The 56522-nt window shown below is 70.6% G+C and carries 51 protein-coding genes and 1 tRNA gene (1 of these 52 running past the window's edge); 35 read left to right on the top strand and 17 right to left on the bottom strand.

Annotation, left to right across the window (positions count from 1 at the left end; all coding sequences use genetic code 11):
* Positions 1-62, bottom strand: partial view of an AAA family ATPase gene (locus ACIO3O_RS11310; protein WP_401744574.1) — the 5' end (the start) only. It extends 2092 nt beyond the left edge of the window; 62 of the gene's 2154 nt are visible here — the first part of the coding sequence; its start codon is at positions 60-62; its stop codon lies off the left edge, out of view.
* Positions 63-223: 161 nt separating this feature from the next.
* A tRNA-Arg gene (locus ACIO3O_RS11305) sits at positions 224-295 on the bottom strand.
* Positions 296-465: 170 nt separating this feature from the next.
* Here ACIO3O_RS11305 and ACIO3O_RS11300 point away from each other — a divergent pair.
* From ACIO3O_RS11300 to ACIO3O_RS11180, 25 genes are all read left to right on the top strand, one after another.
* Positions 466-912, top strand: coding sequence for a response regulator (locus ACIO3O_RS11300; RefSeq protein WP_401744572.1), 447 nt, complete (start codon positions 466-468; stop codon positions 910-912).
* A 44-nt stretch (positions 913-956) separates the two neighbouring features.
* Positions 957-1775: an ArgS-related anticodon-binding protein NrtL gene (nrtL, locus tag ACIO3O_RS11295; protein ID WP_401744570.1), complete on the top strand. Its 819-nt coding sequence runs from the start codon at positions 957-959 to the stop codon at positions 1773-1775.
* A 13-nt stretch (positions 1776-1788) separates the two neighbouring features.
* Entirely contained in the window at positions 1789-3180 is a 1392-nt protein-coding gene (gene lysA / locus ACIO3O_RS11290) for a diaminopimelate decarboxylase (RefSeq protein WP_401744568.1), read from the top strand.
* 99 nt (positions 3181-3279) lie between these two features.
* Positions 3280-4569 carry a homoserine dehydrogenase gene (locus ACIO3O_RS11285; protein WP_401744887.1) on the top strand — a complete coding sequence of 430 codons (1290 nt, stop codon included), beginning with the start codon at positions 3280-3282 and terminating at the stop codon, positions 4567-4569.
* A 6-nt stretch (positions 4570-4575) separates the two neighbouring features.
* Positions 4576-5646: a threonine synthase gene (gene thrC / locus ACIO3O_RS11280; protein WP_401744566.1), complete on the top strand. Its 1071-nt coding sequence runs from the start codon at positions 4576-4578 to the stop codon at positions 5644-5646.
* Positions 5647-6060: 414 nt separating this feature from the next.
* Positions 6061-6993, top strand: coding sequence for a homoserine kinase (gene thrB, locus ACIO3O_RS11275; RefSeq protein ID WP_401744565.1), 933 nt, complete (start codon positions 6061-6063; stop codon positions 6991-6993).
* A gap of 378 nt (positions 6994-7371) precedes the next feature.
* Positions 7372-9471: a transcription termination factor Rho gene (gene rho / locus ACIO3O_RS11270; RefSeq protein WP_401744564.1), complete on the top strand. Its 2100-nt coding sequence runs from the start codon at positions 7372-7374 to the stop codon at positions 9469-9471.
* Between the two features lie 503 nt (positions 9472-9974).
* Positions 9975-11078: an LCP family protein gene (locus tag ACIO3O_RS11265; protein WP_401744562.1), complete on the top strand. Its 1104-nt coding sequence runs from the start codon at positions 9975-9977 to the stop codon at positions 11076-11078.
* A gap of 173 nt (positions 11079-11251) precedes the next feature.
* Positions 11252-11473 carry a 50S ribosomal protein L31 gene (rpmE, locus tag ACIO3O_RS11260; protein ID WP_345228411.1) on the top strand — a complete coding sequence of 74 codons (222 nt, stop codon included), beginning with the start codon at positions 11252-11254 and terminating at the stop codon, positions 11471-11473.
* 128 nt (positions 11474-11601) lie between these two features.
* A complete protein-coding gene (gene prfA / locus ACIO3O_RS11255) occupies positions 11602-12681 on the top strand; it encodes a peptide chain release factor 1 (RefSeq protein WP_401744560.1) in 1080 nt (359 codons plus the stop codon).
* A 45-nt stretch (positions 12682-12726) separates the two neighbouring features.
* Positions 12727-13572: a peptide chain release factor N(5)-glutamine methyltransferase gene (prmC, locus tag ACIO3O_RS11250; protein WP_189826679.1), complete on the top strand. Its 846-nt coding sequence runs from the start codon at positions 12727-12729 to the stop codon at positions 13570-13572.
* A 50-nt stretch (positions 13573-13622) separates the two neighbouring features.
* The gene (locus ACIO3O_RS11245) at positions 13623-14270 is read left to right on the top strand and encodes an L-threonylcarbamoyladenylate synthase (protein ID WP_189826680.1); all 648 of its coding nucleotides are present in this window, start codon (positions 13623-13625) and stop codon (positions 14268-14270) included.
* Complete coding sequence (locus tag ACIO3O_RS11240) at positions 14267-14914, top strand: protein-tyrosine-phosphatase (RefSeq protein ID WP_401744558.1); 648 nt, start codon at positions 14267-14269, stop codon at positions 14912-14914. The genes ACIO3O_RS11245 and ACIO3O_RS11240 overlap by 4 nt, the downstream gene beginning before the upstream one ends.
* 135 nt (positions 14915-15049) lie before the next feature.
* A complete protein-coding gene (glyA, locus tag ACIO3O_RS11235) occupies positions 15050-16321 on the top strand; it encodes a serine hydroxymethyltransferase (RefSeq protein WP_401744557.1) in 1272 nt (423 codons plus the stop codon).
* 129 nt (positions 16322-16450) lie between these two features.
* Entirely contained in the window at positions 16451-17782 is a 1332-nt protein-coding gene (locus ACIO3O_RS11230) for an MraY family glycosyltransferase (RefSeq protein WP_401744555.1), read from the top strand.
* Positions 17783-18061: 279 nt separating this feature from the next.
* Complete coding sequence (locus ACIO3O_RS11225; protein WP_189826793.1) at positions 18062-18499, top strand: hypothetical protein; 438 nt, start codon at positions 18062-18064, stop codon at positions 18497-18499.
* A gap of 228 nt (positions 18500-18727) precedes the next feature.
* Entirely contained in the window at positions 18728-19537 is an 810-nt protein-coding gene (gene atpB, locus ACIO3O_RS11220; protein ID WP_401744554.1) for a F0F1 ATP synthase subunit A, read from the top strand.
* A gap of 107 nt (positions 19538-19644) precedes the next feature.
* A complete protein-coding gene (gene atpE / locus ACIO3O_RS11215; RefSeq protein WP_189826685.1) occupies positions 19645-19902 on the top strand; it encodes an ATP synthase F0 subunit C in 258 nt (85 codons plus the stop codon).
* A 42-nt stretch (positions 19903-19944) separates the two neighbouring features.
* On the top strand, positions 19945-20487 hold the full coding sequence (locus ACIO3O_RS11210; protein ID WP_401744553.1) for a F0F1 ATP synthase subunit B: 543 nt from the start codon (positions 19945-19947) through the stop codon (positions 20485-20487).
* The gene (locus ACIO3O_RS11205) at positions 20484-21299 is read left to right on the top strand and encodes a F0F1 ATP synthase subunit delta (RefSeq protein ID WP_401744551.1); all 816 of its coding nucleotides are present in this window, start codon (positions 20484-20486) and stop codon (positions 21297-21299) included. The genes ACIO3O_RS11210 and ACIO3O_RS11205 overlap by 4 nt, the downstream gene beginning before the upstream one ends.
* A gap of 133 nt (positions 21300-21432) precedes the next feature.
* Entirely contained in the window at positions 21433-23028 is a 1596-nt protein-coding gene (atpA, locus tag ACIO3O_RS11200) for a F0F1 ATP synthase subunit alpha (RefSeq protein ID WP_401744549.1), read from the top strand.
* A gap of 20 nt (positions 23029-23048) precedes the next feature.
* Complete coding sequence (locus tag ACIO3O_RS11195) at positions 23049-23990, top strand: F0F1 ATP synthase subunit gamma (RefSeq protein WP_401744547.1); 942 nt, start codon at positions 23049-23051, stop codon at positions 23988-23990.
* Positions 23990-25432 (top strand): F0F1 ATP synthase subunit beta, encoded by a 1443-nt coding sequence (atpD, locus tag ACIO3O_RS11190; RefSeq protein WP_401744546.1) that lies wholly within the window; start codon positions 23990-23992, stop codon positions 25430-25432. The genes ACIO3O_RS11195 and atpD overlap by 1 nt, the downstream gene beginning before the upstream one ends.
* Before the next feature lie 132 nt (positions 25433-25564).
* Positions 25565-25939 (top strand): F0F1 ATP synthase subunit epsilon, encoded by a 375-nt coding sequence (locus tag ACIO3O_RS11185; RefSeq protein ID WP_401744544.1) that lies wholly within the window; start codon positions 25565-25567, stop codon positions 25937-25939.
* Positions 25940-26105: 166 nt separating this feature from the next.
* Complete coding sequence (locus ACIO3O_RS11180) at positions 26106-26552, top strand: DUF2550 domain-containing protein (protein ID WP_401744542.1); 447 nt, start codon at positions 26106-26108, stop codon at positions 26550-26552.
* 105 nt (positions 26553-26657) lie between these two features.
* Here the strand turns inward: ACIO3O_RS11180 and ACIO3O_RS11175 are convergent, their stop codons facing one another.
* The 3 genes from ACIO3O_RS11175 to ACIO3O_RS11165 all read right to left on the bottom strand — a co-directional run bounded on the left by ACIO3O_RS11175 (position 26658) and on the right by ACIO3O_RS11165 (position 30626).
* A complete protein-coding gene (locus ACIO3O_RS11175; protein WP_401744540.1) occupies positions 26658-28523 on the bottom strand; it encodes a glycosyl hydrolase family 18 protein in 1866 nt (621 codons plus the stop codon).
* A 199-nt stretch (positions 28524-28722) separates the two neighbouring features.
* Positions 28723-29406, bottom strand: a complete 684-nt coding sequence (locus ACIO3O_RS11170) for a response regulator (RefSeq protein WP_401744539.1) — start codon at positions 29404-29406, stop codon at positions 28723-28725.
* Positions 29403-30626 (bottom strand): sensor histidine kinase, encoded by a 1224-nt coding sequence (locus ACIO3O_RS11165; RefSeq protein WP_401744537.1) that lies wholly within the window; start codon positions 30624-30626, stop codon positions 29403-29405. Before ACIO3O_RS11165 ends, ACIO3O_RS11170 begins: the two co-directional genes overlap by 4 nt.
* Before the next feature lie 166 nt (positions 30627-30792).
* On the opposite strand from ACIO3O_RS11165, the gene ACIO3O_RS11160 reads away from it, so the two are divergent.
* Positions 30793-31386 (top strand): hypothetical protein, encoded by a 594-nt coding sequence (locus ACIO3O_RS11160; RefSeq protein WP_401744535.1) that lies wholly within the window; start codon positions 30793-30795, stop codon positions 31384-31386.
* A gap of 446 nt (positions 31387-31832) precedes the next feature.
* On the opposite strand, the gene ACIO3O_RS11155 is transcribed toward ACIO3O_RS11160, so the two are convergent.
* Genes ACIO3O_RS11155 through ACIO3O_RS11145 form a run of 3 tightly spaced genes read right to left on the bottom strand, consistent with a single transcriptional unit; the run spans position 31833 to position 33995 of the window.
* Positions 31833-32405 (bottom strand): cob(I)yrinic acid a,c-diamide adenosyltransferase, encoded by a 573-nt coding sequence (locus ACIO3O_RS11155; protein ID WP_401744533.1) that lies wholly within the window; start codon positions 32403-32405, stop codon positions 31833-31835.
* 16 nt (positions 32406-32421) lie between these two features.
* On the bottom strand, positions 32422-33177 hold the full coding sequence (locus tag ACIO3O_RS11150) for an ABC transporter permease (protein WP_401744531.1): 756 nt from the start codon (positions 33175-33177) through the stop codon (positions 32422-32424).
* An 11-nt stretch (positions 33178-33188) separates the two neighbouring features.
* Positions 33189-33995: an ABC transporter ATP-binding protein gene (locus ACIO3O_RS11145; protein ID WP_401744530.1), complete on the bottom strand. Its 807-nt coding sequence runs from the start codon at positions 33993-33995 to the stop codon at positions 33189-33191.
* A gap of 101 nt (positions 33996-34096) precedes the next feature.
* Here ACIO3O_RS11145 and ACIO3O_RS11140 point away from each other — a divergent pair, with 101 nt between their 5' ends.
* From ACIO3O_RS11140 to ACIO3O_RS11125, 4 genes are all read left to right on the top strand, one after another.
* Positions 34097-34732, top strand: a complete 636-nt coding sequence (locus ACIO3O_RS11140) for a TetR/AcrR family transcriptional regulator (protein WP_401744528.1) — start codon at positions 34097-34099, stop codon at positions 34730-34732.
* A gap of 158 nt (positions 34733-34890) precedes the next feature.
* A complete protein-coding gene (locus ACIO3O_RS11135) occupies positions 34891-35739 on the top strand; it encodes a 3-hydroxyacyl-CoA dehydrogenase family protein (RefSeq protein WP_401744526.1) in 849 nt (282 codons plus the stop codon).
* A 179-nt stretch (positions 35740-35918) separates the two neighbouring features.
* The gene (locus tag ACIO3O_RS11130; RefSeq protein ID WP_189826702.1) at positions 35919-36242 is read left to right on the top strand and encodes an STAS domain-containing protein; all 324 of its coding nucleotides are present in this window, start codon (positions 35919-35921) and stop codon (positions 36240-36242) included.
* Between the two features lie 278 nt (positions 36243-36520).
* On the top strand, positions 36521-39229 hold the full coding sequence (locus tag ACIO3O_RS11125) for an ATP-binding protein (RefSeq protein WP_401744524.1): 2709 nt from the start codon (positions 36521-36523) through the stop codon (positions 39227-39229).
* A gap of 88 nt (positions 39230-39317) precedes the next feature.
* Here ACIO3O_RS11125 and nucS read toward each other — a convergent pair whose 3' ends face one another.
* Positions 39318-39989 carry an endonuclease NucS gene (nucS, locus tag ACIO3O_RS11120; protein ID WP_189826704.1) on the bottom strand — a complete coding sequence of 224 codons (672 nt, stop codon included), beginning with the start codon at positions 39987-39989 and terminating at the stop codon, positions 39318-39320.
* Between the two features lie 235 nt (positions 39990-40224).
* Here nucS and ACIO3O_RS11115 point away from each other — a divergent pair, with 235 nt between their 5' ends.
* The gene (locus tag ACIO3O_RS11115; protein ID WP_266658950.1) at positions 40225-40617 is read left to right on the top strand and encodes an SCO5389 family protein; all 393 of its coding nucleotides are present in this window, start codon (positions 40225-40227) and stop codon (positions 40615-40617) included.
* Positions 40618-40778: 161 nt separating this feature from the next.
* Here the strand turns inward: ACIO3O_RS11115 and ACIO3O_RS11110 are convergent, their stop codons facing one another.
* Positions 40779-41807, bottom strand: a complete 1029-nt coding sequence (locus ACIO3O_RS11110) for an LLM class flavin-dependent oxidoreductase (RefSeq protein ID WP_401744522.1) — start codon at positions 41805-41807, stop codon at positions 40779-40781.
* Positions 41808-42211: 404 nt separating this feature from the next.
* Here ACIO3O_RS11110 and ACIO3O_RS11105 point away from each other — a divergent pair, with 404 nt between their 5' ends.
* Entirely contained in the window at positions 42212-43342 is a 1131-nt protein-coding gene (locus ACIO3O_RS11105) for an RNA-guided endonuclease InsQ/TnpB family protein (protein ID WP_401744886.1), read from the top strand.
* 184 nt (positions 43343-43526) lie between these two features.
* Positions 43527-43862 carry an ATP/GTP-binding protein gene (locus ACIO3O_RS11100; protein WP_401744520.1) on the top strand — a complete coding sequence of 112 codons (336 nt, stop codon included), beginning with the start codon at positions 43527-43529 and terminating at the stop codon, positions 43860-43862.
* Between the two features lie 30 nt (positions 43863-43892).
* On the opposite strand, the gene ACIO3O_RS11095 is transcribed toward ACIO3O_RS11100, so the two are convergent.
* The 7 genes from ACIO3O_RS11095 to mce all read right to left on the bottom strand — a co-directional run bounded on the left by ACIO3O_RS11095 (position 43893) and on the right by mce (position 54036).
* On the bottom strand, positions 43893-44768 hold the full coding sequence (locus tag ACIO3O_RS11095; RefSeq protein WP_401744519.1) for an ABC transporter permease: 876 nt from the start codon (positions 44766-44768) through the stop codon (positions 43893-43895).
* Positions 44765-45970 (bottom strand): ATP-binding cassette domain-containing protein, encoded by a 1206-nt coding sequence (locus tag ACIO3O_RS11090; RefSeq protein WP_401744517.1) that lies wholly within the window; start codon positions 45968-45970, stop codon positions 44765-44767. Before ACIO3O_RS11090 ends, ACIO3O_RS11095 begins: the two co-directional genes overlap by 4 nt.
* A 155-nt stretch (positions 45971-46125) precedes the next feature.
* On the bottom strand, positions 46126-46896 hold the full coding sequence (locus ACIO3O_RS11085) for an ABC transporter permease (RefSeq protein ID WP_401744515.1): 771 nt from the start codon (positions 46894-46896) through the stop codon (positions 46126-46128).
* Position 46897: 1 nt separating this feature from the next.
* The gene (locus ACIO3O_RS11080) at positions 46898-47896 is read right to left on the bottom strand and encodes an ATP-binding cassette domain-containing protein (RefSeq protein WP_401744514.1); all 999 of its coding nucleotides are present in this window, start codon (positions 47894-47896) and stop codon (positions 46898-46900) included.
* A gap of 77 nt (positions 47897-47973) precedes the next feature.
* A complete protein-coding gene (locus ACIO3O_RS11075) occupies positions 47974-48915 on the bottom strand; it encodes a cellulose-binding protein (protein ID WP_189826712.1) in 942 nt (313 codons plus the stop codon).
* Positions 48916-49179: 264 nt separating this feature from the next.
* Entirely contained in the window at positions 49180-53343 is a 4164-nt protein-coding gene (gene scy / locus ACIO3O_RS11070; protein WP_401744513.1) for a polarized growth protein Scy, read from the bottom strand.
* A 240-nt stretch (positions 53344-53583) separates the two neighbouring features.
* Positions 53584-54036 carry a methylmalonyl-CoA epimerase gene (mce, locus tag ACIO3O_RS11065; RefSeq protein WP_401744512.1) on the bottom strand — a complete coding sequence of 151 codons (453 nt, stop codon included), beginning with the start codon at positions 54034-54036 and terminating at the stop codon, positions 53584-53586.
* Positions 54037-54174: 138 nt separating this feature from the next.
* Between mce and ACIO3O_RS11060 the strand changes: the two genes are divergently transcribed.
* Both ACIO3O_RS11060 and meaB read left to right on the top strand, forming a co-directional pair.
* Positions 54175-55377: an acetyl-CoA C-acetyltransferase gene (locus ACIO3O_RS11060; RefSeq protein ID WP_401744510.1), complete on the top strand. Its 1203-nt coding sequence runs from the start codon at positions 54175-54177 to the stop codon at positions 55375-55377.
* Positions 55378-55414: 37 nt separating this feature from the next.
* Positions 55415-56374, top strand: a complete 960-nt coding sequence (gene meaB, locus ACIO3O_RS11055; RefSeq protein ID WP_401744509.1) for a methylmalonyl Co-A mutase-associated GTPase MeaB — start codon at positions 55415-55417, stop codon at positions 56372-56374.
* Positions 56375-56522 lie beyond the last annotated feature (148 nt).

The raw sequence follows: 56522 nt of genomic DNA, 5'->3' as shown, positions 1-56522 counted from the left end.
TCGGCGAGGATCTCCATGGAACGTCGGGTGCGGGGCTTGGTGCGGGCCTGTCGGGTGGACATGCGGCAGGGCTCCATGGCTCAGGGACGGGAGAGCAGAGGGCGTTCAGAATAGGCGGCCCGTGCTCCCCGCACACCGCACGACAAAGGGCCGGACCCAGTTCTCTGGGTCCGACCCTCTGTACTCGGCACTTCGTCCTGCCCACTAGGAACAGTGACGGAAGTGCCCCCGGCAGGATTCGAACCTGCGCACCCGGCTCCGGAGGCCGATGCTCTATCCCCTGAGCTACGGGGGCGTGTCGGCCGGTGTGTCGGCGACGTGGTGAACCTTACCAGCTCCCCGCCCGTGCCCGTGAACACATATCCCCGGCATCCGCACGTCAGCCTCCCGCAAGCGCTTCCCCCGCACGGGGCCTAAGTGGGCAAAACCCGGACGCGGTGCGGGAGTCCGACCTACCCTCGAAGAGTGCCAGGCGCGTCCGGCCGGGTCCTTGTCGTCGACGACAACAAGGTCATCCGCCAGCTGATCACGGTCAATCTCGAACTGGAGGGCTTCGAGGTCGTGACCGCGTCCGACGGTGCCGAGTGCCTGGAGATCGTGCACCGCACCTGCCCCGACGTGATCACCCTCGACGTCGTCATGCCCCGCCTCGACGGGATCAGCACCGCCGCCCGCCTCCGTGCCGACCCGCGCACCAGCCATCTGCCGGTCGCCATCGTCAGTGCCTGTACGCAAGTCGAAGTGGAGAGCGGCCTGGCCGCCGGAGTGGACGCCTTCCTCTCCAAGCCCTTCGAGCCCGCCGAACTGGTCCGGCTCGTACGGAGGCTGGCGGGGCAGGAGGAGTCGCCGTCGTCCGACGGCGACCATGCGGCCCCACGAGTCCGCCCCGGGACACGCCCGCCCGCATGCTGAAACCCGTTGGCGGGGGAGCCCCCCTCCTCGCCTAGGCTGGCCCCGTGACCCCCGCAGAGCTCTCCCGTACCGTGCTGCGCGCCGTGCGCCGTGCCGTCGAGGAGGACGCCTTGAGCGCTCCGGTGCCCGAACGGGCCGCCGTCGAGCGCACCCGCCCCGGGGGCACCGGCGACTGGGCCAGCAATGTGGCGCTCCAACTGGCCAAGCAGGCCGGGAAGGCCCCCCGCGAGGTCGCCGAAGCGATCAGGGTCCGGCTCGTGGACACGCCCGGGATCGCCGCCGTGGACGTCACCGGCCCCGGATTCCTGAGCATCACCCTCGCGGGGGAGGCGCGGGACGAGGTGGTGCGGGAGCTGCTGGAGCGGGGGATCGCAGGAGATCCTCGCCTGGTCGTTCCCGAGCCCCCGGCCGACGAGGTCGTACGGCTCGGCCGTGACGCCGCCGTGTGGGCGACCCTGCTCCCCGGCCCCGACCTCCTCGCCCAGCACGAGCGGAACCCCCTCTTCCGGGTGCGGTACGCGTACTCCCGGACCAGGGCACTCGGGAGGAACGCTTCTGAGCTGGGGTTTTCCGCTTCGTACGAGATGGCGATCGACGCCCCCGAGCTGATCGGGCTGCTCGGCGGGTACGCCGTCGAGGTCGACGCGGCTGTCCGGCTCGGCGCGCCCGAGCGGCTCGCCCGGCATCTCGTCGCCGTCGCCGACGCCTTCTTCCGCTTCCACGACACCCACCGGGTGCTGCCGCTCGGCGACGAGAAACCCTCGGCCGCCCACCGCTCCCGGCTGGCAGTCGCCGAAGCCGCCGGGACGGTGCTGGCCGGCGGCCTGTCCCAGCTCGGCGTCAGCGCACCAGACCACCTGTGAGTGAGAGAGAACCATGAGCCGTTCCGCCCACCCCGCCGGGCCCCGTCACGCCGACGTCCTCCCCGAGGGCCACTACACCGCCCCCGCCGACGACCTCAACGCCCTCGACGAGAAGGTCTGGGCGCGCACCGTCGAACGCGGCCAGGACGGTGTCGTACGTGTCGCAGGGATCGAAGTCACCCGTCTGGCCGAGGAGTTCGGCACCCCGGCGTACTTCCTGGACGAGGCCGACTTCCGGGCCCGCTGCCGCGCCTGGGCCGACGCCTTCGGCACCGAGGCCGACGTCTTCTACGCCGGGAAGGCCTTCCTGTCGCGCGCGATCGTGCGCTGGCTCAAGGAGGAGGGGCTGAATCTCGACGTGTGCTCCGGGGGCGAGCTGACCACCGCGCTCGACGCCGGGATGCCCGCCGAGCGCATCGCCTTCCACGGCAACAACAAGAGCGAGAGCGAGATCCGCCGGGCCGTCGAGGTGGGGGTCGGGCGGATCGTGCTCGACTCCTTCCAGGAGATCGTCCGCGTCGCGCACATCGCGCAGGAGCTGGGCAAGCGGCAGCGCGTGCAGATCCGCGTGACGGTGGGCGTCGAGGCGCACACCCACGAGTTCATCGCCACCGCCCACGAAGACCAGAAGTTCGGCATCGCGCTCGCCGGGGGACAGGCCGCGGAGGCCGTGCGCCGGGCGCTCAAGCTGGACGGCCTGGAGCTCATCGGCATCCACAGCCACATCGGGTCGCAGATCTTCGACATGGCCGGTTTCGAGGTCTCCGCGCGGCGCGTCGTGCAGCTGCTCGCCGAGGTCCGCGACGAGCACGGCGTCGAGCTGCCCGAGATCGACCTCGGCGGCGGCCTCGGCATCGCGTACACCTCCGAGGACGACCCCCGCGAGCCCCAGGACATCGCCAAGGCGCTCACCGAAATCGTCACTCGCGAGTGCGAAGCAGCAAAGCTGAAGACGCCGCGGATCTCCGTCGAGCCCGGCCGCGCCATCGTCGGCCCGACCGCCTTCACGCTGTACGAGGTCGGGACCGTCAAGCCGCTGGAGGGCCTGCGGACGTACGTGAGCGTCGACGGCGGCATGTCCGACAACATCCGCACCGCGCTGTACGACGCCGAGTACACGGTGGCCCTCGTCTCGCGCCGGTCCGACGCGGAGCCGATGCTGGTACGAGTCGTCGGCAAGCACTGCGAGAGCGGCGACATCGTCGTACGGGACGCCTTCCTGCCCGCGGACACCGCCCCCGGTGACCTGCTCGCCGTGCCCGCCACCGGTGCGTACTGCCGGTCCATGGCCAGCAACTACAACCACGCCCTGCGCCCGCCCGTCGTCGCGGTCAAGGACGGCGGGGCGCGCGTGATCGTACGGCGCGAGACCGAGGAAGATCTCCTGCGGCTCGATGTCGGCTGATGAAATACACGTCTCACCTGCTGGACGGGGGATAGAAACTCCCGTCCGGTGGGTGAGACTGGTCAACACCGTAAGAAGTATGAGGAGTGAGGTCGGATGATGCGTACGCGTCCGCTGAAGGTGGCGCTGCTGGGCTGTGGTGTGGTCGGCTCGGAAGTCGCGCGCATCATGACGACGCACGCCGACGACCTCACGGCCCGCATCGGCGCCCCCGTCGAGCTCGTCGGTGTCGCCGTACGGCAGCCCTCGAAGGTCCGCGCGGGCATCGACCCCGCGCTCATCACCACCGACGCGACCGCCCTGGTCAAACGGGGTGACATCGACGTGGTGATCGAGGTCATCGGCGGCATCGAGCCCGCCCGCACCCTCATCACCACCGCCTTCGAGCACGGCGCCTCCGTCGTCTCCGCGAACAAGGCGCTCCTCGCCGAGGACGGCGCGGCCCTGCACGCCGCCGCCGAGAAGCACGGCCGCGACCTCTACTACGAGGCCGCCGTCGCCGGTGCGATCCCGCTGGTGCGGCCGCTGCGCGAGTCCCTCGCCGGCGACAAGGTCAACCGCGTCCTGGGCATCGTCAACGGCACCACGAACTTCATCCTCGACAAGATGGACTCCTCCGGCGCCGGATACTCCGAGGCGCTCGACGAGGCCACCGCGCTGGGGTACGCCGAGGCCGACCCGACCGCCGACGTCGAGGGCTTCGACGCCGCCGCCAAGGCCGCCATCCTCGCCGGGATCGCCTTCCACACCCGGGTCAAGATCGGCGACGTGCACCGCGAGGGCCTCACCGAGGTCACCGCCGCGGACATCGCATCCGCAAAGCGGATGGGCTGCACGGTCAAGCTGCTCGCCATCTGCGAGCGTGCCGCCGACGGTAATTCCGTCACCGCGCGCGTGCACCCCGCGATGATCCCGCTGACCCACCCGCTGGCCTCCGTCCGCGAGGCGTACAACGCGGTCTTCGTGGAAGCGGAGGCCGCCGGTCAGCTCATGTTCTACGGTCCCGGGGCGGGCGGCGCGCCCACCGCGTCCGCCGTCCTCGGCGACCTCGTTGCCGTGTGCCGCAACAAGCTGGGCGGGTCCACCGGGCCCGGCGAGTCCGCGTACACGCGCCTGCCCGTGAGCCCCATGGGCGAGGTCGTCACCCGGTACCACATCAGCCTCGACGTGGCCGACAAGCCGGGCGTGCTCGCCCAGGTCGCGACGGTCTTCGCCGAACACGACGTGTCGATCGACACCGTCCGCCAGTCGGGGAAGGACGGCGAGGCCTCCCTCGTCGTCGTCACCCACCGCGCGCCCGACGCCGCCCTCTCCGGGACCGTCGAGGCGCTGCGCAAGCTCGACACCGTCAGAGGTGTCGCCAGCATCATGCGTGTTGAAGGGGAGTAAGGACCCATGACCATCAAGGGCACCCACCAGTGGCGCGGCATCATCGAGGAGTACCGGGACCGGCTCCCGGTGACGGCCACGACGCCGGTCGTCTCGCTCGGCGAGGGCGGTACGCCGCTCGTCCTCGCGCAGGTCCTCTCCGAGCGCACGGGCTGCGAGGTGTACCTCAAGGTCGAGGGCGCCAACCCGACCGGGTCCTTCAAGGACCGCGGCATGACCATGGCGATCACGCGGGCCAAGGAGGAGGGCGCGAAGGCCGTCATCTGCGCCTCCACCGGCAACACCTCCGCCTCCGCCGCCGCCTACGCGGTGCGCGCGGGCATGGTCTGCGCCGTGCTGGTCCCGCAGGGCAAGATCGCGCTCGGCAAGATGGGCCAGGCCCTGATCCACGGCGCCAAGATCCTCCAGGTCGACGGAAACTTCGACGACTGCCTGACCCTGGCCCGCTCGCTCTCGGACAACTACCCGGTGGCGCTGGTCAATTCGGTCAACCCGGTACGCATCGAGGGCCAGAAGACCGCAGCCTTCGAGATCGTCGACGCGCTCGGCGACGCCCCGGACATCCACGTCCTGCCGGTCGGCAACGCGGGCAACATCACCGCGTACTGGAAGGGCTACCAGGAGTACGCGACCGACAAGCTCTCCACGCACACTCCCCGCATGTGGGGCTACCAGGCCTCGGGCTCCGCGCCGATCGTGCGCGGCGAGATCGTCAAGGACCCCTCGACGGTCGCCACCGCGATCCGCATCGGCAACCCGGCCTCGTGGGACTTCGCGCTCGCCGCACGGGACGAGTCGGGCGGCCGCATCGACGAGGTGACGGACCGTCAAATCCTCGCCGCCTACCGTCTGTTGGCCTCTCAGGAGGGCGTCTTCGTGGAGCCCGCGTCGGCCGCCTCGGTTGCCGGTCTGCTGAAGGCCGCCGAAGAGGGCAAGGTCGACAAGGGCCAGCGCATCGTCTGCACGGTCACGGGCAACGGCCTCAAGGACCCGGAGTGGGCCACCGCCGGCGCCCCCCCGGCCACGGCCGTCCCGGTCGACGCCGCCATCGCCGCGGAGAAGCTCGGCCTGGCGTAACAAGCTCCGCCGCCGGGGGCATGCCAGACGTACGCACCCACCGCCGGGTGCATGCCTCGCGCACGCCCCCGGCAGGAGGCACGGCCCGCACCCCCCTGCTGGGGCGCGGGCCATGCCTCAGGGGCGCGGGGAACTGCGCCACCATCGACAACGGACCCGCACATCCCCACCCGCCCCCGGCAGGACCGGGCCCACCCCGGCATCCCGCACGCCCGGCACGGGCAAGCCCCTCCCGTACCCCCACCCCCCCCGCCCGCGCCCAAGCGACACGTGCGCCCTATGTCGCCATGGAACCTTCCTTCGATAGGCTGTACCGACACTCGCCCCGCCGCATATGCCGCGGTGTTGCCGCCGTCAGGCCCAGGTGTCGCAGCATCCACCAAACCCCCTGCCACACAAGGAGATCGTCGAGCGATGGCCGGTCCCGCATTCCGAGCCGCCGCCGTGCGCGTGCGCGTCCCCGCCACCAGTGCCAACCTCGGCCCCGGCTTCGACGCGTTCGGCCTGGCAGTGGGTCTGTACGACGACATCGTCGTGCGCGTGGCCGACTCCGGCCTGCACATCGACATCGCGGGCGAGGGCGCCGACACGCTGCCCCGCGACGAGCGGCACCTTCTCGTACGGGCCATGCGCACCGCCTTCGACGTGCTCGGCGGGCAGCCGCGCGGCCTGGAGATCGTCTGCGCCAACCGCATCCCGCACGGCCGCGGCCTCGGCTCCTCCTCCGCCGCCATCTGCGCGGGCATCATGGCCGCCCGCGCGGTGACCATAGGCGGCGACGCCAAGCTGGACGACGCGGCCCTGCTGGAACTGGCCACCGAGATCGAGGGCCACCCCGACAACGTCGCCGCCTGTCTCCTCGGCGGCTTCACGCTCGCCTGGATGGACTCCGGCGCGGCGCGCGCGATCAGCATGGACCCCTCGGATTCCATCGTTCCGGTGGTCTTCGTGCCCTCCACGCCCGTCCTCACCGAGGCCGCCCGCGGTCTCCTTCCCCGTACGGTCCCCCATGTGGACGCGGCTGTGAACGCGGGCCGCGCGGCCCTGCTCGTCGAGGCCCTGACCAGGCGTCCCGAGCTTCTGATGCCCGCCACCGAGGACCGCCTCCACCAGGACTACCGGACCCCCGCGATGCCCGAGAGCCTCGCGCTGGTGGCCCGTTTGCGCGCGGACGGCGTACCCGCCGTCATCTCCGGCGCCGGACCCACGGTCATGGCGTTCACCCAGGACCACGCGGCCGACAAGGTCGTGCGGATGGCGGGCGAGGGCTGGGCCGCGGCACGGCTCGACCTCGACGCCGCAGGGGCGAGTGTGCTTCCGCTCGCACCGCAGGACGTGTCCGAATAGGACCGTGAGCGATTGCCGGTGGAAGAGAGGGGGAATGTTTGTTGGAGCCGGTAGTGTTAATCTCAAGTCTGCATCCGACGCCCTTGCGGCGCGGTGCATCGTGTCCCCTTCGGGACCATCTTCTTCCGGGAGCCTCCCCAAACTGCCTGAGCAGCCTGCCTGAGCAGTTTTGAGCACGCTCCGGAACCGGCACGACACCCCGCGTTCTTCCCAGAGGGGGCAACTGGGGACTTCGGGTCGGAACCCCACGCACGTTTATCTCTCCGCCACATCCGGCGGACCACCGCCCCGGCACGGTTCTTCCTAGGGAACCGCCGGCACAGCACAACCGGTCGCCGAGCCAGACAGGCCGACGTCCGCTCCAGGGAAGGACCCTTCGTGAGCGACACCACCGATCTGATGGGCGTGACTGCCGACAAGAATGTCGACAATGCGTCCGACGCAGGTGCTGCCACCGGCAGTGCCCCACGGCGCCGCCGCTCCGGCACCGGCCTGGACGGCATGGTCCTGGCCGAGCTGCAGCAGGTCGCGTCCGGCCTCGGGATCAAGGGCACCGCGCGCATGCGCAAGGGCCAGCTGATCGAGGTCATCAAGGAGACGCAGGCAGGCGGCGGCTCCGCCCCGGCCAAGAGCGCCCCGGCCGAGGCCAAGCCGAAGCGCCGCGCCACCTCCAAGGCCCGCACCGTCGAGGCCGCTCCGGAGGCCGAGCCCGTGGCGAAGGCCGAGAAGGCCGCCGCCCAGCAGCAGATCGACATCCCGGGCCAGCCCGCGAGCGACGACCAGCCGGCCGGCGAGCGCCGCCGGCGTCGCGCCACCGCAGCGGCCGGAAGCCCCGAAAACGCTTCCTCCGCAAGCGAGGTGACGGACCGCCAGAAGTCCGAGCCCAAGGGCGACGTCAAGACCGAGGTCAAGGCCGAGGCGCAGACGGACACCAAGACCGACGCCAAGGCCGACCAGTCCCTCGACAACGCCGAGGGCCGTCGCGACCGCGGCAACCGCGGTGACCGCCAGGGCCGCGGCGACCGTCAGGACCGCCAGAGCCGCCGCGACCGTGACCGCGACCGCGGCAACAAGGGCGGCGACGAGCAGGGCGGCCAGGGCCGCCAGCAGCGTCAGGGCCAGGGCCAGGGCGGCAACCAGGGCGGTGGCGGCAACCAGAGCAGCCAGGGCCGCGACCGTGACCGCGACCGCGACCGCGACCGCGACAACGGTCCCCAGGACGACGACGACTTCGAGGGCGGCCGCCGAGGCCGTCGCGGCCGCTACCGCGACCGCCGTGGCCGTCGTGGCCGTGACGAGTTCGGCAGCGACGCCCCGCCGCAGGTCAACGACGACGACGTCCTGATCCCCGTCGCGGGCATCCTGGACATCCTCGACAACTACGCGTTCATCCGGACCTCCGGCTACCTGCCGGGCCCCAACGACGTGTACGTCTCCCTCGCCCAGGTCCGCAAGAACGGCCTGCGCAAGGGCGACCACACCACCGGTGCGGTCCGCCAGCCCAAGGACGGCGAGCGCCGCGAGAAGTTCAACGCGCTGGTGCGCCTGGACTCCGTCAACGGCATGGCACCCGAGAGCGGCCGCGGCCGCCCCGAGTTCCAGAAGCTCACGCCGCTCTACCCGCAGGACCGCCTGCGCCTGGAGACCGACCCGGGCGTCCTGACGACCCGGATCATCGACCTCGTCGCGCCGATCGGCAAGGGCCAGCGCGGTCTGATCGTGGCCCCGCCGAAGACCGGCAAGACCATGATCATGCAGGCCATCGCCAACGCGATCACGGTCAACAACCCCGAGTGCCACCTGATGGTCGTCCTGGTCGACGAGCGTCCGGAAGAGGTCACCGACATGCAGCGGTCGGTGAAGGGCGAGGTCATCTCCTCGACCTTCGACCGTCCCGCAGAGGACCACACCACGGTCGCCGAGCTCGCCATCGAGCGGGCGAAGCGTCTGGTGGAGCTGGGCCACGACGTCGTCGTGCTCCTCGACTCCATCACCCGCCTGGGCCGTGCGTACAACCTGGCGGCCCCGGCCTCCGGGCGCATCCTCTCCGGTGGCGTGGACTCGACCGCGCTCTACCCGCCGAAGCGCTTCTTCGGTGCGGCGCGCAACATCGAGGACGGCGGCTCGCTGACCATCCTGGCCACCGCGCTGGTCGACACCGGCTCGCGCATGGACGAGGTGATCTTCGAGGAGTTCAAGGGCACCGGCAACATGGAGCTCAAGCTCGACCGCAAGCTCGCCGACAAGCGCATCTTCCCGGCGGTGGACGTCGACCCGTCCGGCACCCGCAAGGAAGAGATCCTCCTCAACGCGGAGGAACTCGCCATCGTCTGGAAGCTGCGTCGCGTGCTGCACGCGCTGGACTCGCAGCAGGCGATCGAGCTGCTTCTCGACAAGATGAAGCAGACGAAGTCGAACGCGGAATTCCTGATGCAGATCGCGAAGACGACGCCCGGTAACGGGAACGGCAACGACTAGTTCCCTTCGGGGCAGGTCGTACGAGCCCGGGTGCGGGTCACTGTGAAGGTGACCGGCACCCGGGCTCGCCCCGTTTCCGTGCGGGTGCGTGGGTGGCTGGTCGCGCCCACGCGGCGGAGCCGCACATCGACACAGCCCCGCGCCCCTGAATGCCTGCCCTTCGGGCGGCATTCAGGGGCACCTCAGCCCGTCCGGCGTTAACAGCAGCCCCCCCGCCCCCGCCCCCGCGAGGCCCGTGACCTCTCCGAGACATGTGCCACACCCCCCACACCGCCCCCGCGCCGGGCGCCCCACCCCCGTACCCGAAAACCCCCAGCTCAGCGTACATAAGAGCCCCTCTTAGACCCATCCGGCACCATGCCCACCAGCCCCCGCCACGCACCGGGCCCCCAACCCCCTGTGCAACCCTTCTGGGTAATTCAACGTCTGACAAGTGTCGACAAACCGTGCCTGATCCACCACGGCAGGGGGTCCGCGGGCATCCACGAGGGACTGAGGAGCGCATGACCGACCACGGCAGGAGCAGCCGAATACGGGCCACCGGCAAACGCCGGGCGACGCGCAAGCGCCGCAAGGGCGCCACCCTGGCATGGGCGGCCGCGGGCGTGGTGCTGGTCGGCGGTGCCGGTCTCGGCGCGGTCTACGTCAAGCTGGACGGCAACCTCAAGGGCGTCGACATCAACGGCGCCCTCGGCGCCAACCGCCCCGACGAGGTCGACAACGGCTCGCAGGACATCCTCGTCCTCGGCTCCGACTCCCGGCACGGCGACAACGCCCAGTACGGGACCGACGAGGGCGGCGCCCGCTCGGACACGGCGATGATCCTGCACGTGTACGAGGGCCACAAGAAGGCCAGCATCGTCTCGATCCCGCGCGACACCCTGATATCCCGCCCGGAGTGCGTCTCCGACAAGGACGGGAAGACGACGGTCCCGGCGGCCGAGCGCCAGATGTTCAACACGGCGTACGAGGTCGGCGGCCCGGCCTGCGCGGTGAAGACTGTCGAGCAGATGTCCGGCATCCGCATGGACCACTACGTCGAGGTCGACTTCACCGGCTTCAAGAAGCTCATCGACGAGCTCGGCGGCGTCCCGGTCACCACCAACAAGGCGATCAAGGACTCCAAGAGCCACCTGGACCTGCCGCCCGGCACCCACCAGCTGAACGGCGAGCAGTCGCTCGGCCTGGTCCGCACCCGCAAGAGCATCGGCGACGGCTCCGACCTCGGCCGCATCCAGCTCCAGCAGGCGTTCATGAAGGCCCTGATCGGCCAGGTCAAGGACGTCGGGGTGTTCACCAACCCGAAGAAGCTGTACGACCTCGGGGACGCCGCCACCAAGGCCGTGACCACCGACAACGACCTGGCCTCCGTGTCCAGCCTGGTGTCCTTCGCCAACGGCCTCAAGGGCATCGGCGCCGAGGACATGAAGATGGTCACGCTGCCCGTCCAGTACGACCCCCGGGACCCCAACCGCGTCATACCCCTGGACAAGCAGTCCCAGGAGCTCTGGGCGGCACTCAGGGCCGACCGGCCCATCCCCGCGTCCGCCACCGAGGGCTCGGCCGGCGACAAGGGCGACGCCGGGAAGATCGTCAGCGGCGGCTGAGCGGAAGCGGCCGAGCAGGATCGGAATACCTCGGGGCCCGTCCCCGTTGAGACGATTACCTTCGAATTTTGAAGCGCGGGCCAGCCCTGGCAGACTGGTCCGTCGGCCCCGGTTCACGTATCCCGCAAATCCGCGGATGCGACCCGGCGCCCTCCCGAAACCTAGGAGTCACCTTGAAGCGCGATGTTCACCCCGAGTACGTCGAGACCCAGGTCAGCTGCACCTGTGGCGCGTCGTTCACCACCCGTAGCACCCTGACCGACGGCACCATCCGTGCCGAGGTCTGCTCCGAGTGCCACCCGTTCTACACGGGCAAGCAGAAGATCCTCGACACCGGTGGCCGCGTGGCCCGCTTCGAGGCCCGCTTCGGCAAGGCCGGCTCCGCCGCGAAGTAGCGAGTCATCGCGCCGGTCCTTTACCGCTCCCCACCGGGGCGGGGGAGGACCGGCGCTTTGTCGTGACGCAGGCGCACAACCCTCACTACTTAGCGATTTAGCGAAACAGCGAACCCAGGAGCCCGAAGATGTTCGAGGCGGTCGAGGACCTGATCGGCGAGCACGTCGATCTTGAGAAGAAGCTGGCCGACCCGTCGGTCCACTCGGACCAGGCGAACGCGCGCAAGCTCAACAAGCGCTATGCCGAGCTCACCCCGATCATCGGCACCTACAAGGCCTGGAAGCAGACCGGCGAGGACATCGAGACCGCCCGCGAGCTCATGGCGGACGACCCCGACTTCGCCGCCGAGGTCAAGGACCTGGAGAAGCAGCGCGAGGAGATCACCGAGAAGCTGCGGCTCCTCCTCGTCCCCCGGGACCCCAACGACGACAAGGACGTCATCCTGGAGGTCAAGGCGGGTGCGGGCGGCGACGAGTCCGCCCTGTTCGCCGGCGACCTCCTGCGCATGTACCTCCGCTACGCCGAGCGCGTCGGCTGGAAGACCGAGATCATCGACGCCACCGAGTCCGAGCTCGGCGGCTACAAGGACGTCCAGGTCGCCGTCAAGACCAAGGGCGGCAACGGCGCCACCGAGCCCGGCCAGGGCGTGTGGGCCCGCCTCAAGTACGAGGGCGGCGTGCACCGCGTGCAGCGCGTGCCCTCCACCGAGTCGCAGGGCCGCATCCACACCTCCGCCGCGGGCGTGCTCGTCACGCCGGAGGCCGAGGAGGTCGAGGTCGAGATCAACGCGAACGACCTGCGCATCGACGTCTACCGCTCGTCGGGCCCCGGCGGCCAGTCCGTCAACACCACCGACTCCGCGGTCCGCATCACGCACCTGCCGACCGGCGTCGTCGCCTCCTGCCAGAACGAGAAGAGCCAGCTCCAGAACAAGGAGCAGGCCATGCGCATCCTGCGCTCCCGTCTGCTGGCCGCCGCCCAGGAGGCCGCCGAGCGCGAGGCCTCGGACGTACGTCGCAGCCAGGTGCGCACGGTCGACCGTTCCGAGAAGATCCGTACGTACAACTTCCCGGAAAACCGGATCTCCGACCACCGCGTGAACTTCAAGGCGTACAACTTGGACCAGGTCCTCGACGGCGACCTCACCGCCGTCATCCAGGCCCTCGTCGACGCCGACTCGGCCGCCAAGCTCGCCGCCGCGAACTGAGGCTTCCGCCACCGCCCAGCTGTCCCTGCAAGCCGGAGGAACCGGATGAATCTGCTGCTCGCCGAGGTGGCGCAGGCCACCCAGCGGCTGGCCGACGCCGGCGTGCCCTCACCGCGCTTCGACGCGGAGGAGCTCGCCTCGTTCGTCCACGGCGTCAAGCGGGGAGAGCTGCACCGGGTCCCCGACAGCGACTTCGACGCCCGCTACTGGGAGGCCATCGCCCGCCGCGAGGCCCGCGAACCGCTCCAGCACATCACCGGACGCGCCTTCTTCCGCTACCTGGAACTCCAGGTCGGACCCGGTGTGTTCGTACCGCGGCCGGAGACCGAGTCGGTCGTCAGCTGGGCCATAGACGCCGTCCGCGCCATGGACGTCGTCGAGCCGCTCATCATCGACCTGTGCACCGGATCGGGCGCCATCGCGCTCGCCCTGGCCCAGGAGGTGCCGCGCTCGCGCGTGCACGCCGTGGAGCTGGACGAGGGCGCCCTGAAGTGGACCCGCAAGAACGTCGACGGGTCGAGGGTCGTCCTCCACCACGGCGACGCGCGCACCGCGCTGCCCGAGCTGGACGGCCAGGTCGACCTGGTCATCTCCAACCCGCCGTACATCCCGCTCACCGAGTGGGAGTACGTCGCCCCCGAGGCCCGCGACCACGACCCCGAGATGGCGCTGTTCTCCGGCGAGGACGGCCTCGACCTGATCCGCGGCATCGAGCGCACCGCCCACCGCCTGCTGCGCCCCGGCGGCGTCGTCGTCATCGAGCACGCCGACACCCAGGGCGGCCAGGTCCCGTGGATCTTCACCGAGGAGCGGGGCTGGGCGGACGCCGCGGACCACCCCGACCTCAACAACCGGCCGCGCTTCGCCACCGCCCGCAAGGCGATGCCGTGACCAGTTCGATGTCGTACAACAAGAAGTTCCTGCCCGAGGGGGTCCGTTAAATGGCACGGCGATACGACTGCAACGACGCGACCGACCGCAAGACCGGTCTGCGCGAAGCCGCCTCGGCCGTGCGCCGCGGCGAGCTGGTCGTCCTGCCCACCGACACCGTGTACGGGATCGGTGCGGACGCCTTCAGCAGCGAGGCCGTCGGCGACCTGCTGGAGGCCAAGGGCCGCGGCCGCAACATGCCGAGCCCCGTCCTCATCGGCTCCCCGAACACCCTGCACGGCCTGGTCACGGACTTCTCCGAGCAGGCCTGGGAGCTCGTCGACGCCTTCTGGCCGGGCGGGCTGACCCTGGTCGCCAAGCACCAGCCGTCGCTCCAGTGGGACCTCGGCGACACCCGCGGCACGGTCGCCATCCGGATGCCGCTGCACCCCATCGCCATCGAGCTGCTCACCGAGGTCGGCCCGATGGCCGTCTCCTCCGGCAACCTCACCGGACACCCGTCCCCCGAGACCTGCGACGCCGCCCTGGACATGCTGGGCGACTCCGTGTCGGTGTACCTGGACGGCGGTCCCACCCCCGGCAACCTGCCGTCCTCCATCGTGGACGTGACCGGCCCGGTGCCGGTGCTGCTGCGCGCCGGAGTGCTCAGTGCGGAGGAGCTCCGCAAGGTCGTGCCCGATCTTGAGGTGGCGAGTTGACCGCCCTTGACGGGCGTGGCACAGCAGAAGGCATATCGGGGACCACCTTCCGTATCCTCCACGTCAGCACCGGCAACGTGTGCCGCTCGCCGATCACCGAGCGGCTGACCCGGCATGCCCTGGGGGAGCGGCTCCAGGACCCCTCGTACGGCGGACTCGTCGTGGAGAGCGCCGGCACGTGGGGGCACGAGGGCGCGCCCATGGAGGCCAACGCCGCGGCCGTCCTCGCGGACTTCGGGGCGGACGCCTCGGGCTTCGTGGGACGCGAGCTGCTGGACGAGCACGTCATCCGGGCCGACCTGGTGCTCACCGCCACCCGGGACCACCGGGCGCAGGTCATCTCCATGGGGCACTCGGCGGGGCTGCGCACCTTCACCCTGAAGGAGTTCAACCGGCTGGTGCGGGCCATAGACCCGCTGACCCTGCCCGACCCGGTCGAGTACGGGGTCGTGGAGCGGGCCCGTGCGCTGGTGCGGGCGGCGGCCGCGCTGCGCGGCTGGCTGCTGGCGCCCAGCGAGGAGGCGGACGAGGTGTACGACCCGTACGGGGCGCCGATCACCTTCTTCCGCTCCATCGGCGAGGAGATCCAGGTCGCGCTGGACCCGGTCGTCACCGCTCTGACGGGCGTCCCGGGCAAGGACTGACCCGGGAGAACCGCGACGGATCCCGGGAGAAGAACGGCGGACCCCGGGAGAACTACGCCGGGCGTCATCGGCGTACCGGGCCTACATTGGGGGACACGCCCCTCAGGTCCCCTCACCGCAGGCCCGGAGCCCGAGATGCCCGTCGTCGACGCGCCACCGACCGCCCCTTCGCACCGGGGCGCCGACTTCGACGCCCTGGCGCGGCTGGACCCCGAGATCGCGGACCTGGTGCGGGGCGAGGCGGACCGGGAGGCCGTCGGCCTCCAGCTGGTCGCCGCCGAGAACTTCACCTCGCCCGCCGTGCTGGCCGCGCTCGGCTCCGTACTCGCCAACAAGTACGCGGAGGGGTACCCGGGAGCCCGGCACCACGGCGGCTGCGAGGTCGTCGACGCCGCCGAGCGGATCGCCGTGGACCGGGCCAAGGGCCTGTTCGGCGCCGCGCACGCCAATGTGCAGCCCCATTCGGGGTCTGCGGCGGTCCTTGCCGCGTACGCCGCCCTGCTCACACCGGGGGACACCCTGCTGGCCATGGGGCTGCCGTCCGGCGGGCACCTCACGCACGGTGCGCCGAGCAACTTCTCCGGGCGGTGGTTCGACGTCGTCGGCTACGGGGTCGACGCCGAGACTGGCCTCATCGACTACGCGCAGGTGCGGGAGCTGGCGCGCAGCCACCGGCCGAGGGCGATCGTCGTCGGGTCGATCTCGTATCCCCGCCACCCCGACTACGCGGCCTTCCGCGAGATCGCCGACGAGGTCGGCGCGTATCTCGTCGCCGACGCCGCGCACCCGATCGGGCTGGTGGCGGGGGGAGCGGCGCCCAATCCCGTTCCGTACGCCGACGTCGTCTGCGCGACCACGCACAAGGTGCTGCGCGGGCCGCGCGGCGGGATGCTGCTGTGCGGCGAGGAGCTGGCGGAGCGGATCGACCGGGCGGTGTTCCCGTTCACCCAGGGCGGTGCGCAGATGCACACGATCGCGGCGAAGGCGGTCGCGTTCGCGGAGGCGGCGCGGCCGGCCTTCACCGCCTACGCCCATCAGGTGGTTTCCAACGCGCGGGTGCTGGGGGAGGGGCTGGCGGCCGAGGGGCTCGCGCTGACCACCGGCGGCACCGACACCCACCTGCTCACCGTCGACCCGGCCCCGCTGGGGCTGGACGGGCGCGAGGCCAGGGGGCGGCTGGCGGCGGCCGGGATCGTACTCGACACGTGTGCCTTGCCGTACGGGGAGGGGCGTGGGCTGCGGCTGGGCACGGCCGCCGTGACCACGCAGGGCATGGGCGAGGCGGAGATGGCGCGCGTGGTCGCGCTGTTCGCGCTCGCCCTGAGGGGGGAGCGGAATGCTGCGACAGAGGTGCGCGAGCTGGCGAGGCGGTTCCCGCCGTACCCGGACGGCCCCTATCGAGGGTGAATCCGTTCGTCCTTACCGGGGACGAACGGGCGGTCTGCAACCGTCCGTGCCACCCGAGTGTCCTCAACCCCGTGGCCGCGAAGCTAGGGTGTGGGGCTGAGATGGCCAGCGACAACTGTGGGGCAGCCCGTGCGTGAATATCTGTTGACGCTCTGCGTCACGGCCGCGGTGACCTATCTGCTGACGGGCCCGGTGCGGAAGTTCGCCATCGCGTCCGGAGCGATGCCGGAGATCCGTGCCCGTGACGTCCACCGGGAGCCGACGCCTCGGCTCGGCGGGATCGCCATGTTCGGCGGTCTGTGCGCGGGTCTGCTGGTGGCGGACCACCTGGAGAGCCTCAACGGCGTCTTCGACCTGTCCAACGAACCCCGGGCACTGCTGTCGGGTGCCGCCGTGATCTGGCTGATCGGCGTGCTGGACGACAAGTTCGAGATCGACGCCCTGATCAAGCTGGGCGGCCAGTTCATCGCCGCCGGTGTCATGGTGATGCAGGGCCTGACCGTGCTGTACCTGCCGGTCCCCGGCGTCGGCGCGGTGTCGCTGACCCCCTGGCAGGGGAACCTGCTCACCGTCGCGCTGGTCGTCATCACCATCAACGCGGTGAACTTCGTGGACGGCCTCGACGGCCTCGCGGCGGGCATGGTGTGCATCGCCGCCACCGCGTTCTTCCTGTACGCCTACCGGATGTGGTTCCGGTACGGCATCGAGGAGGCGGCCCCGGCGACGCTGTTCGCGGCGATCCTGATCGGCATGTGCGTGGGCTTCCTGCCGCACAACATGCATCCGGCCCGCATCTTCATGGGCGACTCCGGGTCGATGCTGATCGGCCTGGTGCTGGCGGCGGGCGCGATCTCCATCACCGGACAGGTAGACGCGGACGCCCTGCGGCTGTTCGTCGGCGGCGAGCGCGCGGCGACGCACGCGATGCTGCCGGTCTTCATCCCGCTGCTGCTGCCGATGACGATCATCGCGATCCCGTTCGCGGACCTGATGCTGGCGATCGTGCGCCGGACCTGGCAGGGCAAGTCGCCGTTCGCGGCGGACCGCGGACACCTGCACCACCGGCTCCTGGAGATCGGGCACTCGCACAGCCGGGCGGTGCTGATCATGTACTTCTGGTCGGCGCTGATCGCGTTCGGCATGGTCGCCTACTCGGTGCACTCGGCCAGCATGTGGATCGTCCTGGTCATCGTCGGACTGAGCGCGCTGGGCCTGGTCCTGCTGCTCCTGCCGCGCTTCACGCCGCGTGCTCCGCGGTGGATGGAGGCCTTCGTGCCGCCCCGCTACCGGCGCGGCCGGACCCAGGTGGTGGCGTCGTCCGCCGGGGCCGCCACGGGGGCTCAGGGGGCTGCCGGAACGGCGTGCGAACAGAGCGACGAAAGCGACGAAGAGGACCGTTCACCGGTGGCGGCGGGCGTCAACGGCGCGACCGCGGTGGGCCCCCGTTCGCGTTTCAACTGAGCTTTCCACGTTGACGATTGCCTCAGCGGAGCCCATTACCAGACAAAGCGACGGCATGCACTGCACACACGGGCGCTGTCACTCTCATGTGTGACAGCAACCACACTTTCCGGGTAAAGACTGCATCAAATAGTTTGTGATACGGTTCACGAGACCCGGCGACAGAGCCGCGGGACCGCGGTGCGACGGTCCGGCGGCCCGAGGACCCTTCTCGATCCGGGCTTACGCTCGTCCATGACGACACCCACTGCCCCCACCAAGCAAAGCGGAGCTGCCGCCATGCCGTCCAACGACGCCCGGACACTCCTTCGAACCGCTGTACCTTCCGCTGCCGTCGGCGCTGTCGCCGTCCTGGTCAGCGCGCTGGTCGGCGGCGGCGAAGGTGCGCTCGGGGCACTCGTGGGCGCCGCGGTATCGCTCGTTTTCATGGGGGGTGGGCTGGTGGCACTCCAGCGCACCGCGAAGCGGCTGCCGCAGCTCTTCCAGGCCATGGGGCTCCTGCTCTATGTGCTCCAACTGCTGCTGCTGTTCGTCTTCCTGGCAGTGTTCAAGGGCACAGAGCTGTTCGACTTCAAGGCGTTCGGTTTCACACTGCTCGCCGTCACCCTCGTGTGGGTCGCCGCCCAGGCGCGCGCCTACATGAAGGCAAAGATCCTCTACGTCGACCCCGATTCGACCGAGGCCGAGAAGCCTCAGAAGACCGGGTCTTCGACGTGAAGGGTAGGGCCGGGATAAATGGGCGTTCGAGATGCTGCTATCGTCCGGTGCCAACTGCGGCACTGCGGGCGCGGGCATTCGAGCTGACGCCTGTCCCAGCGCGAGGCTCGATGCCGAACCGCCCCGCCCAGCTTTCCAAGACCACCAGTCCAGTGCCGACCCGCGGCTTCCTGCCGCGCCGACACAACGAGGTTGCCGTACCTATGCGCCACGCTGAAGGAGCCCGCGGTGAGTGCTGACACAACGCTTGCCTTTGATGCGAGCTGCCACATTTTCTCCGGATGCGGGTTCCCGGCTCCGGGCCTCCACACCTTCCTGTACAAGCCGATGTTCGAGGTGGCGGGCTTCGAGTTCACGAAGCCGATGCTGCTGGCGCTGCTCAGCACGCTCGTCGTCGTCGTCTTCTTCTGGGCCGCCTTCAACAAGCCGAAGCTGGTTCCCGGCAAGGTCCAGATGATCGGTGAGGCCGGGTACGACTTCGTCCGCCGCGGCATCGTCTACGAGATCATCGGCAAGAAGGACGGCGAGAAGTACGTCCCGCTGATGGTGTCGCTGTTCTTCTTCATCTGGATCATGAACATCTGGTCCATCATTCCGCTGGCCCAGTTCCCGGTCCCGTCGCTGATCGCCTTCCCGGCCGGTCTCGCACTGATCGTGTACGTGCTCTGGGTCTCGCTGACCTTCAAGAAGCACGGCTGGACCGGCGGCTGGAAGAACATCACCGGTTACGACAAGTCGCTCGGCTGGGTCCTGCCGCTCGTCGTGGTCATCGAGTTCTTCTCGAACCTGCTGATCCGCCCCTTCACTCACGCGGTGCGACTGTTCGCGAACATGTTCGCCGGTCACCTGCTGATCGTGATGTTCACCCTGGCCTCCTGGTACCTCATGAACGGCATCGGCATCGCCTACGGCACCGTGTCCTTCGTGATGGTCCTGGTGATGACGGTCTTCGAGCTCTTCATCCAGGCCGTCCAGGCTTACGTCTTCGTGCTCCTGGCCTCCAGCTACGTCCAGGGCGCACTCGCCAAGGGCCACTGAGCCAGCACGACCCGGCGCCGGCAGCACACGGTCGGCCCGCCCCCAAGAACCAACAGACGTCCGGTGGCCAACCCCCACCGGTCCGTGAAAGAGAAGGAAGTAACGGCATGTCCGCTGCTCTCGAGCTTGTCAACCTCGCTGCCGGTGCCAAGGAGAACGTCGTCGGCAACGTCGCCTCCATCGGTTACGGCCTCGCCGCGATCGGCCCCGGCGTCGGCGTCGGCATCATCTTCGGTAACGGCACCCAGGCCCTCGCGCGTCAGCCCGAGGCCGCCGGCCTGATCCGCACCAACCAGATCATGGGCTTCGCCTTCTGTGAGGCTCTCGCCCTCATCGGCATCGTCATGGGCTTCGTCTACCAGTAAGCCCGGACCGACAGCCAACTACCTTTCACGGAAGGCACTGATGTGAACGCTCTGTTCCTTGCGGCGGAGGAAGCCCAAAATCCTCTGGTCCCGCATCTCGACGAGCTGGTCATCGGTCTGATCGCCTTCGTCATCGTCTTCGGCATCCTCGCCAAGAAGCTCCTCCCGAACATCAACAAGGTTCTGGAAGAGCGCCGCGAGGCCATCGAAGGCGGTATCGAGAAGGCCGATGAGGCCCGGATCGAAGCCGAGAGCGTCCTGGAGCAGTACAAGGCTCAGCTCGCCGAGGCCCGCCACGAGGCCGCGCGCCTGCGCCAGGAGGCGCTGGAGCAGGGCACTGCGCTCAAGGAAGACCTGCGCGCAGAGGGTCAGCGGCAGCGCGAGGAGATCATCGCTGCCGGTCACGCCCAGATCGAGGCCGACCGCAAGCAGGCTGCTCTGACGCTGCGTCAGGACGTGGGCAAGCTCGCCACCGACCTGGCCGGCAAGCTGGTCGGCGAGTCCCTGGAGGACCACGCCCGCCAGAGCCGCACCATCGACCGTTTCCTCAGCGAGCTTGAGGAGAAGGCCGAGGCAGCCCGATGAACGGCGCGAGCCGCGAGGCCCTGGGCAACGCCCGGAGCAGCCTCGACGCGCTGACGGACACCCCGTCCGTCGACGCGGCGAAGCTGGCCGGCGACCTGGCCGCCGTCACCGCGCTGCTCGACCGTGAGGTCTCGCTGCGCCGGGTCCTGACCGACCCGTCGCAGTCCGGCGAGGCCAAGGCCGAGCTGGCCGGGCGGCTGCTCACCGGTCAGGTGGACGGCTCCGCCGTCGACCTGGTCAAGGGCATGGTCCGGTCCCGCTGGTCGCAGTCGCGTGACCTGGTCGACACGGCGGAGGAGCTGGCGAACACCGCAGACCTCACCGCTGCCCAGCAGGCCGGTTCCCTCGACAACGTCGAGGACGAGCTGTTCCGCTTCGGCCGGATCGTCACCTCGAACGCCGCGCTCCGCTCCGCGCTCACCGACAAGGCGGCCACCACCGCCGCCAAGAGCTCGCTGCTCCGCAGCCTGCTCGGGGGTCGGGCCGAGCAGGTCACCGAGCGTCTGGTCGTCCGTCTGGTGACGCAGCCCCGTGGACGTAGCCTGGAAGCGGGACTCGAGTCCCTCTCCAAGCTGGCCGCGGAACGCCGCAACCGGATGGTCGCGGAGGTCACCTCCGCGGTGCCCCTCACCGACCAGCAGAAGCAGCGCCTCGGCGCCGCCCTCGCCACGATCTACGGTCGCCAGATGCACCTGAACCTCGACGTGGACCCCGCGGTCCTCGGCGGAATCCAGGTCCGCGTCGGCGACGAGTTCATCAACGGCACGGTCGCGGAGCGCCTCGACGAGGTCTCCCGCCGCATGGCCGGCTGACGCCGGGCCACCCCGTATTACGTACGCAGCACCACGCATTGCCAGCGGCCCGGTTGGGCCGCAGAGGATTCCTGGGGGCCGACCCCAGACCCCTAGAAAACTTCGGGCCCAACAAGGAGAGCAGGGAACCCAGATGGCGGAGCTCACGATCCGGCCGGAGGAGATCCGGGACGCACTGGAGAACTTCGTCCAGTCGTACCAGCCGGACGCGGCCTCTCGCGAGGAGGTCGGAACTGTCAGCGTTGCCGGCGACGGCATCGCGAAGATCGAGGGTCTTCCCTCGGCCATGGCGAACGAGCTGCTGAAGTTCGAGGACGGGACCCTCGGTCTCGCCCTGAACCTCGAAGAGCGCGAGATCGGCGCGATCGTCCTCGGCGAGTTCAGCGGAATCGAGGAGGGCCAGCCGGTGCAGCGCACCGGTGAGGTGCTCTCCGTCGGCGTCGGCGAGGGCTACCTCGGCCGCGTCGTCGACCCGCTCGGCAACCCGATCGACGGCCTCGGCGAGATCGAGACCGAGGGCCGCCGCGCCCTGGAGCTTCAGGCTCCGGGCGTCATGGTCCGCAAGTCCGTGCACGAGCCGATGCAGACCGGCTACAAGGCCGTCGACTCGATGGTGCCGATCGGCCGCGGTCAGCGTCAGCTGATCATCGGCGACCGCCAGACCGGCAAGACCGCGCTGGCCGTCGACACGATCATCAACCAGCGTGACAACTGGCGCTCGGGCGACCCGAAGAAGCAGGTCCGCTGCATCTACGTCGCCATCGGTCAGAAGGGCTCCACCATCGCCTCCGTGCGTGGTGCGCTCCAGGAGGCCGGCGCGCTCGAGTACACGACGATCGTCGCCGCCCCCGCGTCCGACCCGGCCGGCTTCAAGTACCTGGCGCCGTACACCGGTTCGGCCATCGGCCAGCACTGGATGTACGACGGCAAGCACGTCCTCATCATCTTCGACGACCTGTCGAAGCAGGCCGACGCCTACCGCGCCGTGTCGCTGCTGCTGCGCCGTCCGCCGGGCCGCGAGGCCTACCCGGGCGACGTCTTCTACTTGCACTCGCGTCTGCTTGAGCGTTGCGCGAAGCTGTCGGACGAGATGGGCGCCGGCTCGATGACGGGTCTGCCGATCGTCGAGACCAAGGCGAACGACGTGTCGGCGTTCATTCCGACCAACGTCATCTCCATCACCGACGGCCAGTGCTTCCTGGAGTCGGACCTCTTCAACGCCAACCAGCGTCCGGCGCTCAACGTCGGTATCTCGGTGTCGCGTGTCGGTGGTTCCGCCCAGCACAAGGCGATGCGTCAGGTCTCCGGCCGACTGCGTCTGGACCTCGCCCAGTACCGCGAGCTGGAGGCGTTCGCCGCCTTCGGTTCCGACCTGGACGCGGCCTCCAAGGCGTCGCTGGAGCGCGGCAAGCGTCTGGTCGAGCTGCTGAAGCAGGGCCAGTACCAGCCGATGCCCGTCGAGGAGCAGGTCGTCTCCGTCTGGGCCGGCACCACCGGCAAGATGGACGACGTCCCGGTCAACGACATCAGCCGCTTCGAGACCGAGCTGCTGGACTACCTGCGCCGCGAGCGCAAGGAGCTCCTCACCTCGATCGCCGAGGGCGCGAAGATGTCCGACGACACCCTGCAGTCCATTGCCGAGGCGATCACCACGTTCAAGGGACGGTTCGAGACCTCGGACGGCAAGTCCCTGGGCGAGGACGCACCGGCCGTCAACGTCTCCAAGTGACGACGGAAGGGACCTGACTCATGGGAGCGCAGCTCCGGGTCTACAAGCGTCGCATCCGATCCGTCACCGCGACCAAGAAGATCACCAAGGCGATGGAGATGATCGCCGCCTCTCGCATCGTCAAGGCTCAGCGCCAGGTTGCGGCTTCCACGCCGTACGCCAGTGAACTGAACCGCGCGGTGACGGCGGTGGCGACCGGCTCCAACACCAAGCACCCGCTGACCACCGAGGCCGACGCCCCGGCCCGTGCCGCGGTCCTGCTCATCACGAGCGACCGCGGTCTGGCCGGCGGCTACTCCTCCAACGCCATCAAGGCCGCGGAGAAGCTCACCGAGCGGCTGCGCGGCGAGGGCAAGGAGGTCGACACCTACATCGTCGGCCGCAAGGGCGTCGCCTACTACGGGTTCCGTGAGCGCAAGGTCATGGACTCGTGGACCGGCTTCACCGACAGCCCCACCTACGCGGACGCCAAGCGTGTGGCCGGCCCCCTCATCGAGGCCGTCACCACCGAGACGGCCGAGGGCGGCGTCGACGAACTGCACATCGTCTTCACGGAATTCGTGTCGATGATGACGCAGAACCCGGTCGACAACCGGATGCTGCCGCTCTCGCTCACGGAGACATCAGCGGCTACCGCCGCGGGGGTCGCGGAGGAGAAGGGCAAGAAGGACGAGATCCTTCCGCTCTTCGACTTCGAGCCGTCGGCGGAGGACGTCCTCGACGCCCTGCTGCCGCGCTACGTCGAGAGCCGTATCTACAACGCACTGCTGCAGGCCGCCGCTTCTGAGCACGCCGCCCGCCGCCGTGCGATGAAGGCGGCGACCGACAACGCCGGTGAGCTCATCAAGAGCCTCTCCCGGCTTGCCAACGCGGCCCGCCAGGCCGAAATCACCCAGGAAATCAGCGAGATCGTCGGTGGCGCCAGCGCCCTGGCCGACGCGACCGCGGGGAGTGACAAGTAATGACGACGACAGTTGAGACGGCCGTTGCCACGGGCCGCGTCGCCCGGGTCATCGGCCCGGTCGTCGACGTGGAGTTCCCCGTCGACGCCATGCCGGAGATCTACAACGCCCTCAAGGTCCAGGTCGCAGACCCGGCCGAGGACGGCAAGCTCAAGACGCTGACCCTGGAAGTCGCCCTGCACCTGGGTGACGGCCTGGTCCGTGCGATCTCGATGCAGCCCACCGACGGCCTGGTCCGCCAGGCCCCGGTGACCGACACCGGCGAGGGCATCACCGTCCCCGTCGGCGAGATCACCAAGGGCAAGGTGTTCAACACCCTCGGCGAGATCCTGAACAAGCCGGAGGCCAACGCCGAGGTGACCGAGCGGTGGCCCATCCACCGCAAGGCCCCGTCGTTCGACCAGCTCGAGTCGAAGACCGAGATGTTCGAGACCGGCATCAAGGTCATCGACCTTCTCACCCCGTACGTCAAGGGTGGAAAGATCGGTCTGTTCGGTGGTGCCGGTGTCGGCAAGACCGTGCTGATCCAGGAAATGATCTACCGCGTGGCCAACAACCACGACGGTGTGTCGGTGTTCGCCGGTGTCGGTGAGCGCACCCGTGAGGGCAACGACCTCATCGAGGAAATGGCCGACTCGGGCGTCATCGACAAGACGGCCCTTGTCTTCGGCCAGATGGACGAGCCGCCGGGCACGCGTCTTCGCGTCGCGCTCTCGGGTCTGACCATGGCGGAGTACTTCCGCGATGTGCAGAAGCAGGACGTGCTCTTCTTCATCGACAACATCTTCCGCTACACGCAGGCGGGTTCCGAGGTCTCCACGCTCCTCGGCCGCATGCCGTCCGCGGTGGGTTACCAGCCGAACCTGGCCGACGAGATGGGTCTCCTCCAGGAGCGCATCACCTCGACCCGTGGTCACTCGATCACCTCGATGCAGGCGATCTACGTCCCCGCGGACGACCTGACCGACCCGGCGCCGGCCACCACCTTCGCCCACCTGGACGCGACGACCGTTCTGTCGCGCCCGATCTCGGAGAAGGGCATCTACCCCGCGGTGGACCCGCTCGACTCCACGTCGCGCATCCTGGACCCCCGCTACATCGCGGCGGACCACTACGCGACCGCGATGCGCGTCAAGGCGATCCTGCAGAAGTACAAGGACCTCCAGGACATCATCGCGATCCTCGGTATCGACGAGCTGGGCGAAGAGGACAAGCTGGTCGTCCACCGCGCCCGTCGTGTCGAGCGCTTCCTGTCGCAGAACACCCACGTCGCCAAGCAGTTCACCGGCGTGGACGGTTCGGACGTTCCGCTCGACGAGTCGATCACCGCGTTCAACGCGATCTGCGACGGTGACTACGACCACTTCCCCGAGCAGGCGTTCTTCCTGTGCGGTGGCATTGAGGACCTCAAGGCCAACGCCAAGGAGCTCGGCGTCAGCTGACGCCGAAGAGCCCCTAGCAGTTACGTACGCGTGAGAGGGGGCGGGCCCGCCCCGCCCCCTCTCCCGTACACCCCCTAGACTTTGACCCAACACCCGGCAGCTGCTGCCGGGTGGTGACCCGAGGAGCCACCCTTGGCTGCTGAGCTGCACGTCGAGCTGGTCGCTGCGGACCGCAACGTCTGGTCCGGCGAGGCCACCCTGGTCGTCGCGCGCACCACGTCCGGCGACATCGGCGTCATGCCCGGTCACCAGCCGCTTCTGGGTGTGCTGGAATCGGGCCCGGTGACCATCCGTACGAGCGAGGGCGGCACCGTCGTCGCCGCCGTCCACGGCGGTTTCATCTCGTTCGCCGACAACAAGCTGTCGCTGCTCGCGGAGATCGCCGAGCTGGCCGACGAGATCGACTCCGCGCGTGCGGAGCGGGCGCTGGAAGCCGCGAAGGAGGCGGAGGACTCCGCCGCCGAGCGTCGCGCCGACGTCCGACTGCGCGCGGTGGCGGGACACTGAGTCCCGCCTCACGCCACGTGATTCGCCCTCAGCCGCGGCTCGTACTGGATACTTCCAGGACGGGTCGCGGCTGACGCGAATGCGGAAGCGGACGCCGTCGCGTGGTGTTGTAGTGCTGAAGTGCTTTTCCGTAGCGGTTCTGGATGAGGCGAGGAGGTCGTAGGAGATGATCCTCGCTCTGCTTGTGTGCGGCTCTGTCGTCCTGCTGGTGCTGGTGGGACTGTTCGTCTTCGGGCTGCGCCGGAGGCTGATCCAGCGCTCCGGCGGCACCTTCGACTGCTCGCTGCGCTGGGACACCCCCGAGGAGTCGGACCGGTCCGGCAAGGGCTGGGTGTACGGCGTGGCCCGCTACAGCGGTGACCGGATCGCCTGGTTCCGGGTCTTCTCGTACGCTCCCAAGCCGCGCCGCGTCCTGGAGCGCTCGGCCATCGAGGTCGTTGCGCGCCGCTCGCCCGAGGGCGAGGAGGAGCTGGCGCTGCTCTCCGACGCGCACATCCTGGGCTGTGTCCACCTCGGTACGCGGCTGGAGCTGGCGATGAGCGAGGACGCGCTCACCGGCTTCCTGGCGTGGCTGGAGGCGGCGCCGCCCGGCCAGCGCGTCAACGTGGCGTAGGTGCGGCACGGTACTTCGTACGGACGAAAGCCGGGGGAGACGGGGAGCGGTCCCGTCTCCCCCGGCTTTTCCCATGGGGGGAGTTCTTCGTCGTGCCCTGCGGCGCTACTTCAGGCCGGAGTCGATCGCCGAGACCAGCTCGCCGTTCGCGGTGTCACCGCTGAACTCCCAGAAGAACGCGCCGCCCAGGCCCTGGGCCTTGGACCAGGCCATCTTGGAGTTGATCGTGGCCGGGGTGTCGTAGCTCCACCAGTTGGTGCCGCAGTGGGCGTAGGCGGTGCCGGCGACGGTGCCGTTCGAGGGGCAGCTGTTCTTGAGGACCTTGTAGTCCTCGATGCCCTGCTCGTACGTTCCGGCGGCCGGACCCGTGGCGGTGCCGCCCGGCTCCTTCTGGGTGACGCCGGTCCAGCCGCGGCCGTAGAAGCCGATGCCGAGCAGCAGCTTCTTGGACGGGACGCCCTTGGCCTTCAGCTTGGCGATGGCGTCGGCGGAGTTGAAGCCCGCCTTCGGGATGCCGGCGTAGGAGGTCAGCGGGGAGTGCGGGGCGGTCGGGCCCTTCGCGTCCCAGGCGCCGAAGAAGTCGTACGTCATCACGTTGTACCAGTCGAAGGACTTGGCGGCGGTGCCGTAGTCGGCCAGATCCAGCTTGCCGCCGTCCGAGCCGTCGGCGGAGATGGCCGCGGTCACCAGGTTGTTCGCGCCGAACTTGGTGCGCAGCGCGGAGGCCAGGTTGCCGAGGGCGGCCGGGCCGCTGGTGTCGCAGGTCAGACCGCAGGCGTTCGGGTACTCCCAGTCGATGTCGATGCCGTCGAAGACGTCCGCCCAGCGCGGGTCCTCGACCAGCTTGTAGCAGGAGTCGGCGAACGCGGCCGGGTTCTGTGCCGCCTGGCCGAAGCCGCCGGACCAGGTCCAGCCGCCGAACGACCAGATCACCTTGATGTGCGGGTACTTGGCCTTCAGCTTGCGGAGCTGGTTGAAGCTGCCGCGCAGGGGCTGGTCCCAGGTGTCGGCGACGCCGTCGACGGACTGGTCGGCGGTGTACGCCTTGTCGTAGTCGGCGAAGGAGTCGCCGATGGTGCACTTGCCGCCCTGGACGTTGCCGAAGGCGTAGTTGATGTGCGTGATCTTCGCGGCGGAGCCGGACGTCACCAGGTTCTTGACGTGGTAATTGCGTCCGTAGACGCCCCAGTTGGCGAAGTAGCCCAGCTTGACCTGGTCACCGGGGCCGGGGCCCGGGTCGGTGCCGCCGCCGGTGGTCTTCACCGAGACGGAACCGCTGGCCGGACCGGTCTGGTCGGCGGTGTCGCGGGCCTGGATCGCGTACGAGTAACTGGTGCCCTTGGTCAGGGAGTTGTCGGTGTACGTCAGGCCGGTGACGGTGGCGACCGCCTTGCCGTCGCGCAGGACGTCGTAGTTCTTGACGCCCTTGTCGTCGGTGGCGGCGGTCCAGGTCAGCTTGGCGGAGGTGTCGGTTATGCCGCTGGCGACCGGGGTGCCGGGGGCGGTCGGGGGAGTGTCGCCGGGCTGCGAACCGCCGTCGCAGGAGGCGCCGTTGAGCTTGCAGCCGGACGGGTTTCCCGCGCCGGTGCCGTTGAAGCCGAAGGAGACGGAGGCGCCCGGGGTGAGGGTGCCGTTCCAGGAGAGGTTCTTGGCCGTGTAGTGGTTGCCGGAGGAGGTGAGGGTCGCGTCCCAGGCCGAGCCCGCCTTCGTTCCGGTGGGGAAGTCCCACTCCACGGTCCACGAGGAGAGCGTCGTGGTGCCGGTGTTCTTGACGGTCCACGAGCCCTCGAAGCCCGTGCCCCAGTCCGACTTCTTCGTGTACGTCGCCGTGGCCGAGGGGGCGGCCTCCGCGGGGGCGGCCTGGGTGGGGGAGGCCAGGCCGACCATCGCGGCGAGAGGGAGGGCGAGGGCGGTCAGGGTGGCCGCGATACGTGTTCTGTAGCGGGGACGTGTGGGGGTTGCAGTGCTCAAGGGTTGCTCCCGAGAGAGGTCCGACATGACGGGGGTGGGACCTGCGCCGCCCGGTGAGCACGCCGTGCCCCGGAAATGCAGGGGAGGCAGGGCCTGGCGTGCTCACCACACAGTGCGGCGAGCGTGCCAAGGTCTGGACCAATCGTCAAGAGGTCTGGACCAGAGAAGGGGAACTCCCCGTTCTGGATCCGCCGACGTGCTAGGGGAGCCCCAACTCCTGCGCCAGGACCGCCGCTTGGACCCGGCTGCGCAGCCCCAACTTGCCCAGGAGACGGCTGACATGCGTCTTGACGGTGGCCTCCGCCATGTCCAGCCGTACCGCGATCTCCGCGTTGGACAGCCCCTCGCCGAGCCGCGCCAGCACCTCGCGTTCGCGCCGGGTCAGCGGGTCCAGTACGGACAGGTCGGGGGCGTCCTCCTGCCGCGCGGGCGCGGGGGCGGCGAACTCCGCGATCAGCCGGCGGGTCACGGCCGGTGCGATCAGGCCCTCGCCGCGCGCCACGGTCCGTACCGCGTCCAGCAGGTCCTTGGCCTCGGTGTTCTTCAGCAGGAAGCCCGCGGCTCCGGCCCGCAGCGCCCCGAAGACGTACGCGTCGAGGTCGAAGGTGGTCAGGACCAGCACGTCGGCGTAGCCGCCCGCGACGACCTGCTGGGTGGCCGACACCCCGTCCAGGCGGGGCATCTGGATGTCCATCAGGACGAGGTCGGGGCGCAGTTCACGGGCGAGACGCACCGCCTCCTCGCCGTCCGCGGCCTCGCCGACGACCTCGATGTCGGGGGCGCTGCCCAGGATGAGGACGAGTCCCGCCCGTACCGCCGACTGGTCCTCGGCGACGAGGACCCGCACGCGTTCGTGGTCGTCTCTTCGCGGGTCCGCGTTCATATGGGCAGCTCCTTGCTGTTGTCCTCGGCGGGCAGTTCGGCCCGTACCCGCCACATCTTGGTGTCGTCCGGGCGGGGGACGGGGCCCGCTTCGAGCACGCCGTCCAGGAGGGTCACCCGTTCCTCCATGCCCACCAGGCCCGCCCCGGAACCGGGGGCGCGCGGGCCCGGGCGGTCACCGTCGTACGGGCTGGTCACGGTGACGGTCAGGGTGTCGTCCGCGTGGCTGAGCGAGACGGTGACCGGGCCCGCCGAGGCGTGCTTGAGGGCGTTGGTCAGGGACTCCTGGACGATCCGGTACGCGGCCAGCTCGACCGGCGGCGGCAGCTTCAGCCCCGGCGGGCGGGCGTCGTCGAGGGCGAAGCTCAGCCCGGTGTCGGCGGCGAAGGCCCGGGACTGCTGGATCAGCGCGTCGAGGCCGTCGAGGGCGGGCGCGGCGGACGGCTCCTCGCTGTCGTCGCTCTGCCGCAGCAGGCCGATCAGACGGCGCATTTCGGCCAGGCCCTGGACGCTGTTCTCGCGGATGACGGCGAGGGCGCGGGAGGAGGTCTCGGGGGTGTCTATGGACAGCGCGGCGGTGGAGTGGATGGCGATGGCGGAGAGGTGGTTGGCCACCATGTCGTGCAACTCCCGTGCCATGCGGGCGCGTTCGGCGAGGACGGCCTGGTTGTGGTCGATCTCGGCGAGCAGGGCGGTCTGCTCGGCGCGCAGCCGGGCGGCTTCGGCGGCCTGGCGGTGGTTGCGCAGGGTGACGCCGGTGAGGGCGGGCGCGAAGCTGACGGCGGCGACGACCAGGCCCAGCAGCAGGGCGTCCGGCTTGCGGAACCAGACCAGGAACCCGATGGTCGTCGTCAGCGAGATCATGCCCGTGGTGACCGGGATACGCCGGGCCGCCGAGGGCGTGCCGTAGACGACGGCCGCGTACACGATGTCCGCGAACATGATCACGGTGGCGAGATTGCCCCAGGTGAACTGGTCGGCGATCACCCCGAGCGTGGCCAGCGCGAGCGCGAGCTGCGGGGAGGTCCTGCGGATCAGCTCCAGCAGGGCGAGCAGGGTCAGGGGGACCAGGGTCACCCAGCCGGGCAGCAGGTCGCGGCTGCCCTGGTTGTGCAGGCCCAGGGCGTACAGCAGCAGGCCGCCCAGCCAGCTGACCACCGCGAGGAGGATGTCGTCGCGGTGCGGGCGGAGGGAGGGGAGACTCAACGGCACGCCTCCCATCCAACACGCCTGGTGGGCCTGCGTCTTCCCCGGGCGGGGGGAAGCACCGGCAGCCGGTACATCGAAGGATGCAGTGCGGGTTCGTCACCGGTGACGATGCGGGGCGCGGGGAGCGGGCCGATCATGGGAGTGTGCTCGCCGGAGTGCGTACGGGAGGAGTCGAGTCGTGATCGTCGCATTGGTCGTCGCGTGTGAAGTCGCTTTCTGGGTGCTGCTGTTGGCGGGGCTCGCGCTGCGGTACCTGGCGAAGATGCCCCGGCTGGGCGCGGCCGTGCTGCTGTGCGAGCCGCTGCTGGAGGTCGTGCTGCTGGTCGTCACCGTGATCGACCTGCGGGGCGGGGCGCAGCCGGACTGGAAGCACGGGCTGGCGGCGGTCTACATCGGCTTCACGGTGGTCATGGCGCACCGGACGCTCCGGTGGCTGGACGTGCGGTTCGCGCACCGGTACGCGGGCGGGCCCGCGCCGGTGAAGCCGCCGAAGTACGGGTGGGAGCGGACCAAGTTCGAGCTCCAGTCCGCGGGGCGGTGGATCCTGGCGTGCGCGATCGCGGCGGGGCTGTTGCAGGGGGCGGTGTGGCTGGTGGGGGACTCCGGTGACGTCTCCTCCCTGCGGGGGTGGCAGATGCGGATGGGGGTGGTGGCGATGATCAACGTGATCATCGCGGGCAGCTACACGCTCTTCCCGAAGAAGGAGCCGGAGGGGGTGGGGGCACGGGAGCCGGGGAGGGTGGAGCGGGTGGGGGGCTTCACGAAGCGCTGAGCCCGGCGCTCGGGCCGGGGGCGGGGTCCCCATGGCCCCGGTCCCCGGGGTTCCCATGGCCCCGGTCCCCCGTGGGCTCCGCCCCTCTTTCCCTAGCCGCCTTGGGCGGCGGGGCCGCCCCCCGGGGGCGGGACGGGCGGGCAAGGGGGCGGCCCCTCCCGCTCCCGGCCCGCCCGGGTGCCGCCCCTGGCCCCGCCCCGGCACCGGGTGCGCGTCCAAAGGGGCCCCGGCCCGCCCCCGTACCGGACGCTTCAGCCCGTGCTGCTCAGGCAGAGAGGCCCCGGACCCGCCCCTTTCCCTAAAGCGCTCGGCCGCGCGGCTGTTCACGGTTCCCGTGCGGGTGGGTGGGTGGTTGCTCGCGCAGTTCCCCGCGCCCCTGAAGGGGCGCCCAGCGCGGCGGAGCCGCATGTCGGTGCAGCCCCGCGCCCCTGAAGGGGCCCCCAAGGTCAGCGGTCGCCGCCCGGGACCCAGAGGACGTCGCCGATGGACTTGTTGGCGGTGCGGGCCAGGATGAAGAGGAGGTCGGAGAGGCGGTTGAGGTAGGTGGCGGTGAGGGGGTTCATGGTGTCGCCGTGGACCTCGAAGGCGGCCCAGGTGGAGCGTTCCGCGCGGCGGACGACCGTGCACGCCTGGTGGAGGAGGGCCGCGCCCGGGGTGCCCGCCGGGAGGATGAAGGAGCGGAGCTTTTCGAGGTCCGCCAGGTAGGCGTCGCAGTCCGCTTCGAGTTTGTCGATGTAGGACTGCTCGACACGGAGGGGCGGGTAGGCCGGGTCGGGGACGACGGGGGTGGAGAGGTCCGCGCCGACGTCGAAGAGGTCGTTCTGGATGCGGGTGAGGACCTTGACCACGTCCTCGTCCAGCGCCCCCAGGGCGATCGCCGTTCCGATCACCGCGTTCGCCTCGTTGGCGTCCGCGTACGCCGAGATCCGCAGATCCGTCTTCGCGGTTCGGCTCATGTCGCCCAGCGCGGTGGTGCCCTTGTCGCCGGTACGGGTGTAGATGCGCGTCAGATTGACCATGCCCCGAGGGTAGCCATCACGCGCCCGCCCGCCGGAACTCCCGGGTGCCCGCCGCCACCGCCAGGCCCGTGAAGGCGGCGGCCACCAGGACCCCGTACAGCATCGTGGTGTTCGCGTACTGGCCCACGTACGCCGAACGCACCGCGTCCACCAGGTACCGGAACGGCATGAAGTGGGACAGCACGTCCAGCCAGGTGGGCGCGAGCGCCATCGGGAGCATCAGGCCGGACAGGAGGATCGCGGGCATCGAGACCGCGTTGACGACCGGGCCGAAGCCCTGCGGCGTGGAGACCTTCATCGCCAGGAGGTACGAGAGCGACGCGAGCGCGATCGTGAGCACGGCGACGAACGCGAAGCCGATCAGGATGCCCGGGAGCGGGGCGCGCAGCCCCATGAGCAGGGCCGCCGCCACCAGCAGCACCGCCTGGAAGACAAAGAGGACCGCGTCCCGCAGCACCCGGCCCAGCAGCAGCGCGAGGCGGCTGACCGGGGTGACCCGCATGCGTTCGACGACGCCCGTGCCCTTGTCGAGGATGAGGGCGAAGCCCGCGAACGAGGCCCCGAAGAGGCCGAGTTGGAGGAGCAGGCCGGGGACCAGGACCTGCCAGGAGTCGCCCTCGGAGGCGAGCGGGAGGTCGGTCAGGAGGGGGCCGAAGAAGAGGAGGTAGAGGAGCGGCATCAGGACGCCGAAGAAGATCTGGAACTTCGAGCGCAGCGTCTGCCGCAGGTACCGGCCGAGGATGAGCGAGGTGTCGCTGAGTACGGATGACATCAGAGTGATCCCTAGACCGCTACGGGCGTGTTGTCCTTCGGCGCCGGGGCGGCGCGTCCGGTGATGGCCAGGAAGGTGTCCTGGAGGGAGGCGTCGGGCGAGCCCGCGTGGCGGTCCTTGAGCGCGAGCGGGGTGTCGTCGGCGACGATCCGGCCCTTGTCGATGATCACCAGCCGGTCGGAGAGCGCGTCGGCCTCGTCCAGGTAGTGGGTGGTGAGGACGACCGTCGTGCCGTACGTGTCGCGCAGCCGGCGCACCAGGGTCCACAGGTCGGTGCGGCCGGCCGGGTCGAGTCCGGTCGTCGGCTCGTCGAGGAAGAGGACCTCCGGGCGGTGGGTGAGGCCCATCGCGATGTCCAGGCGCCGCCGCTGGCCGCCGGAGAGGGCGGAGCAGTTGCGGTCCAGGAGGGCGGTGAGGTCCAGGTCGTGGGCCAACTCCTTGGCGCGGGCGACTGCTTGGGGCTTGCTGAGGCGGTAGAGGCGGCCCTGGGTGACCAGCTCCTCGCGGACCGGGATGTGCGGGTCCACGCCGCCGGACTGGGCGACGTAACCGATCTTCCGGCGTACGCCCGTGGGGTCGGCGAGCAGGTCGCAGCCCGCGACGGTGGCGGTGCCGCCGGTCGGGGCGAGGAGCGTGGTGAGCATCCGCAGGGTGGTGGTCTTGCCCGCGCCATTGGGGCCCAGCAGGCCGAGGATCTCGCCCCGGCGCACGGTCAGGTCGATGCCGCGGACCGCTTCGACCGGGCCCGCCGCGGTCGTGAAGGTACGGGTGAGGCCCGTGGTGCTGACGATCGCCGGTGGGGCTTCGTTCGCTGTCATGCGTCCCAGAAAAACAGAGACGTGCCAAAATTGCAATGACACCAAAAATTAAGTGCCCGCAAGTTTTCAGTGAGGCCAAGAAGGGTGCGTACGATGACGGCATGGCTGAGGGACTGAGAGAGCGCAAGAAGCGGCAGACCAGGCAGTACATCTCCGACGTGGCCACCGGGCTGTTCCTGGACAAGGGCTTCGACGCGGTGACGATCGCCGAGATCGCCGCCGCCAGCGACGTCTCCGTCAACACCGTCTACAACTACTTCCCGGCCAAGGAGGACCTCTTCTTCGACCGCAGTGCGGGCGTCGTCGATCTCCTCGCCCGGTACGTCCGGGGGCGGGACCCGGGCGAGCCCGCGGCCGCGGCCGTCCTGCGCGAGCTGCGCGCCGAGGTCGAGGCCGTCTCACCGCGGGTCGGGCTCATGGAGGGCTACGACCGCTTCCTGAAGGTCGTGCACGAGGCCCACACCCTGCGCTCCCGGCTCTGGTCCATCCAGCAGGAGTCGCAGGAGAACCTCCAGCGGGCGCTGAGCGAGGAGACGGGGGCCGCCGACGACATGCCCGAGCTGGTCGCCGGGCAGATCTGCTGGGTGCACTCGACGCTGATGGCGTGGATCGGGCGGGAGATGGTGCAGGGGCGTACGCCCGCCGAGGTGTCGCGGGAGGCGCTGGTCCTCCTGGACGACATGGAGGGGCTGTTGAGCGAGGGAGTGCTCAACTACGCCGTACGGGACGCGGCCTGACGCCCGAAGGGGCCGCGGGAGGACCCGTACCAGTGTGATGTCCGTCATGTGAGACGTGACGCGCATCTCTTCGCCGCCCCAGCGGCCCGATCCGGCGATAGCCTCCGCCTCAGGACAACGAATACGCAAGAGCGCGCGGTAGTCAGAGGGAGTGTGCAGTGGCCAGGAAGCTCGCCGTCATCGGTGCCGGTCTCATGGGATCGGGCATCGCCCAGGTCTCGGCCCAGGCGGGCTGGGAGGTGGTCCTGCGTGACGTGACGGACGCGGCCCTGACCCGTGGCACGGACGGGATCAAGGCGTCGTACGACAAGTTCGTGAGCAAGGGGAAGCTGGCGGCCGAGGACGCCGAGGCCGCCCTCGGGCGCATCACGACGACCACCGACCTGGACGCCGTCGCGGACGTGGACATCGTCGTCGAGGCCGTGTTCGAGAAGCTGGAGATCAAGCACGAGATCTTCCGCACCCTCGACAAGCTGGTCCGCGAGGACACCGTGCTGGCCTCCAACACCTCCGCCATCCCGATCACCAAGATCGCGGCCGTGACGGAGCGCCCGGAGCGGGTCGTCGGCGCGCACTTCTTCTCGCCGGTGCCCATGATGCAGCTGTGCGAGCTGGTGCGCGGCTACAAGACCAGCGACGAGACCCTCGCCAAGACCCGGGAGTTCGCCGAGTCGGTCGGCAAGACCTGCATCGTCGTCAACCGCGACGTCGCCGGGTTCGTGACGACCCGTCTGATCTCCGCGCTCGTCGTCGAGGCCGCCAAGCTGTACGAGTCGGGCGTGGCCAGCGCCGAGGACATCGACCTCGCCTGCAAGCTGGGCTTCGGCCACGCGATGGGACCGCTCGCCACCGCCGACCTCACCGGTGTCGACATCCTGCTGCACGCCACCGGCAACATCTACACCGAGTCGCAGGACGAGAAGTTCGCCCCGCCGGAGCTCATGCGGCGCATGGTCGACGCGGGCGACATCGGGCGCAAGAGCGGCCAGGGCTTCTACAAGCACTGAGCCGGTGCGGAAGCGGAACCGTGCCATACCGGGCACGGTATTCACCCCTGAGGGTGAATTCGGTATCGATTCGCTTACAGACGGCAACTTCTCTGCCCGTACAGCAGTCAGTTGATGGAAAGAAATAAAGATGACGTAGGCGTCACGGCGTCACGGACACGCACTCTCGGGGAGCGCACATGCACATCAGGGGCGATCACGTCGAGCTGGTCGTCGGGGGCCGCCTCGACGTCCGCAGCGCGGCGGACGCCCGTACGGTCCTGCACTCGGCCGTCGACGACGGAGCCGGCGACCTCGTGCTCGACCTGACCGAGCTGGACTCCTGGGACGCCACCGGACTCGGCGTCATCATGGGCGCGCACCGCAGAGCGGGGCGCTGCGGACGGCGGCTGGTGCTGCGCGGGGTGCCGCCGCAGATGCAGCGGCTGCTCGTGGCGACCCGGCTGCACCGGATCCTGGCGATCGAGGGCGGACTCGCGGCGGACTCGCTGCCGCGGGTCTGAACACCCGTACCGGCAGGATCGGTTCCGTACGACGCGACAGGCCCCGGTAAGGGTCGCCGGGCGGCGCAATCCTCACAGGACTGTGACGTGCCGGGCCCCCCGAGGCCCCTGACAGTCGTAGATAATGTGCGAAGGTCTAGGGTTCGGTCGCCTGCCGCTTGACGAACCCACGCAATGGATGCACCCACGTCGGCGGGCACCGGACCAGAAGCGACAGCGAGCGTGCGAAAGGCCGGGAGGGGCAGTGACGCACGCAACGCATCTGGGGGGCTTTGACCATGGACCCGATGAACCGGGGACCTGAAGAGTACGGCCAGGACAACATCCACAACCACGACGAACGGGACACGTCGGGCGGCGCGCGGGAGCGCGGCCCGCTGCACCGTGACGCGGCGTACCGCGATGCGGAGCACCGCGATCCGATGACGCGCGACCTCGCGCAGGGCGGGGCGCACTCGCTCGCCCGCACCATCCAGTTCACGTCCGGGGACTTCCTGCTGACCGTCAACCCGGTCGACGGGAGCGAGATCGAGCCGTGCCCGCCGGGCGAGCGGCCCGCCGTTCCCGTGCGCCGCCCGGCCGCCGACCGCGCCGAACTCGCGCGGGCGGCCAGGCCGCCGGTCCCGCCGGGTCCCGCCGTGCCCGAACTGCCGCTCCTGGAGCGGCAGGAGGAGCGCGAGCGACTGGTGGGGCTGCTGTCGCGCGGGCGTTCCGTGCGGCTCGTCGGCTCGCCGGGGTCCGGCCGCACGGCACTGCTCGACGCCGTCGCCGAGGACTGCGCGGAGCTGGCACCGGACGGTGTCGTCCGGCTGTCCGGACACCGGCGCGGCACCGCCGAACTGCTCCAGGACCTGTTCGCCGCCGTCTTCCGGGCCCCGCTGCACCGGCCCGACCGGGACGAACTGCTCGGCCACGTCCACGAGATCGGCGCGGTCGTCGTCGTCGACGACCTGGAGATCGGCGCGGAAGGCCTGGAGGAGCTGCTCGCGGCCACGCCCGAGTGCGCGTTCCTCGTCGCCGTGACGCCCGAGACCGCCGTCGAGATCCCGGCCGGATTCCTGGAGGAGGTGCTGCTCGGCGGGCTCGGCCGGGGCTCCTCGCTGGAGCTCCTGGAGCGTGCCGTGGACCGGCCGCTCACCGACGAGGAGGCCAACTGGGCGGGCGACCTCTGGTTCGAGTCGGAGGGGCTGCCGCTGCGCTTCGTGCAGGCCGGTGCCCTGCTCCGGCAGCGCGACGTCCTGCGCGCCGACCCCGGCGCCTTCGACGAGTACGGCTACTTCACCGAGGCCCCGCTCGACGCGCCCTTCGACGCCGAGGACGGGCACGACGTACCGCTGCCCACCCTCGCGGAGGGCATCGCCCCGGTCGCCCCGCTGGCCGCCCGGCTCAGCGAGTCCGCCCGGGCCACCCTGCGCATCGCGCTGGCGCTCGGCGGCGAGGTCCCGCACCAGGCACACCTGCCCGCCCTCGTCGGCGACACCCACGCGGACGCCGCGCTGGGCGAGCTCCTCGCCTGCGGGCTGCTCTCGCCGTCGGGCTCCTCCTACCGGCTGGCCGCCGGGGTCGCCGTACAACTGGAGAACGCCGGGTACGGCGAGGACGGACCCGAGCACGCGCTGACCGCCGCCCAGCACTACGCCTGGTGGGCCGGGCACCCCTCGGTGACGGCGGAGCGCATCAGCGCCGAGTCGGACGCCGTGCTGGCCGCGCTCGCCGCCCTCGTACCGGGTACGGAGGCGGGGCACCCGAGTGCCGCCGTGCTGCTGGCCCGTACGGCAGCGCCCGCGTTCGCGGCGGGCATGCAGTGGGGCGCCTGGGAGCGCTCCCTGCGCACCGGCGCGGAGGCGTCCCGGATCGCCGGTGAGGTCGCCGAGGAGGCGTACTTCCACCACGAGCTGGGCATCCTCGCGCTCTGCGCCGGTCAACTCGACCGGGCACGGGCCGAGTTGGAGACCTCGGTGGGACTGCGCGGGGCGCTCTCCGACCGGCGCGGCACGGTCGCCGCCCGGCGGGCCCTGGCGCTGGTCACCGACCGCAGCGGGGGAGCGCGGCTGCCGCTGGTACTGCCCACCCCGGGCTCGGTGTCGGGCACGGCGTCGCGGTCGCCCTTCGACAGCCCGTTCAACCCCTTCGAGTCCGACTACGACGGGTACGGCACGCCCTCGGCCGGCGAGGAGATGCCCGCCGCCCGGTACGAGGAGTCCGCGTCGCCGCCCGCCGGAGTACCCGCCTCCATGGGTGCGGCCGGGGTCTCGCCGGGTGCGGACGAACTCCCCGACGCCCACGGGCCCGTGGTCATCCGCCGCAGCCCGTCCGCGGCGGGCTCCGCCGCGCCGACCCGGCACTCCATGCTCAGCGGCGCCCGGCGCAACCTGGTCGCGGCCGGAGCGGGCGCGCTGCTGGTCGCCGTACTCGGCACCGTCGTCACCCTGGGCGCCACCGGCAACAAGGACGGCACCGGCGACCGGGTCTCCCCGCAGCAGTCCGCGAACGAGGACTCCGGCCGGGGCGGCCTCGACGCCGACAAGGCCGACGGTTCCTCGGGCGGCGGCTCCACCGGGGGCGGCGGCAGCGGCGGAGGCAAGGGCCCGGCCGATCCGGGCGTTCCGGCCGCCGACTCCACCAGCCGGGGCAGGACCACGCCCGGCGCGACCACCGCCCCGGGCTCGACCGGCAAGCCGGACGACAAGCCCGGCAAGACCACACCGCCGCCGACCAGCGGCAAGCCCACCGATCCGCCGACCAAGCCGACGGACCCGCCCACCAAGCCCACGGACCCGCCGACGAAGCCGACCGATCCGCCGACCAAGCCGACGGACCCGCCGACGAAGCCGACCGATCCGCCGACCACCACGAACCCGGAACCGACGACACCCAAGCCGGACCCGGACCCGCCGACCTCGCCGGACAAGCCCCCGTCGTCCCCCACCGACAACAAGCCCCCGACGTCGTCGGGCGGGACCTCGCCCTCGGGCACGGCCGCCTGAGGCCTGTACCGCGAAAACGCCTGTGGCGGCCCACCTGATGTCAGGTGGGCCGCCACAGACGTAGACGGACGGTGAGGGGGCGAAGGGATCAGAAGAGGCGCAGCTTGTCGTCCTCGATGCCGCGCATCGCGTCGTAGTCCAGCACCAGACAGCGGATGCCCCGGTCGGTGGCCAGTACGCGGGCCTGCGGCTTGATCTCCTGGGCGGCGAAGACGCCGGTCACCGGGGCCAAGTGCGGGTCGCGGTTGAGGAGTTCGAGGTAGCGGGTGAGCTGCTCGACGCCGTCGATGTCGCCGCGCCGCTTCAGCTCGACGGCCACCGTCGCGCCGTCGGCGTCCCGGCACAGGATGTCGACCGGGCCGATCGCCGTCATGTACTCGCGGCGGATCAGCGTGTAGCCCTCGCCGAGGGTCTCGATGCGGTCGGCGAGCAGCTCCTGAAGGTGCGCTTCCACGCCGTCCTTGATGAGACCGGGGTCGGTGCCCAGGACGTACGACGAGTCGTGGAGGACTTCCTCCATCGTGATGATCAGTTTCTCGCCCGCCTTGTTGATCACCGTCCAGACACCGGCGTCGTCACCGGTGCCCTCCTTGAGGGTGCAGGGCGGCGACATCCAGTTGAGCGGCTTGTACGCCCTGTCGTCCGCGTGAATGGAGACGCTGCCGTCCGCCTTCACCAGGATCAGACGGGGGGCGGAGGGCAGATGGGCGGTGAGCCTGCCCGCGTAGTCCACGGAGCAACGGGCGATGACGAGACGCATGGGGAGCAACGCTACTCGACAACACGGGGTGGGCGCGATTCGCCCTGTAAGGCACCCTTCGCAGGGCGCGGGCGTGCTCCCGCGGGTGGCCGGTTGTATGCGCAATCCCCTGTCGCGGTAAGGGTGGCGCGCTTACCGTGGATGCAGGAGGTCGCCGTGCGTGCACGCTGCGTCGCCGCTCTCCTGCCCTGCCCGGAAGACCCCGTCTCTGTGCGGGGTCGCGAGAGGAGAACCCATGTCGCTCGACGTCTCACCGGCACTGTTGGAACAGGCCGAGCGAGGCGAGGTCGACGAAGCCGACTTCGTCGACTGCGTCCGGACCTCCCTGCCTTTCGCATGGGAGATGATCAGCTCGTTGGTGGCCCAGCTGAAGGTCGACGGCGGTCAGTTCGCCGACAACCAGACGCCGCCGCCCAACGAGCAGGCCCGTGGCCAGCTGCTGCGCGCCCTGGCGAGTGACGCGATCCGCGGATCGCTCGAACGCCACTTCGGAGTACGTCTCGCATTCCAGAACTGCCACCGCGTCGCGGTGTTCCCGCTGGACTCCTCGGTCGACGAGCGGCTGGCCCGCTTCACGTCGATCCGCGGCCAGCTGCTCAACCAATCGCCGGAACTGCGGGACTGCTGACGTGTGAGGCTGCCGCTCCCGTGTCGCGGGAGGTGTACTGACCCAGGGGCGGCAGCCCTCCGGTACGAGCCGGGACCGGAAGCCCACCGACGCGAGCCCGGTCCGACCGTTCAGGTACGCATCCCGTCCAGCGATCCTCGGGTACGCACCCGGTCCGCCCCTCACGCGAGCAACTCGCGCACCTCGCCGCCCAGCCGCCTGACGTTCTCCTCCGTGCAGGCCAGGTCGCCCGACCCCTCGGTCAGCAGCGCGAAACGCGTAATTCCAGTCTTTTCCGCGGTCGCCGCCAGCCGGTCCGCCGCCAACTGCGGTGTCCCCACCGGATGCAGGTCGCACAGCTTCTCGGTGTACGCCACCGGATCGCGCATCGTGCGCACCCGGCCGTCGACCGTCACATGCGCGTCGAGGCCCTGTTTCAGCCAGCCGGGCATCGACTTGGCGAGGATCTCCCGCGCGTCCGCCGTGCTGTCGGCGATCTGCGCGACGCCCGCCGAGACATGGCCCGCGAGCGCGATCTCCTCGGCGCTGCGGCCCGCCTCCCGGGCACACCGCCGCCACAGCGCGGTCATCTCCGCCTTGTCCTCGTCCCCGCAGTGCATCCCCAGCAGCATCGGCAGCCCGCGCTCGGCGGCCAGCCTGACGCTCTGGGGCGAGGTGCACGCCACGACCACCTCGGGCCCCGCAGCGCCCTCCAACTGCTCGTCGGGACGCGGTACGACGGCCACCTCCCGGAACCGGTACCGCTCCCCGTCCGCCCCCACCCGCGGCTCGCGCAGCCAGCGCAGCACCAGGTCCAGGGCTTCCGGGAAGCCCTCCTCGAAGGCCTTCAGCCCGCTGCCGAAGACCTCCAGGTCGACCCAGGGCCCGCCGCGCCCCACCCCGAGCGAGAACCGCCCGCCCGAGGTGAGGTGCAACAGGGCCGCCTGCTCCGCCACGTTGACCGGGTGCGCGGTCGGCAGCACGGTCACCGCCGTGCCGACCCGCAGACGCCGGGTGCGGCCCAGCATCAGCGCGGCCAGCGTCACCGCCGACGGGCACACGCCGTACGGAACGAAGTGGTGTTCGGCCAGCCAGACCGCATCCAGCCCCGCCTCTTCCGCGACCTCCGCCGTCCGCACGGCTCGGTGCAGTGTCTCCCCCTGACCCTGGCCCGGGAACTGGGCCGCCAGTACGAAAGCTCCGATGTGCATCGCCCTCTGCCTCCTTGATGAGTGCTCGATTCGGCGATCCCCCACTGGCATTAACGTCTGACAAGTGCCAAAGGCACGGGCCCGCGCAAAGTTCTTGTGATTTTCCGGCTACCTGTGCGCCGGGAGTACCGCAGTACCCACTTCAGTGGGCTTCTTGCGGGCGATCCCGGATGTCGTCCGAGAGGAGTCGGGCCTCGGTGTCCCGGCGTCATGGCGCTGTGTGTCGGCGGAGGTGTCCGCTTGTTCTTGCGACGTGGGGGTCTCCCCTTCAACAGGGTCCGCCACTGCTGGGCATCTTCGGGGGAGCGTTCACTCGTTCGGGTGACATTGGTTGGGATGGGTGCGGGCTGGGTGGCAGGTGGCTACGTTCGGTTCTCGTGAAGCTGGTGGTGCAGGTCAAGCTGATGCCGGATGCCGTGCAGCTGGCGGCGTTCGAACGAACCCTGCCGGCCCTGAACGAGGCCGCCACTTGGGTGTCCGCGGTTTCCTTCGCGGCCTTTGCGCTCAGGGGCGGGGCGCGCGAGCTGCGCAAGCTCTGCTACGGGGAGCTGCGGGCACGGGGCTTCGGGGCGCAGGCTGCCCAGCACCTGATCAAGCGCGTCTCGGACGCCTACGTCGCGTTGCGGGCCGGAACCCCCGGCCCGCCCGCCTCCCTGCGCCGCCGCAAGGCGGAGTTCACGCCGGTCGTCTTCCGCCCGCATGCCGCCCACACCTATGACGACCGGTGTCTGTCGTGGAACCACGACGCCCAGACCGTCAGTATCTGGACCCTCGACGGACGGATGCGCAACGTCCGCTTTGCCTGCTCACCGTCGGCGCTCAAGCAGCTTGCCGCCTACCGCAAGGGCGAATCCGACCTGGTGTTCCGGGACGGGAAGTGGTTCCTCTACGCCACGATCGACGTGCCGGACCCCGAGGTGTACGAACCGGCCGACTTCATCGGCGTGGACCGGGGCATCGTGAACCTGGCCACCACCAGCGACGGCACCAACCACCAAGGCCGCCGCCTGGGCCGTTACCGCCGCTGGCAGGCGCATAAGCGGGCCGAGCTCCAGGCCAAGAAGACCCGGTCCGCGAAGCAGCGGCTGAAGAAGCGGGCGAAGAAGGAAGCCCGGCATGCCACACACCTGAACCACAAGATCTCGAAAACAGTCGTTGCGGTCGCCCAACGCACCGGTCGTGGTGTCGCTCTGGAGGAACTCCGGGGTATCCGCGATCGGGTCACGGTTCCCCGCGACCAGCGCGCACGACTGTCTTCCTGGCCGTTCCACCAGCTTGGGGCGTTCCTCGCCTACAAGTGCCGACGCAGCGGGGTGCCGTTCGTCGAGGTGGACCCGGCCCACACCTCGCAGCGCTGCCCGCGCTGCGGCCGCACCGAGCGAGCCAACCGGCAAACTCGGGATCACTTTCACTGTCGTCGGTGCGGTCTCGCTGGGCCGTCCGACCACGTCGCCGGGGTCAACGTGCGCAACCGCGCACGCTCGGCGTGGGCCTTCGTCAACATGCCCGATCCCGCCCCCGGCCCGACCGGCTAAGAGCGGGTAGATGTGCCCCGTGACCGCCCTTCCGCAGGGGGCAGTCGGGAGCATGAACGAAGCCGGAATCACCCGAGTCGCCAACTTGGGTGCTATACGGCTGAGTAGCTGACTGGTACGCCTACCCCTGCCGATTGGGCCTAGGCTGGAGGAAACCTGCCCGTCCGGCCCCATGAGGTGCTACGTGTCCCCGCGCCGCAACCGCCCCCGAGGCGGCGAGAATCCGATTCCGAGCGGCGGAGGCGCCGGTGGCTCGCCGGACCGGTACGGGTTGCAGCGGACGGAGACCTGGCAGGGCGAGGAGTGGCTGGTGCGCCAGGTCGCCGGGGCCAGTGCGCAGGGCAAGCGCTACCGCTGCCCCGGCTGCGACCAGGAGATCCCCTCCGGCGTTCCGCACGTGGTGGCATGGCCGGACTACGGCGGGGTCGACGACCGTCGGCACTGGCACAAGGCCTGCTGGAACGCGAAGGACCGCCGCACCACGAAGGTGCAGCGGTCCAGGAACGCCCCCCGGCACTGAGCCGGTCCACGAGGCGTCAGCGGGCGGAGGTCACACGTCCCGGCGGTCCTGCACGAAGAAGGCCAGGCCGAGGAAGACCGCGGTGAGGCCGCCCATGATGCCCAGCGCCTCCCAGCCGCCGGGGGAGGCCGCGCCCATCGCCGTGCCGTAGAAGACACCGAGCTGGCTGGGGATCGAGTACTCCAGCAGGAAGTCCTGCAGCCCGTTCAGCGCCGTCGCGGCCAGGAAGAGCGCCATCACCAGCGGCAGCAGGACGAAGCCGATCATCACGGTGATCGCGCCCGCCGAGTGCCGCAGCAGCGCGCCGACCGCGAGCGCGAAGAGGCCGATCAGGGCGACGTACGCACTGACGCCGACGGTCGCCCAGCCCCACACCGACACGCTGGAGCGCCCGCCGAGCGCGAGCACCAGGACGGCCGAGGTGAGCGTGGTGGCCACCAGCGTGACCAGGAAGGTGAGCACGCCGAAGACGATCGCCTTCGCCCCCAGCACGCGCGCCCGGCTGGGGCAGGCGGTCAGGGTCGTACGGATCATGCCCGTGCCGTACTCGGAGGAGATGGTCATCACGCCGAGCGTCATCACCGGCATGACGCCGAGCAGCACGCCGACAAAACCGAGCGCGACCGCCGACTCGCCCACCGGCAGGTCGGACCGGGAGAGGAAGAGCGCGATCAGCGTGCCGATGCCGAGCACCAGGGCGATCATGACGCCGAAGTTCCACAGGGTGGAGCGCACGGAACGGATCTTCGTCCACTCCGAGGCGAGCGCGTCCTTGAGCGTGGCCCGCCGCAGCGGCACGGGGGAGACGTAACCGGCCTGTCCCTGCCAGAGCTGCTCGGGTGCGGAGACGGCTCCGTGCGAAGGCTGCGGGTGCGGGTGTGCGTTCGAGGTCGAGGGGGTCGTCATCGGGCGTCCTCGGAGGTGGTGTCGTCGCTCTTGCTGAGGCTCGGGGCCGTCGCCGGGGGAGTGGGCGCCGGGGCCGGCACCGGCTGTGCGTACGGGTTCTGGTCCGCCGGTACGGGCCCGGGCGCACCCGGCACCGACCCCGGCACCCCCGGATGCGGCATGCCGGGCTGCGGCGGCGGGGGCGCGTACCAGCCCTGCTGCGGCACGGGCTGCGGCACGGGGGCCTGCACGCCCGGGGGCAGGGCGCCCGGGCCCTGCGGTGCGGCGAAGCCCGCGAGCTGGTCGTCGGTGGAGCGGTAGTCGACCGCCGCCTGCGTCATCCGCATGTAGGCCTCCTCCAACGAGGCCTGGTGCGGGGAGAGTTCCCACAGCCGTACGTCGGCCCCGTGCGCGAGGTCGGCGATCCGCGGCAGCGCGAGCCCCGTGACGCGCAGGGCGCCGTCCTGCTCCGGCAGGACCTGTCCGCCCGCCTCGGTGAGCGCCGAGGTCAGCTTCTCCCGCTGGTCGGAGTCGGTGTCCGGGGTGCGCACCCGGGCGAAACCGGCGGAGTTGGCGGCGATGAAGTCCTTGACGCTCATGTCGGCGAGGAGCTGTCCGCGGCCGATCACGACGAGGTGTTCGGCGGTCAGCGCCATCTCGCTCATCAGGTGCGAGGAGACGAAGACGGTGCGGCCCTCGGAGGCCAGCATCTTCATCAGGTTGCGCACCCACAGGATGCCCTCGGGGTCGAGGCCGTTGACCGGTTCGTCGAAGAGCAGCACCTGCGGGTCGCCGAGCAGCGCGGCGGCGATGCCCAGACGCTGGCCCATGCCGAGCGAGAAGCCCTTGGAGCGGTGCTTGGCGACACCCTGGAGGCCCACGACACCCAGCACCTCGTCGACCCGGCTCGCCGGGATGCCGGAGAGCTGGGCCAGGGAGAGCAGGTGGTTGCGGGCGCTGCGGCCGCCGTGCACGGCCTTGGCGTCCAGCAGCGCGCCGACCTGGCGGGGCGCGTTGGGCAGGTCGCGGAAGGCGTGGCCGCCGATGGTGACGTGGCCCGCGGTGGGACGGTCGAGGCCGAGGATCATGCGCATGGTGGTGGACTTGCCGGAGCCGTTGGGCCCCAGGAAGCCGGTCACGGTGCCCGGCCGCACCTGGAAGGAAAGGTTGTACACGGCCGTCTTGGCGCCGTAGCGCTTCGTCAGGCCGACTGCCTCGATCATTCAAGCCCCATCGACAGATCGTGGGGCCACGATCACGCGCCTGGTCATGTGCGGTGATCCCGTTCTGCCCCCGTAAGCAGTAGGAGCTTAACCAGCGGGGGGCGGTTCCGGCCAAGAACGACCGTTCGAAGAGGTGGCGATCGCCGGCCGGGCCCTCACGCATCCCGGTTCTTCAGCACCAGCCACCCGCACAGCACCGCCAGCGCCGCCCAGGCCACCATGATCCCGAAGCCGCCCCACGGCCCGTACGGCGCGACGTCGTTCTCCGGCGTCACCACCTGCATGACCTTGGTGCCGGCCTGGTCGGGGAGGTACTGGGCGATCTTCCGGGTGGCCTCCACGCCGCCCAGGATCGGCGCGATCAGGAAGAAGATCGGCATCAGGATGCCCAGCGACAGCATCGGCGAGCGCAGGATCGTCGCCACGCCCATCGCGAAGACCGCGATCAGCGTCATGTACAGCGCGCCGCCGAACACCGCCCGCAGCACCCCCGGGTCGCCGATCGACGCCTTGTACTGGCCGAGCGCGGCCTGCCCGACGAAGAAGGTGACGAAGCTGGTCACCAGCGCCACCACGAAGGCGAGCAGCGTGGCAATTGCGATCTTGCTGAACAGGAATGCGCCGCGCCGGGGCACCGCGGCGAGGGAGGTGCGGATCATTCCGGTGCTGTATTCGTTGCCGACGACCAGCACACCGAAAACGATCATTGCGAGCTGGCCGAGACCCGTCCCCGCGAAACTCGTCAGCGTCGGGTCGATGAACTGCAGTTCCCTCGCGTTCATCTTCGAGAACTGGTCCTTGGACAGCAGGCTGATCAGAAATCCCAGCCCGACCGTGAATACGAAGGCCATCGTGAGTGTCCACACTGTGGAACGCACGGATTTGATCTTGGTCCATTCCGACGTCAATACCTGAGCGACCGCCATGTCAGTTCTCGCCTCCGGTCGATCCCCAGCCTTCGGTGGCCCCGGAGTCCGCTCCGTGCGTTCCGTCCGCCCCCCAACGCTCTTCGGACGGGGGTCCCGAATGCGCGTGATACTCGACCGATTCGGCCGTGAGCTGCATGAACGCCTCTTCCAGCGAAGCCTGCTGCGGGCTGAGCTCATGGAGGACGAGCTGATGCTGGGCCGCGAGCTCACCGAGCTGCTCCGACGCCACCCCGTCGACCTCCAGCGTGCCGTTCCCGGCCGTCACCACGGTGATCCCGGCCTGGTGCAGCACGTCCCGCAGCCGCTCCTGCTGCGGGCTGCGCAGGCGTACGTACGAGCGTGAATTGGCCCGGATGAAGTCGGCCATCGAGGTGTCCGCGAGCAGGCGGCCCTGCCCGATGACCACCAGGTGCTCGGCGGTCAGCGCCATCTCGCTCATCAGGTGCGAGGAGACGAAGACGGTGCGCCCCTGCGCCGCGAGGGACTTCATCAGGTTGCGGATCCAGTGGATGCCCTCGGGGTCGAGGCCGTTCACCGGCTCGTCGAACATCAGGATCTCCGGGTCGCCCAGCAGCGCCCCCGCGATGCCGAGGCGCTGCCCCATGCCGAGCGAGAAACCCTTGGAGCGCTTCTTCGCCACGGCGGTCAGGCCGACCGTGTCCAGCACCTCGCCGACCCGGGAGGCCGGGATGCCGTTGCTCTGCGCCAGGCACAGGAGGTGGTTGTAAGCGCTCCTGCCGCCGTGCAGCGCCTTGGCGTCCAGCAGGGCCCCCACGTACTTCAGCGGGTCCTTGAGGTCCGTGTAGCGCCTGCCGTCGATCCGCACGCCCCCGGCCGTGGGCCGGTCCAGGTCCAGCATCATGCGCATCGTGGTCGACTTGCCCGCGCCGTTGGGCCCCAGGAAGCCGGTGACGATGCCCGGCCGCACCTGGAAGGTCAGGTTGTCGACGGCCAGCTTCTGGCCGTACCGCTTCGACAGTCCGGCTACCTCAATCATGCGGCCACGCTAAGGGCGCACGAAACCCCCCGCCACCGGAAATGGCGACGGGGGGCAACGGGTGGTGCGAAGAGGTACTAGCGGGACTGCTGGGCCGGGACGCCGCGGGAGATCGGCTCGTCGTCCACCGGGGCGCCGGCGGCGGCCACGGCCGCACCGGTCAGCGTCGCCAGCATCTCGCGGACGTTGGTGAGCTGGGCGTTGATCGAGTCGCGGCGGTTGGTGAGCGCCGCCAGCTCGCGCTCGGACTCGCTGCGGATGCGGTCGGCCTTGGCGTTCGCGTCGGCCACGATGTCCTCGGCCTGGCGCTGCGCCGTCTCCACCGTCTGACGGGCCCGGCGCTCGGCGTCGGTGCGCAGCTTCTCGGCCTCCAGGCGCAGCTGCTCCGCCCGGTGCTCGATCTCCGCGAGACGCTTCTCCGCCTTCGCCTGACGCGAGGCCAGGTCGCGCTCGGACTGCTCGCGGCGCTTGGCCAGGTTCGTCTCGAAGTCCGCGGCGGCCTGGGCGGCCTTGGCGCGGGTCTCCTCGAAGAGGGCGTCGGCCTCCTCGCGCTTGGACTGCGCGTCCTTCTGCGCCTCGGAGCGCAGCTGGGCGGAGTCGCCCTTCGCCTTCTCGACGATGCGGACGCCCTCGTCCTCGGCCTTCGCCTTGCGCTCGGCCGCGAACGACTCGGCGTCGTTGCGCACCTGCTGGGCGGCCGACTCGGCCAGCTCGCGGTGCTGCTCGGCGGCGCGACGGGCCTCCTCACGCAGGTCCTTCGCCTCCTCCTCGGCAAGACGGAGGATCTTCTCGACCCGGGCGCCGAGGCCCGCGTACGACGGCTCTGCGTCGTTGACCTGGGCCTGCGCGTTCTGCGTTTCGAGGTGGAGTTCCTCGATGCGCTTCTCCAGCGAGGTGATCCGGGCAAGCGCACTGTCACGGTCGGCGAGCAGCTTGGCGATGCGGTCGTCCACCTGACCGCGGTCGTAACCACGCCGCACCTGCTCGAAGCCGTAGGGGGAGGCGGATGTGTCGCTCATGAGGTTCCTGTCGAATGAGACCGGTGAGGTGATAGGGGGAATCCTAGGGGCCATAGCGGCGTGTCATCGAGCCATTGCCGGTTTGATCTGGAGAATGACCCTCCTTTTGAGTGGCAACCCGTCCAGCTGCTTGCCACCCGCACGGATGAACACCCCGTCAAACCTGCCTGGAATCACAGCTCCATCACAAGTGGCCCGTCAGTCACGGATGAGATTTCTCGAAACATCCGTGACTCCCGTACCGCGGACGCAACCGGATTCCCGCTAGCCGTCCGAGGACTTGCCACCCGATCGAGTTCCGCCCGCCGCCGCACCGGCCTTGACGCCGCCCGAACCCGGGCCGCCGGCCGACTTGCCGCCCTGGGACGGTGCCTCGAATGATTCCAACGCCTCAAGTACGTCCTGGACACGGGAGATCTCGGCCTGAATGTCCTCGCGCCTGCGCACCAGCACGTCCAGTTCGCGCTTGCCCTCGGCGACCGTGCGGTCCGCCTCGGCCTTCGCGTCGTCCCTCAACTTCGTTGCCTCGCGGACCAGTTCGGCCTTCTTGGTCTCGGCCTCCTTGAGCAGCTGCTCGGCCTTCTTGACCGCCGCGATGCGGACCTTCCCGGCCTCCGAACTCGCCTCGGACACCATGGACTTGGCCTTCGCCTCGGCCTCGGCCTGCTGTTCGGTGGCCGCCTTCATGAGCTTGTCGACGCGCTCCCCGGCGGTCTTCATCTGCTCGGAGGTCTCGCGGCGCGCACGCTCGTGCAGCTCCTCGATCTCGCCCTCCAGGCGGGCCCGCAGCTCTTCCGCCCGCTCCCTTATGGCAGTTGCGTCCCGGCGGGCTCCCACCAGCAGCTCGTCGGCGTCCGTACGGGCCTGCTCCACCATCGAGTTGCCCTCGACCTTGGACTCCGAGACGATCCGCTCGGCCTCCTTGCGGGCCGCGCCGACCATCGTGTCGGCCTGCTCCTCGGCCTGGGTGGCGGCACGCAGCGCCTCCTCCTGGGCCTTCGCGACGAGCTGGTCCGCCTGCTCCGCTGCGTCCGAGCGCCGCTTGGACGCCGCCTCGCGGGCCTCGTCCAGCAGCCGGTCGGCCTCGCTCCGCGCCTCGCTGCGCATCTGCTCGGCGGCGGCCTCGGTGTCCTCGCGGTGCTGGGCGGCCTCGGTGCGGATGCGCTCGGCGGCCTGCTGGGCGCTGCCGACCGTGTCGGCGGCCTCGGCGCGCAGCCGCTCGGCCTCGCCGGTGGCGTCCGAGACCAGCTGCTCGGACTTCCGCGTCGCGTCCGTGACCAGCGTCTCGGCCTGCTGGAGCGCCTCGGTGGTGAGCTTGTCGGCCTCGGCCGCCGCCTCCGTGATGAGCGTGTCGACCTGCTCGGCGGCGTCCGTGCGCCGCTTGTCGGCGGCCTTGCGCGCCTCGTCGAGCACCTGCTCGCCGTCCGCGCGCGCCGCCGCCCGCAGCTGCTCGGCCTGCGCCTCGCCGTCCGCCTTGACCTGCTCGGCCTCGGCGCGCAGCCGGGCCGCGTCCTGCTCGGCGGTGTTCAGGGTGGCCGCCGCGTGCGCGGTGATCCGCTCGGCCTCCGCGGTCGCCTCGGCGACGGCGCGGGTGGCCTCCTCGTCGGCCTTGTTGCGTACCTCCGCGGCCTCCCGCTCGATCCGCTCGGCCTCGCTGCGGGCCTCGCCGATCAGCAGGTCGGCCTGGGAGGCGGCATCGTTGCGGATCCGGTTGGCGTCGTCGCGGGCCTCCGCCCGGGACTTCGCCGCCGCCTCCTCGGCCGCCGCGAGGGCGTCCGAGGCCTCGGTACGGAGCTGCTGGGCGCGCTCCTGGGAGTCCGTGCGCACCCGCTCGGCCTCGGTGATGGCGTCGCCCACGGTGCGCTCGGCGAGCGCCTTCGCGGCGTCCGACTCCTCCTGGGAGCGGCTGCGGATCCGGGCGGCGTCCTCGGCGGCCCGCTCCCGCTCGGCGTGCGCGTCGGCGCGGACCCGGTCCGCCTCCTGCTGCGCCTCGGTCGTGGTGCGCTCGGCCGCGTGCTCGGCGGCGCTGCGCAGCCCGGCGATCTCCTCCTCGGCCTGCTCCTGGAGCCCGGCCACCGCGTCCCGCACCTGCTGCGCGGTCTGCTCGGCCGCCGACACCAGCTCCGAGGCGCGCCGCTCGGCGTCCTCGACCAGGCGCTGGGCCTCGGCCTGCGCCTCCTCGACCCGCTTGCGGGCCGACGCGAGGAGCTCCTCGCTCTGCTCGCGCGCCTGCGTACGCTCCCGCTCCGCCTCCTCGCGGGCCCCGGCGAGCGTCTCCTCGGCCTCACGACGACGTCGTACGGCCTCCTCCTGCGCGGCGGCCAGTGCCTCGGCGGCCTCCCCGGACACCCGCTCGGCGGCCGCGGCCGCCTCCGCGCGCACCCGGTCGGCGCTCTCCTGCGCCTCCGTCTTCAGCCGCTCGGCCTCCGCGGCGGCCTCGCTCCGCAGCCGTACGGCGACGTTCTCGCCCTCCGCCCGCGCCTGCGAGGCGTCGGACGCGGCCTCGGTGCGCAGCCGCTCGGCCTCCTCCTCGGCCTGCGCCTGGAGCGTGCGCGCCCGCTCGGCGGCGTCGGCGCGCACCCGGTCGGTCTCCTCGCCGGCCTCCCGGCGGATCCGCTCGGCCTCGGCGCGGGCGCCGAGCAGGGTCTCCTCGGAGGAGGTGAGGCGCTGCTCGGCCTCGCCGCGCAGCCGCTCGACCTCCGTGGCGGCCTCGGCCTGCCGGGCGGCCACCGCGCGCTCGGCGTCCGCGCGCAGCGCCCGTACCTCCTCCTCGGCGGAGAGACGGGCCTGCTCGGCCTGCTCCTCGGACTCGGCGCGCAGCCGCTCCACCTCGGCGCGGGCGGCCTCCAGGGCGTCCTCGGCCTGCTTGCGCAGCACGTTCGCCCGCTCGGTGGCCTCGGAGCGGACCCGCTCGCCGTCGGCGCCCGCGGTCTCCCGCAGCTCCTCGGCGTCCGTGCGGGCCTTGGTCAGCAGCTCCTCGGCGGTCCTGGCCGCCTCCTCGATCTGCTGGACGGCCTCCCGGCGGGCCTCGCCGCGGATGCGCTCACCCTCGGCGACGGCCTCGGAGCGCAGCTGCTCGGCCTCGCCGCGCAGCCGCCGGGCCTCCTCCTGGAGCTCGACCGTCTTGGCCCGGTACTCCTTGGTGTCGTCCTTGGCCGCACCCTTGAGCTCGTCGGCCTGCTCGGCGGCGTCGCCGCGCAGCCGCTCCGCCTCCGCCTCGGCCTCGCGGCGGATGCGCTCGGCCTCCTCGGCGGCCTTGCGGGTGGTCTCCTGGGCGTTCTCGGACGCCTTGGTGAGGACTTCCTCCGCCGTGCGGGCCGCCTTGGCGAGCTGGGCGGCGGAGTCCTCGGAGGCCTGGGTGCGGGCCTTGTCGGCGGCCTCCTTCACCAGGCGCTCGGCCTCGGCGCGGGCGTCGGCGAGCGCCTGCTCGGCCTCCGCCTTCAGTGCCTCGGACTCCTTGGTGGCCTCGCCGACCAGCCGGGCGATCTCGGTCTTGGCCGTACGGGTGCGCTGCTCGTTGACGGACTCGGCGCCCGCGAGCTGCTTGGACGCGGCCTCCTTGGCCTCGCTGAGCACCTTCTCCGCCTCGAGGCGCGCCTCGCGCAGGGCCGTCTCGGCCTCCTGCATGCGCGACTCGGCGGTCCGCGACAGCTCGGCGGCCTGCTTGCGGGCCGCGTCGGACTCCGACGTGGTGGTCGTCCGCAGCTGCTCGGCGTGGGTGGTGGCCTCCTGCGCCTGCGTGGACGCGGCGTTCAGCAGGCGTTCGGCGTCCTTGCGGGCGCGCAGCAGGGTCGCCTCGGCCTCGGCGCGGGCGGCCTCGGAGTCGGCGGTGAGCCGCTGGCGGGCCTCCTCGGCGACCCGGGTGGCCTCGGCGCGGGCGGCGGTCAGCGCCTGCTCGGCCTCGGCACGGGACTCCTCCATGAGCCGGCGGGCCTGCGCCTCGGTGCGGGCGCGCAGCTGCTCGGCCCAGGCGACGTTCTCGTTGACGTGCGACTCGACGGTCTGCCGCCGCTCCGCCAGCTCCTGGTCCAGGCGCTGACGGCGGGTGACGGCTTCCTGGTGCAACTCGGCCTGGAGCCGTGCCTGGTGCTCGGCGTGCTCCTGGAGGATGCGCTGGGTCTGGGCGCGGGCGTCGCGCAGCTCGCGCTCGGCGTCGGTGCGCAGCTGGTCCGCCTGCACCTGCGCGTTGCGCAGCAACTGCTCGGCCTGGTAGCCGATGTCCGCCGCGTCGTAGGCAGGCCGGGACGCGAGGTTGCGGCGCGCCTCGTGCAACTTGGCGCGCAGCACCTCGACCTGGTAGCCGAGGTCCTCGGCGTGCTGGACCGCCTTCTCCCGCTCGGTCTTCAGCCGGTCCATCTCGGCCTCGAACCGCGAGAGATGGTCGGACTCAGCCCGTAGAGGGCCCTCCTGGCGTTCGTAGCCCCGCACTGCGCGGTCCCATCCGTCCCCTGGTCGCAACTGACTGTCGTGACTCTGTTGTCGTACGTTCGTGGTCGTACGGCCCTTCCGCACGCGGCGAGCGCGCACGTCCGTTCCGTACGGCCCCACCCTGACAGCGGGCGGGCCCCCGGGGGAATGGTGTCAGATCAACAGCGAGCCACAAGTCGCAGGCCCGATTCCCGGCCCCGGCCCGGAATCGCCCACTCTACCGGCCGGGTCGGGCGGGAGTCAGTGGTCCTCCGGACTGCCCTCCTCGGCGGCCGGTGCGGCGGTGACCAGTTCGGTCAGGACACCGTGGCAGTCCTTGGGGTGCAGGAAGGTGATCCGGGAGCCCATGGAACCGATGCGCGGCTCGTCGTACAGCACCCGTACACCCTTCCCCCGGATGTCCGCGGAGTCCGCGTCGACGTCGGCGGTGCCGAAGGCGATGTGGTGGACGCCCTCGCCGTTCTTCGCCAGCCACTTGCCGACGGCGCTGTCCTCGCGCGTGGGTTCGAGGAGTTGGAGGTAGGTGGCCCCGCCGTCGGAGGCGTCATTGACCTTGATCATGGCCTCGCGGACGCCCTGCTCCTCGTTGATCTCGCAGTGGTGGACCTCGAAGCCGTACGTGGCCCGGTAGAACTCGACCGTCTTGTCGAGGTCGTGGCAGGCAATCCCGATGTGATCGATTCGCGTCAGCATGCTTGTAGTGCAACGCGGTTGGGCCTGGTTACGCAACGTGCGCGCCGTCACACCGGCTGCCCGGTGACGGGCGAGTACGGCGTCAGTATCGTCAAGTAAACCCTCGTTCACTCCCAACCTCCCAAGGGGCCGTGCCGCATGTCTGGAACGACCGGTACCACTTCTGTCATCGTCGCGGGCGCGCGGACGCCCATGGGCCGTCTCCTCGGCTCGCTGAAGTCCTTCTCCGGAGCCGACCTCGGCGGCTTCGCGATCAAGGCGGCCGTCGAGCGTGCGGGCATCGGCGGCGACCAGGTGCAGTACGTGATCATGGGCCAGGTGCTCCAGGCGGGCGCCGGCCAGATCCCGGCCCGCCAGGCCGCCGTCAAGGCGGGCATCCCGATGAACGTTCCGGCGCTCACCATCAACAAGGTGTGCCTGTCGGGTCTGGACGCGATCGCGCTCGCCGACCAGCTGATCCGCGCGGGCGAGTTCGACATCGTGGTCGCGGGCGGCCAGGAGTCCATGACCAACGCCCCGCACCTGCTGCCGAAGTCCCGCGAGGGCTACAAGTACGGCTCGATCGAGATGCTCGACGCGATGGCGTACGACGGTCTCACCGACTCCTTCGAGAACATCCCGATGGGAGAGTCGACCGAGAAGCACAACGCGCGCCTGGGCATCGACCGCGCCCCGCAGGACGAGTTCGCCGCCCAGTCCCACCAGCGCGCCGCGGCCGCGGCGAAGAACGGGATCTTCGAGGCCGAGATCACCCCGGTCGAGGTCCCGCAGCGCAAGGGCGACCCGATGCTGGTGTCGACGGACGAGGGCGTGCGCCCGGAGACCACCGTCGAATCGCTGGCCAAGCTGCGCCCCGCCTTCGCCAAGGACGGCACGATCACCGCCGGTACGTCGTCGCAGATCTCGGACGGTGCGGCCGCCGTGGTCGTCATGAGCAAGGCCAAGGCGGAGGAGCTCGGCCTGGAGTGGATCGCCGAGATCGGCGCGCACGGGAACGTCGCCGGGCCCGACAACTCGCTCCAGTCGCAGCCGTCGAACGCGATCCAGCACGCCCTGAAGAAGGAGGGGCTGGGGGTCGACGACCTCGATCTGATCGAGATCAACGAGGCCTTCGCCGCCGTCGCCGTCCAGTCAATGAAGGACCTGGGCGTGTCCCCGGAAAAGGTGAACGTCAACGGTGGTGCGATCGCCCTGGGCCACCCCATCGGCATGTCCGGCGCCCGGGTCGTCCTGCACCTGGCGCTGGAGCTGAAGCGGCGCGGCGGCGGCGTCGGCGCGGCGGCCCTGTGCGGGGGCGGCGGGCAGGGCGACGCGCTGATCGTGCGCGTGCCGGGCAAGTAGTTCTCGTACGCAAGCGCTGACTGAGCGGAGCTGAACGATGCAGGACGTCCCCACGCTGGTGGAACAGGCCCGGGCAGGGCGGCCGAGGGCCGTGGCCCGGCTGATCTCGCTGGTCGAGGGGGCGTCCCCGCAGCTGCGCGAGGTGATGGCGGCGCTGGCCCCGCTGGCGGGCAACGCGTACGTGGTCGGGCTGACCGGGTCGCCGGGTGTCGGCAAGTCGACGTCGACGTCGGCGCTGGTGGCGTCGTACCGGCGGGCGGGGAAGCGGGTCGCGGTGCTGGCCGTCGATCCGTCGTCGCCCTTCAGCGGGGGTGCGCTGCTCGGGGACCGTATCCGGATGGCCGACCACGCGTCGGACCCCGGCGTCTACATCCGGTCGATGGCGACGCGCGGGCATCTGGGCGGGCTGGCGTGGGCGGCGCCGCAGGCGATCCGGGTGCTGGACGCGTCCGGTTTTGATGTGGTGCTGGTCGAGACGGTGGGGGTCGGGCAGTCCGAGGTGGAGATCGCGGCGCAGGCCGACACGTCGATGGTGCTGCTCGCCCCCGGGATGGGGGACGGGATTCAGGCCGCGAAGGCCGGGATTCTGGAGATCGGTGATGTGTACGTGGTCAACAAGGCCGACCGGGACGGCGCCGACGCGACGGTGCGCGAGCTGAACCACATGCTCGGGCTCGGGGAGTCCCGGGGGCCCGGGGACTGGCGGCCGCCGATCGTGAAGACGGTCGCGGCGCGGGGCGAGGGCGTCGACGAGGTGGTCGAGGCGCTGGAGAAGCACCGGGCGTGGATGGAGGAGCGGGGGGTGCTGGCCGAGCGGCGGGCCGCCCGGGCGGCGCATGAGGTGGAGACGATTGCCGTGACTGCTCTGCGGGAGCGGATCGGGGATCTGCGGGGGGACCGGCGGCTGGATGCGCTGGCGGCGCGGATCGTGGCGGGGGAGCTGGATCCGTATGCGGCGGCGGACGAGTTGGTGGCGGGGGTGACGGAGGGGGCCTGAGGGGGGTGGGTGGTTGATGTTCGTGGGGGGGGGGGGGGCCCCCCCCCCCCCCCGTGGGGCCCGCCCCCCCCCCCCCCGCCCCCCCGGCCGCCGGCGGGCGCGGAACGAACAGGGCCACGGCGCCCCCCGCCAAAACCAAAAGGCACAC

Origin of the sequence: Streptomyces sp. NPDC087440, assembly GCF_044744005.1 — a bacterium.
In the GTDB taxonomy this organism is placed as follows: domain Bacteria; phylum Actinomycetota; class Actinomycetes; order Streptomycetales; family Streptomycetaceae; genus Streptomyces.
This window is presented reverse-complemented; position numbering and strand designations above follow the sequence as displayed.

What these genes read in the sequence shown, in the direction of transcription:
- ACIO3O_RS11085 (WP_401744515.1), bottom strand. Translation starts at nt 46,896, where the DNA reads ATGGCGGTCGCTCAGGTATTGACGTCGGAATGGACCAAGATCAAATCC.
- ACIO3O_RS11205 (WP_401744551.1), top strand. Translation starts at nt 20,484, where the DNA reads ATGAACGGCGCGAGCCGCGAGGCCCTGGGCAACGCCCGGAGCAGCCTC.
- ACIO3O_RS11195 (WP_401744547.1), top strand. Translation starts at nt 23,049, where the DNA reads ATGGGAGCGCAGCTCCGGGTCTACAAGCGTCGCATCCGATCCGTCACC.
- ACIO3O_RS11265 (WP_401744562.1), top strand. Translation starts at nt 9,975, where the DNA reads ATGACCGACCACGGCAGGAGCAGCCGAATACGGGCCACCGGCAAACGC.
- prmC (WP_189826679.1), top strand. Translation starts at nt 12,727, where the DNA reads ATGAATCTGCTGCTCGCCGAGGTGGCGCAGGCCACCCAGCGGCTGGCC.
- nucS (WP_189826704.1), bottom strand. Translation starts at nt 39,989, where the DNA reads ATGCGTCTCGTCATCGCCCGTTGCTCCGTGGACTACGCGGGCAGGCTC.
- ACIO3O_RS11060 (WP_401744510.1), top strand. Translation starts at nt 54,175, where the DNA reads ATGTCTGGAACGACCGGTACCACTTCTGTCATCGTCGCGGGCGCGCGG.
- ACIO3O_RS11075 (WP_189826712.1), bottom strand. Translation starts at nt 48,915, where the DNA reads ATGAGCGACACATCCGCCTCCCCCTACGGCTTCGAGCAGGTGCGGCGT.
- thrB (WP_401744565.1), top strand. Translation starts at nt 6,061, where the DNA reads ATGGCCGGTCCCGCATTCCGAGCCGCCGCCGTGCGCGTGCGCGTCCCC.
- ACIO3O_RS11130 (WP_189826702.1), top strand. Translation starts at nt 35,919, where the DNA reads ATGCACATCAGGGGCGATCACGTCGAGCTGGTCGTCGGGGGCCGCCTC.
- ACIO3O_RS11105 (WP_401744886.1), top strand. Translation starts at nt 42,212, where the DNA reads ATGCCGGATGCCGTGCAGCTGGCGGCGTTCGAACGAACCCTGCCGGCC.
- lysA (WP_401744568.1), top strand. Translation starts at nt 1,789, where the DNA reads ATGAGCCGTTCCGCCCACCCCGCCGGGCCCCGTCACGCCGACGTCCTC.
- ACIO3O_RS11155 (WP_401744533.1), bottom strand. Translation starts at nt 32,405, where the DNA reads ATGGTCAATCTGACGCGCATCTACACCCGTACCGGCGACAAGGGCACC.
- ACIO3O_RS11165 (WP_401744537.1), bottom strand. Translation starts at nt 30,626, where the DNA reads ATGGGAGGCGTGCCGTTGAGTCTCCCCTCCCTCCGCCCGCACCGCGAC.
- ACIO3O_RS11125 (WP_401744524.1), top strand. Translation starts at nt 36,521, where the DNA reads ATGGACCCGATGAACCGGGGACCTGAAGAGTACGGCCAGGACAACATC.
- ACIO3O_RS11140 (WP_401744528.1), top strand. Translation starts at nt 34,097, where the DNA reads ATGGCTGAGGGACTGAGAGAGCGCAAGAAGCGGCAGACCAGGCAGTAC.
- mce (WP_401744512.1), bottom strand. Translation starts at nt 54,036, where the DNA reads ATGCTGACGCGAATCGATCACATCGGGATTGCCTGCCACGACCTCGAC.
- thrC (WP_401744566.1), top strand. Translation starts at nt 4,576, where the DNA reads ATGACCATCAAGGGCACCCACCAGTGGCGCGGCATCATCGAGGAGTAC.
- ACIO3O_RS11090 (WP_401744517.1), bottom strand. Translation starts at nt 45,970, where the DNA reads ATGATCGAGGCAGTCGGCCTGACGAAGCGCTACGGCGCCAAGACGGCC.
- ACIO3O_RS11095 (WP_401744519.1), bottom strand. Translation starts at nt 44,768, where the DNA reads ATGACGACCCCCTCGACCTCGAACGCACACCCGCACCCGCAGCCTTCG.
- ACIO3O_RS11115 (WP_266658950.1), top strand. Translation starts at nt 40,225, where the DNA reads ATGTCGCTCGACGTCTCACCGGCACTGTTGGAACAGGCCGAGCGAGGC.
- atpE (WP_189826685.1), top strand. Translation starts at nt 19,645, where the DNA reads ATGTCCGCTGCTCTCGAGCTTGTCAACCTCGCTGCCGGTGCCAAGGAG.
- ACIO3O_RS11145 (WP_401744530.1), bottom strand. Translation starts at nt 33,995, where the DNA reads ATGACAGCGAACGAAGCCCCACCGGCGATCGTCAGCACCACGGGCCTC.
- atpD (WP_401744546.1), top strand. Translation starts at nt 23,990, where the DNA reads ATGACGACGACAGTTGAGACGGCCGTTGCCACGGGCCGCGTCGCCCGG.
- prfA (WP_401744560.1), top strand. Translation starts at nt 11,602, where the DNA reads ATGTTCGAGGCGGTCGAGGACCTGATCGGCGAGCACGTCGATCTTGAG.
- ACIO3O_RS11110 (WP_401744522.1), bottom strand. Translation starts at nt 41,807, where the DNA reads ATGCACATCGGAGCTTTCGTACTGGCGGCCCAGTTCCCGGGCCAGGGT.
- glyA (WP_401744557.1), top strand. Translation starts at nt 15,050, where the DNA reads ATGCCCGTCGTCGACGCGCCACCGACCGCCCCTTCGCACCGGGGCGCC.
- ACIO3O_RS11225 (WP_189826793.1), top strand. Translation starts at nt 18,062, where the DNA reads ATGCCGTCCAACGACGCCCGGACACTCCTTCGAACCGCTGTACCTTCC.
- atpA (WP_401744549.1), top strand. Translation starts at nt 21,433, where the DNA reads ATGGCGGAGCTCACGATCCGGCCGGAGGAGATCCGGGACGCACTGGAG.
- ACIO3O_RS11170 (WP_401744539.1), bottom strand. Translation starts at nt 29,406, where the DNA reads ATGAACGCGGACCCGCGAAGAGACGACCACGAACGCGTGCGGGTCCTC.
- ACIO3O_RS11080 (WP_401744514.1), bottom strand. Translation starts at nt 47,896, where the DNA reads ATGATTGAGGTAGCCGGACTGTCGAAGCGGTACGGCCAGAAGCTGGCC.
- meaB (WP_401744509.1), top strand. Translation starts at nt 55,415, where the DNA reads ATGCAGGACGTCCCCACGCTGGTGGAACAGGCCCGGGCAGGGCGGCCG.
- ACIO3O_RS11285 (WP_401744887.1), top strand. Translation starts at nt 3,280, where the DNA reads ATGCGTACGCGTCCGCTGAAGGTGGCGCTGCTGGGCTGTGGTGTGGTC.
- ACIO3O_RS11245 (WP_189826680.1), top strand. Translation starts at nt 13,623, where the DNA reads ATGGCACGGCGATACGACTGCAACGACGCGACCGACCGCAAGACCGGT.
- ACIO3O_RS11180 (WP_401744542.1), top strand. Translation starts at nt 26,106, where the DNA reads ATGATCCTCGCTCTGCTTGTGTGCGGCTCTGTCGTCCTGCTGGTGCTG.
- ACIO3O_RS11150 (WP_401744531.1), bottom strand. Translation starts at nt 33,177, where the DNA reads ATGTCATCCGTACTCAGCGACACCTCGCTCATCCTCGGCCGGTACCTG.